Source organism: Burkholderiales bacterium, from assembly GCA_035543335.1.
In the GTDB taxonomy this organism is placed as follows: domain Bacteria; phylum Pseudomonadota; class Gammaproteobacteria; order Burkholderiales; family JAHFRG01; genus JAHFRG01.
In genome coordinates, this window is record DASZZH010000008.1 from 1 (window position 1) to 55916 (window position 55916).

General features: G+C 57.3%; 57 protein-coding genes, 5 tRNA genes and 2 pseudogenes (1 of these 64 running past the window's edge). 41 read left to right on the plus strand and 23 right to left on the minus strand.

Annotated features, from left to right (window positions below; all coding sequences use genetic code 11):
- The first annotated feature begins 140 nt into the window (after positions 1–140).
- The 3 genes from VHE58_01760 (at position 141) to VHE58_01770 (ending at position 3733) form a co-directional block, all read left to right on the plus strand.
- Positions 141–647: a DUF1993 family protein gene (locus tag VHE58_01760; GenBank protein ID HVS26023.1), complete on the plus strand. Its 507-nt coding sequence runs from the start codon at positions 141–143 to the stop codon at positions 645–647.
- A gap of 287 nt (positions 648–934) precedes the next feature.
- Complete coding sequence (locus tag VHE58_01765) at positions 935–2623, plus strand: outer membrane protein (GenBank protein ID HVS26024.1); 1689 nt, start codon at positions 935–937, stop codon at positions 2621–2623.
- Positions 2624–2905: 282 nt separating this feature from the next.
- Positions 2906–3733 (plus strand): mechanosensitive ion channel family protein, encoded by an 828-nt coding sequence (locus VHE58_01770; protein HVS26025.1) that lies wholly within the window; start codon positions 2906–2908, stop codon positions 3731–3733.
- A gap of 190 nt (positions 3734–3923) precedes the next feature.
- Here VHE58_01770 and VHE58_01775 read toward each other — a convergent pair whose 3' ends face one another.
- Positions 3924–4382 (minus strand): DoxX family protein, encoded by a 459-nt coding sequence (locus tag VHE58_01775; GenBank protein HVS26026.1) that lies wholly within the window; start codon positions 4380–4382, stop codon positions 3924–3926.
- Between the two features lie 574 nt (positions 4383–4956).
- On the opposite strand from VHE58_01775, the gene VHE58_01780 reads away from it, so the two are divergent.
- From VHE58_01780 to VHE58_01790, 3 genes are all read left to right on the plus strand, one after another.
- Entirely contained in the window at positions 4957–5670 is a 714-nt protein-coding gene (locus VHE58_01780; protein HVS26027.1) for a protein-L-isoaspartate(D-aspartate) O-methyltransferase, read from the plus strand.
- Between the two features lie 170 nt (positions 5671–5840).
- The gene (locus VHE58_01785; protein ID HVS26028.1) at positions 5841–6602 is read left to right on the plus strand and encodes an SDR family oxidoreductase; all 762 of its coding nucleotides are present in this window, start codon (positions 5841–5843) and stop codon (positions 6600–6602) included.
- 1000 nt (positions 6603–7602) lie between these two features.
- A complete protein-coding gene (locus VHE58_01790) occupies positions 7603–8124 on the plus strand; it encodes an SRPBCC family protein (GenBank protein ID HVS26029.1) in 522 nt (173 codons plus the stop codon).
- 253 nt (positions 8125–8377) lie between these two features.
- On the opposite strand, the gene VHE58_01795 is transcribed toward VHE58_01790, so the two are convergent.
- Entirely contained in the window at positions 8378–9430 is a 1053-nt protein-coding gene (locus tag VHE58_01795) for an NAD(P)-dependent alcohol dehydrogenase (protein ID HVS26030.1), read from the minus strand.
- Between the two features lie 367 nt (positions 9431–9797).
- On the opposite strand from VHE58_01795, the gene VHE58_01800 reads away from it, so the two are divergent.
- From VHE58_01800 to VHE58_01810, 3 genes are all read left to right on the plus strand, one after another.
- Positions 9798–10415 carry a YqgE/AlgH family protein gene (locus VHE58_01800; GenBank protein HVS26031.1) on the plus strand — a complete coding sequence of 206 codons (618 nt, stop codon included), beginning with the start codon at positions 9798–9800 and terminating at the stop codon, positions 10413–10415.
- Positions 10416–10645: 230 nt separating this feature from the next.
- Positions 10646–11368 carry an SDR family NAD(P)-dependent oxidoreductase gene (locus tag VHE58_01805; GenBank protein ID HVS26032.1) on the plus strand — a complete coding sequence of 241 codons (723 nt, stop codon included), beginning with the start codon at positions 10646–10648 and terminating at the stop codon, positions 11366–11368.
- Positions 11369–11588: 220 nt separating this feature from the next.
- A complete protein-coding gene (locus VHE58_01810; protein ID HVS26033.1) occupies positions 11589–12134 on the plus strand; it encodes a zinc ribbon domain-containing protein in 546 nt (181 codons plus the stop codon).
- 410 nt (positions 12135–12544) lie between these two features.
- Here VHE58_01810 and VHE58_01815 read toward each other — a convergent pair.
- Positions 12545–12615, minus strand: a tRNA-OTHER gene (locus tag VHE58_01815).
- A 6-nt stretch (positions 12616–12621) separates the two neighbouring features.
- Positions 12622–13563 carry a M28 family metallopeptidase gene (locus VHE58_01820; protein HVS26034.1) on the minus strand — a complete coding sequence of 314 codons (942 nt, stop codon included), beginning with the start codon at positions 13561–13563 and terminating at the stop codon, positions 12622–12624.
- Between the two features lie 123 nt (positions 13564–13686).
- On the opposite strand from VHE58_01820, the gene VHE58_01825 reads away from it, so the two are divergent.
- Positions 13687–13911: a hypothetical protein gene (locus VHE58_01825; GenBank protein HVS26035.1), complete on the plus strand. Its 225-nt coding sequence runs from the start codon at positions 13687–13689 to the stop codon at positions 13909–13911.
- Positions 13912–14380: 469 nt separating this feature from the next.
- On the opposite strand, the gene VHE58_01830 is transcribed toward VHE58_01825, so the two are convergent.
- The 4 genes from VHE58_01830 to VHE58_01845 form a co-directional block, all read right to left on the minus strand.
- Entirely contained in the window at positions 14381–15034 is a 654-nt protein-coding gene (locus VHE58_01830) for a peroxiredoxin (GenBank protein HVS26036.1), read from the minus strand.
- A gap of 370 nt (positions 15035–15404) precedes the next feature.
- A complete protein-coding gene (locus tag VHE58_01835; GenBank protein ID HVS26037.1) occupies positions 15405–16007 on the minus strand; it encodes a phosphatase PAP2 family protein in 603 nt (200 codons plus the stop codon).
- A gap of 248 nt (positions 16008–16255) precedes the next feature.
- A tRNA-Val gene (locus tag VHE58_01840) sits at positions 16256–16330 on the minus strand.
- Between the two features lie 51 nt (positions 16331–16381).
- A complete protein-coding gene (locus VHE58_01845) occupies positions 16382–16921 on the minus strand; it encodes a mismatch-specific DNA-glycosylase (protein ID HVS26038.1) in 540 nt (179 codons plus the stop codon).
- Positions 16922–17009: 88 nt separating this feature from the next.
- Between VHE58_01845 and gltX the strand changes: the two genes are divergently transcribed.
- The 3 genes from gltX to VHE58_01860 all read left to right on the plus strand — a co-directional run bounded on the left by gltX (position 17010) and on the right by VHE58_01860 (position 18707).
- Positions 17010–18473: a glutamate--tRNA ligase gene (gltX, locus tag VHE58_01850; GenBank protein HVS26039.1), complete on the plus strand. Its 1464-nt coding sequence runs from the start codon at positions 17010–17012 to the stop codon at positions 18471–18473.
- Between the two features lie 57 nt (positions 18474–18530).
- Positions 18531–18606 (plus strand) — tRNA-Ala (locus VHE58_01855).
- A 25-nt stretch (positions 18607–18631) separates the two neighbouring features.
- Positions 18632–18707, plus strand: a tRNA-Glu gene (locus tag VHE58_01860).
- Between the two features lie 558 nt (positions 18708–19265).
- On the opposite strand, the gene VHE58_01865 is transcribed toward VHE58_01860, so the two are convergent.
- The 3 genes from VHE58_01865 to VHE58_01875 form a co-directional block, all read right to left on the minus strand.
- A complete protein-coding gene (locus VHE58_01865; GenBank protein ID HVS26040.1) occupies positions 19266–21668 on the minus strand; it encodes a heavy metal translocating P-type ATPase in 2403 nt (800 codons plus the stop codon).
- Between the two features lie 37 nt (positions 21669–21705).
- Complete coding sequence (locus VHE58_01870) at positions 21706–21990, minus strand: DUF5676 family membrane protein (protein HVS26041.1); 285 nt, start codon at positions 21988–21990, stop codon at positions 21706–21708.
- Between the two features lie 295 nt (positions 21991–22285).
- Positions 22286–22540 carry a SemiSWEET transporter gene (locus VHE58_01875; GenBank protein ID HVS26042.1) on the minus strand — a complete coding sequence of 85 codons (255 nt, stop codon included), beginning with the start codon at positions 22538–22540 and terminating at the stop codon, positions 22286–22288.
- Positions 22541–22638: 98 nt separating this feature from the next.
- Between VHE58_01875 and VHE58_01880 the strand changes: the two genes are divergently transcribed.
- Both VHE58_01880 and VHE58_01885 read left to right on the plus strand, forming a co-directional pair.
- Positions 22639–23439 carry a uroporphyrinogen-III synthase gene (locus tag VHE58_01880; protein ID HVS26043.1) on the plus strand — a complete coding sequence of 267 codons (801 nt, stop codon included), beginning with the start codon at positions 22639–22641 and terminating at the stop codon, positions 23437–23439.
- Between the two features lie 25 nt (positions 23440–23464).
- The gene (locus VHE58_01885) at positions 23465–24280 is read left to right on the plus strand and encodes a class II aldolase/adducin family protein (GenBank protein HVS26044.1); all 816 of its coding nucleotides are present in this window, start codon (positions 23465–23467) and stop codon (positions 24278–24280) included.
- A 33-nt stretch (positions 24281–24313) separates the two neighbouring features.
- On the opposite strand, the gene VHE58_01890 is transcribed toward VHE58_01885, so the two are convergent.
- Both VHE58_01890 and VHE58_01895 read right to left on the minus strand, forming a co-directional pair.
- On the minus strand, positions 24314–24973 hold the full coding sequence (locus VHE58_01890; GenBank protein HVS26045.1) for a glutathione S-transferase: 660 nt from the start codon (positions 24971–24973) through the stop codon (positions 24314–24316).
- A gap of 252 nt (positions 24974–25225) precedes the next feature.
- Positions 25226–25459 carry a hypothetical protein gene (locus VHE58_01895; protein ID HVS26046.1) on the minus strand — a complete coding sequence of 78 codons (234 nt, stop codon included), beginning with the start codon at positions 25457–25459 and terminating at the stop codon, positions 25226–25228.
- A gap of 38 nt (positions 25460–25497) precedes the next feature.
- Here VHE58_01895 and VHE58_01900 point away from each other — a divergent pair, with 38 nt between their 5' ends.
- A complete protein-coding gene (locus VHE58_01900) occupies positions 25498–26220 on the plus strand; it encodes an SDR family NAD(P)-dependent oxidoreductase (GenBank protein HVS26047.1) in 723 nt (240 codons plus the stop codon).
- A gap of 14 nt (positions 26221–26234) precedes the next feature.
- Complete coding sequence (locus tag VHE58_01905; protein HVS26048.1) at positions 26235–26633, plus strand: MAPEG family protein; 399 nt, start codon at positions 26235–26237, stop codon at positions 26631–26633.
- Positions 26634–26694: 61 nt separating this feature from the next.
- Here VHE58_01905 and VHE58_01910 read toward each other — a convergent pair whose 3' ends face one another.
- Positions 26695–27354: a tetratricopeptide repeat protein gene (locus VHE58_01910; GenBank protein HVS26049.1), complete on the minus strand. Its 660-nt coding sequence runs from the start codon at positions 27352–27354 to the stop codon at positions 26695–26697.
- 178 nt (positions 27355–27532) lie between these two features.
- Here VHE58_01910 and ndk point away from each other — a divergent pair, with 178 nt between their 5' ends.
- The 15 genes from ndk to VHE58_01985 all read left to right on the plus strand — a co-directional run bounded on the left by ndk (position 27533) and on the right by VHE58_01985 (position 41480).
- Positions 27533–27958 (plus strand): nucleoside-diphosphate kinase, encoded by a 426-nt coding sequence (gene ndk / locus VHE58_01915; protein ID HVS26050.1) that lies wholly within the window; start codon positions 27533–27535, stop codon positions 27956–27958.
- On the plus strand, positions 27958–29049 hold the full coding sequence (gene rlmN / locus VHE58_01920) for a 23S rRNA (adenine(2503)-C(2))-methyltransferase RlmN (GenBank protein ID HVS26051.1): 1092 nt from the start codon (positions 27958–27960) through the stop codon (positions 29047–29049). Before ndk ends, rlmN begins: the two co-directional genes overlap by 1 nt.
- Positions 29046–29831 (plus strand): type IV pilus biogenesis/stability protein PilW, encoded by a 786-nt coding sequence (gene pilW, locus VHE58_01925; protein ID HVS26052.1) that lies wholly within the window; start codon positions 29046–29048, stop codon positions 29829–29831. The genes rlmN and pilW overlap by 4 nt, the downstream gene beginning before the upstream one ends.
- Positions 29828–30661 carry a RodZ domain-containing protein gene (locus VHE58_01930; GenBank protein HVS26053.1) on the plus strand — a complete coding sequence of 278 codons (834 nt, stop codon included), beginning with the start codon at positions 29828–29830 and terminating at the stop codon, positions 30659–30661. The genes pilW and VHE58_01930 overlap by 4 nt, the downstream gene beginning before the upstream one ends.
- Positions 30662–30720: 59 nt before the next feature.
- Positions 30721–31983, plus strand: a complete 1263-nt coding sequence (gene hisS, locus VHE58_01935) for a histidine--tRNA ligase (GenBank protein ID HVS26054.1) — start codon at positions 30721–30723, stop codon at positions 31981–31983.
- On the plus strand, positions 31976–32605 hold the full coding sequence (locus tag VHE58_01940) for a tetratricopeptide repeat protein (protein HVS26055.1): 630 nt from the start codon (positions 31976–31978) through the stop codon (positions 32603–32605). The genes hisS and VHE58_01940 overlap by 8 nt, the downstream gene beginning before the upstream one ends.
- Positions 32606–33766, plus strand: a complete 1161-nt coding sequence (bamB, locus tag VHE58_01945) for an outer membrane protein assembly factor BamB (GenBank protein HVS26056.1) — start codon at positions 32606–32608, stop codon at positions 33764–33766.
- Between the two features lie 40 nt (positions 33767–33806).
- Complete coding sequence (gene der / locus VHE58_01950; protein ID HVS26057.1) at positions 33807–35135, plus strand: ribosome biogenesis GTPase Der; 1329 nt, start codon at positions 33807–33809, stop codon at positions 35133–35135.
- Between the two features lie 92 nt (positions 35136–35227).
- A complete protein-coding gene (gene hfq / locus VHE58_01955) occupies positions 35228–35473 on the plus strand; it encodes an RNA chaperone Hfq (GenBank protein ID HVS26058.1) in 246 nt (81 codons plus the stop codon).
- 13 nt (positions 35474–35486) lie between these two features.
- Positions 35487–36671: a GTPase HflX gene (gene hflX, locus VHE58_01960; protein HVS26059.1), complete on the plus strand. Its 1185-nt coding sequence runs from the start codon at positions 35487–35489 to the stop codon at positions 36669–36671.
- Positions 36658–37833: an FtsH protease activity modulator HflK gene (gene hflK, locus VHE58_01965; protein ID HVS26060.1), complete on the plus strand. Its 1176-nt coding sequence runs from the start codon at positions 36658–36660 to the stop codon at positions 37831–37833. The genes hflX and hflK overlap by 14 nt, the downstream gene beginning before the upstream one ends.
- Positions 37830–38705, plus strand: coding sequence for a protease modulator HflC (gene hflC / locus VHE58_01970; GenBank protein ID HVS26061.1), 876 nt, complete (start codon positions 37830–37832; stop codon positions 38703–38705). The genes hflK and hflC overlap by 4 nt, the downstream gene beginning before the upstream one ends.
- 7 nt (positions 38706–38712) lie before the next feature.
- The gene (locus tag VHE58_01975) at positions 38713–38898 is read left to right on the plus strand and encodes a DUF2065 domain-containing protein (protein HVS26062.1); all 186 of its coding nucleotides are present in this window, start codon (positions 38713–38715) and stop codon (positions 38896–38898) included.
- A gap of 11 nt (positions 38899–38909) precedes the next feature.
- A complete protein-coding gene (locus VHE58_01980; protein HVS26063.1) occupies positions 38910–40067 on the plus strand; it encodes an ATP phosphoribosyltransferase regulatory subunit in 1158 nt (385 codons plus the stop codon).
- A gap of 120 nt (positions 40068–40187) precedes the next feature.
- Positions 40188–41480 carry an adenylosuccinate synthase gene (locus VHE58_01985; GenBank protein HVS26064.1) on the plus strand — a complete coding sequence of 431 codons (1293 nt, stop codon included), beginning with the start codon at positions 40188–40190 and terminating at the stop codon, positions 41478–41480.
- An 89-nt stretch (positions 41481–41569) separates the two neighbouring features.
- Here the strand turns inward: VHE58_01985 and VHE58_01990 are convergent.
- Positions 41570–41656, minus strand: a tRNA-Leu gene (locus VHE58_01990).
- Between the two features lie 177 nt (positions 41657–41833).
- Between VHE58_01990 and rnr the strand changes: the two genes are divergently transcribed.
- Entirely contained in the window at positions 41834–43972 is a 2139-nt protein-coding gene (rnr, locus tag VHE58_01995; GenBank protein HVS26065.1) for a ribonuclease R, read from the plus strand.
- Positions 43969–44718 carry a 23S rRNA (guanosine(2251)-2'-O)-methyltransferase RlmB gene (gene rlmB, locus VHE58_02000; protein HVS26066.1) on the plus strand — a complete coding sequence of 250 codons (750 nt, stop codon included), beginning with the start codon at positions 43969–43971 and terminating at the stop codon, positions 44716–44718. Before rnr ends, rlmB begins: the two co-directional genes overlap by 4 nt.
- Positions 44719–44806: 88 nt before the next feature.
- On the opposite strand, the pseudogene VHE58_02005 reads toward rlmB, so the two are convergent.
- Positions 44807–45138 (minus strand): annotated as a pseudogene (locus VHE58_02005) (YbjQ family protein).
- Between the two features lie 164 nt (positions 45139–45302).
- Here VHE58_02005 and rpsF point away from each other — a divergent pair.
- The 5 genes from rpsF to dnaB all read left to right on the plus strand — a co-directional run bounded on the left by rpsF (position 45303) and on the right by dnaB (position 48384).
- Positions 45303–45689, plus strand: coding sequence for a 30S ribosomal protein S6 (gene rpsF, locus VHE58_02010; GenBank protein HVS26067.1), 387 nt, complete (start codon positions 45303–45305; stop codon positions 45687–45689).
- Complete coding sequence (gene priB / locus VHE58_02015; protein HVS26068.1) at positions 45690–45986, plus strand: primosomal replication protein N; 297 nt, start codon at positions 45690–45692, stop codon at positions 45984–45986. It abuts the gene before it with no gap.
- Positions 45987–45997: 11 nt separating this feature from the next.
- Positions 45998–46285: a 30S ribosomal protein S18 gene (gene rpsR, locus VHE58_02020; GenBank protein HVS26069.1), complete on the plus strand. Its 288-nt coding sequence runs from the start codon at positions 45998–46000 to the stop codon at positions 46283–46285.
- 10 nt (positions 46286–46295) lie between these two features.
- The gene (gene rplI, locus VHE58_02025) at positions 46296–46748 is read left to right on the plus strand and encodes a 50S ribosomal protein L9 (GenBank protein ID HVS26070.1); all 453 of its coding nucleotides are present in this window, start codon (positions 46296–46298) and stop codon (positions 46746–46748) included.
- A 241-nt stretch (positions 46749–46989) separates the two neighbouring features.
- Positions 46990–48384: a replicative DNA helicase gene (gene dnaB, locus VHE58_02030; protein ID HVS26071.1), complete on the plus strand. Its 1395-nt coding sequence runs from the start codon at positions 46990–46992 to the stop codon at positions 48382–48384.
- Here the strand turns inward: dnaB and VHE58_02035 are convergent.
- The 5 genes and pseudogenes from VHE58_02035 to mnmH form a co-directional block, all read right to left on the minus strand.
- On the minus strand, positions 48381–50078 hold the full coding sequence (locus VHE58_02035) for a hypothetical protein (protein ID HVS26072.1): 1698 nt from the start codon (positions 50076–50078) through the stop codon (positions 48381–48383). The genes dnaB and VHE58_02035 overlap by 4 nt on opposite strands.
- Positions 50075–51499 carry a PhoH family protein gene (locus VHE58_02040; protein ID HVS26073.1) on the minus strand — a complete coding sequence of 475 codons (1425 nt, stop codon included), beginning with the start codon at positions 51497–51499 and terminating at the stop codon, positions 50075–50077. Before VHE58_02040 ends, VHE58_02035 begins: the two co-directional genes overlap by 4 nt.
- Positions 51500–51585: 86 nt before the next feature.
- A pseudogene (locus VHE58_02045) lies at positions 51586–51744 on the minus strand (redoxin domain-containing protein).
- A 37-nt stretch (positions 51745–51781) separates the two neighbouring features.
- A complete protein-coding gene (locus VHE58_02050) occupies positions 51782–52585 on the minus strand; it encodes a polysaccharide deacetylase family protein (GenBank protein ID HVS26074.1) in 804 nt (267 codons plus the stop codon).
- Positions 52582–53655, minus strand: coding sequence for a tRNA 2-selenouridine(34) synthase MnmH (gene mnmH / locus VHE58_02055; GenBank protein HVS26075.1), 1074 nt, complete (start codon positions 53653–53655; stop codon positions 52582–52584). Before mnmH ends, VHE58_02050 begins: the two co-directional genes overlap by 4 nt.
- A gap of 5 nt (positions 53656–53660) precedes the next feature.
- Between mnmH and selD the strand changes: the two genes are divergently transcribed.
- The gene (gene selD / locus VHE58_02060) at positions 53661–54719 is read left to right on the plus strand and encodes a selenide, water dikinase SelD (protein HVS26076.1); all 1059 of its coding nucleotides are present in this window, start codon (positions 53661–53663) and stop codon (positions 54717–54719) included.
- Between the two features lie 11 nt (positions 54720–54730).
- Here selD and VHE58_02065 read toward each other — a convergent pair whose 3' ends face one another.
- Together VHE58_02065 and VHE58_02070 are read right to left on the minus strand one after the other, a co-directional pair.
- Positions 54731–54910, minus strand: coding sequence for a hypothetical protein (locus tag VHE58_02065; GenBank protein HVS26077.1), 180 nt, complete (start codon positions 54908–54910; stop codon positions 54731–54733).
- 72 nt (positions 54911–54982) lie between these two features.
- On the minus strand, positions 54983–55600 hold the full coding sequence (locus VHE58_02070; protein ID HVS26078.1) for an arylesterase: 618 nt from the start codon (positions 55598–55600) through the stop codon (positions 54983–54985).
- On the opposite strand from VHE58_02070, the gene VHE58_02075 reads away from it, so the two are divergent.
- Positions 55599–55916, plus strand: partial view of an ABC transporter ATP-binding protein gene (locus VHE58_02075; protein ID HVS26079.1) — the 5' end (the start) only. 351 nt of this gene lie beyond the right edge of the window; 318 of the gene's 669 nt are visible here — the first part of the coding sequence; the start codon lies at positions 55599–55601; the stop codon falls past the right edge of the window. The two genes, VHE58_02070 and VHE58_02075, sit on opposite strands and share 2 nt — an antisense overlap.

A 55916-nucleotide genomic window follows, 5' to 3' on the forward strand; every position in this document is an offset into this window, starting at 1 on the left:
CGTAAGCGCCACCCCGCGTTCCTTTACCAGCTTCACTGCCTCAAGCTTGAACTCCCGGCTGAATTTCCGTCTTTCCATCGTACACCTCCATAGGTATCATCCTACCTTAACAAGGTGTCCGTGAAACCGGGGGCAGCCCAATGACGATATCGATGTACGAAGCCTCAATACCAGTTTTTATCCGCATGTTAAAAAACCTCGCAGCGATTCTTGCAAAGGGCGCAACCTACGCGGAAGCAAAGAAAATCGAGCCTACAGTCCTGATCAATAGCCGTCTTTACCCCGACATGTTTCCTATGGCGCGGCAAGTTCAAATTGCTTCGGACGCCGCCAAAGGATGTGGAGCGCGTTTGGCAGGGCGGGAGTCGCCAAAGTTTGAGGACAATGAGGCCACCTTTCCCGAGCTTTTAACACGTATCGACAAGACGATCGCTTACCTCGAGACGTTGAAGCCAGAGCAAATTAACGGTTCGGAGGAGAGAACCATTACGTTGCAGATACGTAATAATACGTTGACCTTTTTGGGCATGCCCTTTCTCTTAAATTTCGCGCTGCCTAACTTCTATTTCCACGTTACTACCGCCTATGACATTCTCAGGCACTGTGGCGTCGAGATCGGCAAGCAAGACTTCATCGGAGCGCCTTAGGGACCAGAGATGGATTATTTTTGAAGCGATTAAATTTCACTCCCGGCATTCAGCGTTCCGCAGAAAAAACGCGACCCTAATCCCTTAGAATCCCCCAGGGCGGCTGAGCTCGCTTTGCAAACAGAAAAGAAATCGTCCGGCGGATCGTTGCTGGGGGCTAGAGATAGGACTATAGTACTTTTGGTTCAGTGTTCGGTATGTCCATCTGGGAAAAGTCGGAGCAATTTGGCCGCTTGATACAAACGCAAAACTGAGCGGTTTAGGAACGTGGTTCTGGGGAGGTGGGCATGAAAAAGTTTTTGCTCGCAGCCACTTGTTTTTCAATGCTCCAGACGGCGGCTCTATCCGCCGACCCGGTGGTGACTACGACGTCGGTCATCACGGCAGTTCCCTCCCGTTGGAGTGGTAGCTACATCGGTCTGCACACAGGCTACTCGCGGGGCAGAGATTCCACCAGCACGGTGACAGGATTTCCAGACGGAGGTTTTGTAGGCTTGGCTCCTGCAGTTCCAGCGTCTTATAGCCTTAAAGCAAACGGCTTCATCGGCGGTCTCCAGATTGGGCACAATTCTCGGATCAACAACGTCGTCCTCGGCATCGAAGCTGACATCTCGTATAGCAAGATTTCCGGGACTGCCGCGACGAGCGGAGTTGTCGCCGGCCCCGTTCCTTTCACCTTTAACGAGAGGCAAATGCTCGACTGGTTCGGGACATTGAGAGGCCGTCTCGGCTTCACGCCTCTCGATCGCCTGATGATCTATGGAACCGGTGGTGTTGCCTATGGGCAAGTGAGGGCCTCGACGAATCTGACTTTCCCTGGCCTAAGTTTTATTGGCTCAGACACGAGCACGAGGGTCGGCTGGACAGCCGGCGCGGGCGCAGAATACGCCGTCACCAACAGCCTGACAGCGAAGCTCGAATATCTTTATTACGATCTCGGCGGGGCCACGGTGGTCGGTTATCCGACGCCGCCTATCCCGCCGTTCAACACCCATACGGATTTCCGCTTGGCAGGTCATGTTGTCCGTGCCGGAATGAACTACCAGTTCAATGAAAGCCCGGCCCAGAAAACGGCCAACGCAGCGGGCACAACCAACGACGCTCAGCCGTCGCTTACAGTACCCGAAACCGAGTTCGGTATTCGTTATTGGTATAGTAGTGGCAAGACTGCGCAGGATCTTTACGACACGACCGGGTCAGCGATTGTCTCGCGGCCCACCTACAGTGACCTGACTGCTCATTCCGGAGAATTCTTTTTCCGCGCCAACGACCATTCATCCGGTGCGTTCTTTAAAGGCTATGTCGGCCTCGGGAAAGTTACGAACGGCAATCTAAAGGATGAGGACTTTCCGCCGGGTGTTGTACCGTACTCGGCTACTTCGAGCGATCTGAAGGACGGCAACATTACGTATGCCAGTGCTGATGTCGGCTTCAATTTCCTCAAGCGGCCGAGTTACAGGTTAGGAGCATTTGTCGGCTACCATTATTACCACGAGAAGTTGAATGCCCACGGCTGTACTCAGACTGCCTCCAATCCTGTTATATGTGTTTCCGCAATACCGGACTCGACCCTTGTTATTACGAATGATGGCATCTGGCATTCAGTCCGTCTTGGTCTTGTTGGCGACATAATGCTGGCAGGCGGTCTGAAGCTGACTGCTGATGCCGCTTGGCTACCTTATACGCGACTGGATAGTCATGACACCCACTGGTTGCGGATCGGGACCCCGGGGGGTTTTACCGGTCCCATTCCAGATGACGGCACAGGTCACAGCGGTGTCCAACTTGAGGCCATACTAAGTTATCAGGTTACGCAAATGTTTAGCCTCGGCGTGGGCGGCAGGTACTGGCACGTTGAAACCAAGGGTAATGCACATTTCGAGGACGTAGCCTTCGGTGGCGGTGGTTTACCGCAACCCGTTAATTTCAAGACCGAGCGCTACGGCGGTTTACTGCAAGGAACTTTCAAATTCTAAGAGTGTGACTTGAAAACCGACCGAAATTCAACACGGCGCACCCGAATCGCCATGGAACGATTGTTCGGTCCCCTGAAAAACCTTCGGCGCATTTCCTGGCTACGCAGTTGACCATGTAACACCATTGAAGCGTGGTGGTGCAAATCACCCAGAAAACATGCAATAGAACACTAGGAGTCAGAGACGAATTATTTTTTAAGCGATTAAAGTTTCACTCCCGACATTTAGCGTTCCCGAAAAAATGCAACTCCGACCCTCTAGAATCTTTATGAAAGGACGCTCATGAACGATCAACTCGAAACACTGGAACACGTGAAACGCACGGTCATCGATCTGGTCATCCAGTTCGGGCCGAAAGTGCTAGTCGCGGTCGCAATCGTCGTCGTCGGCATCTTCGCGGGCCGCTGGGCAGGCAGGATCATCGATGGTGGGCTCAGAAAATTCAATCTCGAGCCACTGGTTCGCCAGTTGCTGATGCGGATCGTGCGGATCTTGGTCGTGGGTCTGTTCGCGATCATGGCGCTGCAGAACCTCGGGGTAGAACTGCTGCCTTTGATTGCAGGCCTCGGCGTGGCCGGCGCCGGCATCGCCCTGGCGATGCAGGGCGTGCTTGGCAACATGGTGGCCGGACTGACCATCATCTTTACCAGGCCATTCCGCGTCGGCGACTACATCTCGATCGTCGGCGAAGAAGGCCAGGTTGATAACATCAGTCTCTTCACTACCGTACTCAGCCACGCGGACCTGTCGCAGTTGGTCATCCCCAACCGCAAGATCGTCGGCGAGATCCTGCACAACTACGGAAAGATCCGGCAGCTCGAAGTCATGGTCGGCGTCGCCTACGACACTGACCTGAACAAAGCGCTTTCGACAATCAACGAAGTGCTGCAGAACAACCCGCGGATACTGAAAGAGCCGGTTCCCGCTATCGCGGTCAGCGTGCTTGCCCATTCCTCGATCAACATTGCGGTGAAGCCGTGGGTCAACGTGCCGGATTACGGCCCTGCAGGAGGCGAGATCAAAAAGACGATCGTCGAAACCTTCCGCAGCAGGAACATCGTCATCCCGTTCCCGCAACATGAAGTGCGGATGCTGGGAAGTGCGGCTTGAGTGCAGACGCCTGGGGCTAGGTTTTAAAGAACACTAGGGGTCGGAGACGAGTTATCTTTGAAGCGATTAAAATATCATTCCCGGCATTCAGCATTTCGCAGAAAAATGCGACCCCCGACACCTTATCTACTTCATAACCCGAGCGTAGACACGAGTGCTACAAAAAGAGCCGGGCGGGTCAGCGGCTCGATCAACGATTCCGCAATCCCAGCCGGCGGTTGATCAGCGTATCAACGCTGACCTTGCCCGGACCCGCCATGAGCAGCCAGAAGAAGATGAGAATGTAAACAAACTCATCCAACTCGACGAAGTCATCGAAGCTGCCGACGTTCTTGATGACCACCAGGGCAATGGCGACAACCATGTTGATGATCATCGGGATCGCCGCCAATCGCGTTAGCAACCCAATCATGATCAGCCCACCTGCGACAAACTCCGTCCCCGCTGACAGCGCGGCGCTAAAGGCAGGAAATGGAATCCCCCAGCCGATGAAACGTTCCGTGAAGGCGTCCAGGTTATGCAGCTTGGCCCAGCCTGTCTCCAGCCAGAAATAGCCGAAGAACAAACGCACCACCAGCGGCGCCAGCCAGTCCAGTGAATCGGCAAACTTGAGAAGCGCATTGCAACGATCTACAACAAATGCCCGCATGGTATGTCCTTTCCTGGTTTCCAGTCGTTCATGTCATTGGGTTTCTTACTCGCGCGGCCCCGCTGTCAGCTTCATTCCGCACTCCCGCTTAGTCGCGCGCCGCTGTCCATCAGCCGGTCCTTTTGACGGGATGTCTCCAATTTCTATTGGTGTCTACATTTCTTGCCGAGCGCTAGGGTGATTATCTTAGTTTTTGTGATCGGTGTCGAACACTAGGGGTAAAAGACGAATTATTTTTGAAGCGATTAGAATTTCACTCCCGGCATTTCGCGTTCCGCGGAAAAATGCGACCCCGACCCCTTAGAATCTATGCCGAATCCTGCCGCACGATTGGTGGGAGTTTAAGCTAGCTGGTTAGAGGTTCGAATCCCCTTTGAAGAAAAATCCCGCGCGATGACCCTAGGGAAGAGAATTTCTGGAAACTCACATCCAAGCTGGATCAGAAATCAAACGGCCCATCACCTCGGATAACTGGTTCCGGAGCGAAGCCGCAGCCGATAGCATACCGTGCTCCGGGCTGGTTTGACTCCGGCAAATTTTTGTTCATTAATGTAAGCTGTGATCTTGAGTAACTGTGGACCCGGCGGGCAGCGCGATGGATGAGCAGCGGGTTGATTTGATGCGGCAGCAGATGGTTGCTGAGGTCGTGGCCGAAACCGTGTTTCTCACGCCGCGGCTGGGCAAGGCCGCGCTCGATGCGCGGGTGATCGAGGTGATGGCCAAGATCCCGCGCCACGAGTTCGTGCCGGTGGAACTGCGGCCCCACGCCTACCTCAACCGGCCGCTGCCGGTCGGCTACGACAAGACCATCTCGCAGCCGTTCATCGTCGCGGTTATGACCGACCTGCTCGAGCCGCAGCCGGGCGACGTGGTGCTGGAGGTCGGCGCCGGAGTCGGCTACCAGGCGGCGATCCTGGCGGAGCTGGTAAAGCAGGTCTACAGCATCGAGATCATCGAGGAGCTCGCGCTCGGCGCCAAACGGCGGCTCCATCGCCTGGGTTACCGCAACGTCGAGGTGCGCATCGGCAACGGCTACTACGGCTGGCCGGAACACGCGCCGTTCGACAAGATCATGGTCACCGCGGCGCCCGACCTCATCCCGCCGCCGTTGATCGCGCAGCTGAAGCTTGGCGGCAGGATGGTGATCCCGACCGGCATCTCTGACAAGCAGCAACTGGTGCTGGTGGAGAAAGCGGGAAACGGCAAGCTCATGATCAAGGAGATTCTGCCGGTGCGGTTTTCCGAACTCGAGGAAGGCGGCGACCTCGCGGGGGCATTGTCAAGCTAACGAAAATCGGTCCGCTCTTACCTAAACATGTTGGGAGCTACTAGGGGTTAGAGACGATTTATTTTTGAAGCGATTAAAATTTCACTCCCGACATTTAGCGTTTCGCAGAAAAAAGCGACCCCGACCCCTTTGAATCGATCACTTGCGGTTCAACCGAAAGGAGATCTGAAATGGCAGCGTTTACAGGAAAAGTAGCAATCGTAACAGGAGGCAGTTCAGGTATCGGCCGAGCGACCGCAATTGCGTTTGCCCGCGAGGGCGCGAAAGTTGTGGTAGCCAGCCGTCGCATCAAGGAAGGCGAGGAAACCGTCCAGCTTCTCAAGAAGGCGGGCAACGACGGTTTTTTCATTAAAACTGACGTCGCCAAAACCGCGGATGTCAGGGCGATGGTGGAAAAAACTGTGGCGACATACGGGCGCCTGGATTACGCCTTCAACAACGCAGGCGTGATTGAACAAACGCCGGGGCCCATCGTGGAGCAGACCGAAGAAACTTTTGGCCGAATCATGGACATCAACGTCAAGGGCGTGTGGTTGTCAATGAAATACGAGATACCCGAAATGCTCAAGCGGGGCGGTGGCGCAATTGTAAACATGTCGTCGGTCGCCGGCCTCGTCGGCATTGCCGGCATCGGGATTTATACCGCGAGCAAACATGCCGTGGTCGGGCTGACCAAGGCCGCTGCCCTGGAATACTCCAAATCCGGCATTCGCATCAATGCAGTGAACCCTGCGGCCATTGAAACGGAAATGCTGACGCACGTTGTCGGTGACAACCCGGAAGCGAATGCACAAATGGCCGCAATGCACCCCATAGGGCGAACCGGCAAGCCGGAAGAAATTGCCAATGCGGTGGTTTGGCTTTGTTCGGACCAAGCTTCGTTCGTGACCGGGCATGCCTTTCCGGTCGATGGGGGATTCACCGCTCAGTAATGGGAATACTAGAAGTCAGAAAGAATTATCATTTGAAGCAATTTAAATTTCACTCCCGGCATTCAGCATTTCGCAGAAAAATGCGCCCCCGACCTCTTAGAATTCTATTCCTTTAGTTAGATGGCAAGGCGTCGCGAGCTGCAACAATGAAGTGAAGCAATAGGCGTTATGGTTCGCGTTACGATCCCGATACCAGCGGACGGACTGGCCCTCACTCCTGATGGTTGTGCACTGCGAGGGCGCTATGTTGACGTAAGCCGCAGTGTTTGTCCTGTTTAGCTATGGTAATCATACTTTAAAGCTCGGCCTCTAGAGTGGGCGCGGTCGCCGAGAGACGGGCGTTTCCGGGGCCAACCAGGAAACCCGCCGTCGCATTCCGGCGAGACAGAAAACCTCAAAAAATTAAGCAAATGAATCGCGAGCCGTGTAGCGTTGTCGTATTCCGGCGAGACAGAAAAACCTCAACGAATCAAGCAAACGAATCGCGAGCCGTGTGGAGTTGTCGCATTCCGGCGACACAGAAAAACCTCAACGAATCAAGCAAACGAATCGCGAGCCGTGTGGCGCTGTCGTGTGTCTGCGACAGATTTGCAAGCTGAGCCGGGCAAAAACCGCTACGCCCTGGGCAACGCTTGATCTATTTCGTTGTTCCAATGAGCCAAATTCAAGATGGCATGTCAATTGCTCACAGTCTAGCCATGCTTTGCTGAGGGAGAAAACAATGATGGAGGTACTACGATATCCCAGTGAACTCAACGGATTTCTTAACAATGGCATGGGATATGTTGTTTTATAAGGCGACTTTTCGGTCGTCCAATTAGAGGGCACAGATTACGATGCCGCGCGACGAACCGAAGGGCAGCTTTGTTCGGTGGCAATCGATTACGATTGCGCAGCTCACGTATTCGGTCAATTTAATCCCAGGGTTCCCCGTCGCTGCCTTGGGATTCCAGGTCACGCTTTTGCCGAACGAGAAGTTCCACATTGTACGGAGGTCAACATGCAGGTACTAAACATCCAAGCACGCGCGTTGAATGCACCGCCGGTCGAAGTTGGAAAGCTCATTGATTCGCTTGCTTCACGCGAAGATCGACTTTGGCCCAATTATTCGTGGCCGCGTATGGAATTCGATCGCCCGCTGTCCGTCGGAGCCACCTGTTGCCATGGCCCTATTCGTTATTTCATCGAGGCATATGCTCCGGGGCAATCCATTCGCTTTCGGTTCCTCGGGCCGAAGGGTTTTAATGGATTTCACGGTTACGATATTTTTGCAACGGCCAATAATAAAGCGGTGCTACGGCACACATTGGAATTGACAACACACGGGCGAGCGATCGTTACTTGGCTTCTTGCGTTCCGACCAATGCACGATGCACTGATTGAAGATTCTCTTGCTCGTGCGGAAGCATCTCTGGGTCTAGTGCCCAGTGTGCACGCATGGTCTCCGTGGGTGAAACTGCTTCGCTGGGTTATCGCCGGAGGTAAGGCACGCGAGCAGATTACGCCCAACATTGCGCTGTAGCCGACCGGCCACGCCTTCGCGTGTCCGGTGGCTGAGCTTGAGCGTTAGGCGGCAATCGAGCCTCATGACGACTCCGCTTTACCTGTCCCTGACGAATTACAAAATCATGACATAGAGAACACTAGGGGTCAGAGACGAATTATTTTTGAAGCGATTGGAATTTCACTCCCGACATTTAGCGTTCCGCAGAAAATTGCTACTCTGACCTCTTAGAATCCTTATCAATAATAATTAATCAGGCTGTCGTACGAACTTATTGCTTTAACGACGCGAGGTCGATGACGAAGCGGTACTTAACGTCACTTTTAAGCATGCGTTCGTAAGCTTCGTTGATCTTCTGCATTGGGATCATTTCGATGTCCGAGACGATGTTGTGCTTGGCGCAGAAATCGAGCATCTCTTGCGTTTCCCGGATCCCGCCAATGAGCGAGCCGGCCAGTTGCCGGCGCCTGAAGATGAGATTGCCGATGCTGGGCGACGGGTGCGGATGTGCCGGCACGCCGATCAGGCACATTGTGCCGTCGCGCTTGAGCAACTCGAGGTAGGCGTCCAGATTGTGTGGCGCAGCCACGGTGTTGAGGATGAAGTCGAAGCTGTTCAGGTGCTTCTTCATCTCGTCGGGATTCTTTGAGACGACCACCTCGTCGGCGCCCAGGCGTTTAGCGTCCTGCGTCTTGCCAGGCGAGGTCGTGAAGAGCACCACGTGTGCGCGGAAGGCATGAGCGAGCTTCACGCCCATGTGGCCCAAGCCGCCAAGTCCGACAATGCCGACCTTGTCACCCGCGCCCACCTTCCAGTGGCGCAGCGGAGAGTAGGTTGTGATACCCGCGCACAGCAGCGGTGCAACGGCGGCGAGGTCGAGTTTCTCGGACACGTGCAGCACGAAATGCTCATCCACCACAATCTGGGTGGAGTACCCGCCATAGGTCATCTTGCCGGTGTGTTTGTCCGGGCTGTTGTAGGTAAAGGTGAGTTCGTTCTGGCAGTACTGCTCCAAGCTCTCGCGGCAATCGACGCAGGTGCGGCAGGAATCGACCATGCAGCCGACGGCGGCCAAGTCACCGGCCTTGAAGGTCTTCACTTCGTTACCGACCTTCGTCACCCGGCCCACAATCTCATGTCCGGGCACCACCGGGTAGACAGTATTTTTCCACTCGTTGCGGGCGGTGTGCAGATCCGAATGGCACACGCCGCAGTAGAGGATCTCGATCTGCACGTCGCGGGGACCCGGCTCGCGCCTCTCGAAGGTGAACGAGCCCAACGGCGCGGCCGCGCTCTGGGCCGCATATCCAAGGGTTTTGATCATAGATTGTTTACGTTCCGTTACATGCTTTTTCTTCGGATCAGGCAGGTTTTGGGTGCGTAAGGCATCAAGTTTGGAAGGTGCCGGTTCAATTGTGCTCATGAGATATCTCCTGTCGAGAACTTATGTGCCGACAGCTCAGCTGTTCGACCGGGAAATTTAATCAGGCTAAAATGCAACTTAATTAATGCATAACGTGCAACAATTATAACAAATCACCGGGGGTCAGAAACAAATTATTCTTGATGCGATAAAAATTTCACTACTGGGATTGGCGTTCAGTAGAAAAAATGCGACCCCGACACCTTAAATATAGCGTGCGCCGCGAATCTTTTCGGAATTGCACTTGAGTTTGGATTCAGACAAGAAGATGAGATACCGATTTATTCACGCTGCCTTGCAAGTCCTCGCTCTGCTGCTGTGGGCTTTTCCGGTATTGGCTGAAACCGCCGAGGAAACGGGAGGCATATTTCTGGTGGCAAAAAGGGATATGCTGGATCCCAATTTCCAGGAGGCAGTGGTGCTGGTCAGGCCCACTCCCGAAGGCGCGATGGGTGTGATTGTCAACCGGCTGACCGACTTCCCATTGGGCAAACTATTTCCTGATAATCCAGTATTAGAAAAAAGCAATGACAACGTTTATGTCGGCGGGCCGGTTTATCCTCTTGCGTTGGTATTCATGTTCCGTTCCGATGAGCAGCCCCGGCAGACCCTGCGGATGGCGGGCGACGTTTATCTGAGCTTCAGCCTCGATTTGCTCGAGGAATTGCTGGCCAGCCCGCAACCTCCCAGACATTTAAAAGTTTACGCCGGACATTCGGGTTGGGGACCGGGACAGTTGCAAAACGAGATTAAGCGGGGCGGGTGGTATGTGGTACCCGCAGATGCGGGCGTGATCTTCGAAATGGAGCCGGAGAAAATCTGGCCGGAATTGATTAAACGGGCCACCACCCGCGCGGTGCGCGTGACCATGATGGAAAAACACTAGTGGTCAGAGGCGAATTATTTTTGAAGCGATTAAAATTTCACTTCCGACAATAGCGTTCCACGGAAAAGATGCAACCCCGACACCTTAGAATCCCCAAGTTGCCGCCAGGCAACGGTGTCAAATCCCCTGCGCTCCGTGCGCTTTGTTGCCTTACCGTAAATATCCCTTGCTATTAATGCCGGGTTGGAACGATTATTGGAGGACAAGTCATTAGGAAGGAGGGTATGAATATGCCAGCCATTCTTGAAGGAAAAGTTGCCCTGGTGACAGGAGTGAGCCAGGACGGACAGGTCGGACAAGCGGTCGCCAAGGCGCTGGCCGAGAAGGGCGCCGCGCTCGCGATTTGCGCGCGCACTCAGAGCAACGTGGACGCGCGCGCTAAAGAGTTGCGCCAAGCCGGAGCGCGTGTACTTCCCCTGGCTGCAAATCTTACCGATGAATCCCAGGTGCGCCAGCTGGTCGAGCGCGCCTTAAGTGAATACGGCAAGATTGACATCTTGGTCAATCTGGCGGGGGGTCTTACCCGGTACAAGTCCGCAGTAGAGCACAGCCTGGACGATTGGAATTACGAACTGGGAAATAACCTTCTGAGCGCTTTCCTAGCCTCGCGCACGGTTTTCCCGCACATGCGGGACGCTGGAGGCGGGGTCATCATCAACTTCTCGCGGGCTGGGCTTTCCCAGGCCAACATGATCGCCTACAACTGTGCCAAGGCGGGAATCGAGGCCCTCACGCGCACGCTGGCGCTGGAAGGAAGAGATTTTGGAATCCGCGTCAACGCAGTGGCGCCTGGGCTCGTGGATACGGCATCGAACATTGCTGCGATGAAACCCAAAGATCTGAAGCGCTGGACCAAACGCCAGGATATCGCAGAAACCGTGGCTTTCCTCGCTTCTGGGGCCGCCGCAGGCATTACGGGCCAGGTGATCCCGGTGACGGGCTGGGGATTGTAGCAATTGGGTCACTAGGTATCAGAACCAAATTATTTTTAAAGCGATTAAAATTTCCTTCCGTTATTTAGCATTCCGCAGAAAAATGCAACTCCGACCCCTTTAAAATTCTTCGGTCCACCCCGAAGTTTGGAGTATCCTTTGCGTGCCCGACTTGCGGCACTCGGAGAAGCCGCCGCGCATGAACCAAATGTTGCAGTGTTAATAGAGAGGAAACCTTCTTATGACCGAAAACTGGACCTGGGTTGGACGGTATGTCTTGGTGCTTGTGATCGCGTTGGTGCTTGGCGGGGTCATTGGGGAACTGGAGCTTTTCAAGCAAACCGTACTTGGAACACCAAAGCTGACAGCGGCCAAGCTGGCAAGATTCCTGGGTTATGGCGGCGCCCTCCTCCTCTTTTGGTTAATGGCCAAGAGAGCCGCAGGCCAGTTTCGCGATGAAGGGGGCAAAACGGCTTTCCTGAGTTTTATCGTTCTGCCGCTCGCCACGCTCGTCGTAGCTTCCATTGCCTACATCGTGCTGCTGATCGTCTTGAAGTCATTCATGGATCCTAGCCTTCGAAATCTCTACAACTGGCTTTTCATTCTCGGCATTACCGTCTCTGCTCTATGGCTTGTAGTCGCGCTATTCCACCATTCCGAACCATTCATCGAGCTGTTCAAATCGGGTGCGGCAAGATCAGGCGCAAAGCGGGCGTGTGAAAAATGCGGCGCTCCGGTCCCTGCGGGAGCCAAATTCTGTACCGCGTGTGGTGCCACTATTTCTTAAAACCGGTCTCGCGCCAGATCGGCGTACTTGCATGGGCGCGCGGGTGGCCCGGCGAACGCAGTTTTATCGGGTCAGGGCTCCGGCTAACCGAACGCGATGATGATCCCAACGAGCGCAGCCGCAGCCACCGCCCCAAGAAATACACGCTTTTCAGGGTCGCGCCACAGGCGACTCAGCGTGCTCTCGGGCTGAGGCGTCCGGGAAAGCAGGGCTCGATCGCGCGCCGTCGGCGTCGCGAGCCGCTGGAGTGCTTTGGAGCGATAAGAAATTCAATCCCGCGCGCCACCGCTTCGCGCTGCGGTAACGTGGCCCGTTCAAAAACACTAAGGGTCAGAGACGAATTTTTTTGGGGACGTCGGTCTTTGAAAGCAAAAAAACCGGGTTTCCGCCCGGCCTTTATTTTAATGTAGTGGGTAATACTGGATTCGAACCAGTGCCCCTGCTGGGTGAAGCCAGTGCTCGACCGCTGAGCTAACCACCCGCATATTTATTTAGCTAATGCAGCAAATGCATTCTGCAGGCCCTCAACGACCCGCACCATGGCGTCGTAATTCAGCTTCTCAGGCGTATCCAGGGCCGTGTGGTAATACGCGTAGCGATAGAATGCCGTGTCGGTGACCATCAGGGCGGGATAACCTTGCCGCCAGAAAGAAAGGTGGTCGCTCCACGACACGCCCGGAATGAACTCGAACGTGGCGAGTGATTCGGCGGGGAAATCCGAACGGGCGCGGAACGCATCTACCAGTTGACGCAGTGCGTGGCGGGAGCTGAAGTTGGAAACGAAAGCGATGAAGTTCCCCCGGTCCGGGTAGAAAAAGCGCAGCAGGGGCGGGTAGCTTTGGCTGCCGGGCGTGTCGGTGTAAAACCCGAGCATTTCCAGCGACACCATCAGGCGAATATCGTCTCCCCGCGCCCGCGCCGCCTTGGCATAAATCATGCTGCCCATCTCGCCCCAATAGAAAAACGGTGGCTCTTCGTTCACAAACGCGACGAAGTGCACGCTGCGCACGGGCGCAAGTTCTGCGAATTTCCGGCTGATCTCGAGCAACGCGGCCACGCCGCTGGCGTTATCGTTGGCGCCAGGACTGCCCCGCACGGAATCGTAGTGGGCGCCAATCAAAATGATCTCGTTGGGTTTCGATTTGCCTGGGAGCATGACTTCAAGATTTTCGCTGAGCACCCCCTCAACTTGATAGCTATGGGCTGCGACCTGATATCCTTGGGCCGTCCACTCGGCGTGGATGTAATCCGCCGCAGCATGTAACGCCCTTGGGCGGAACACATTGCGCTCACCGATCTCGCCGGCCAGCTTGGCGACATGGGTGCGAAGCCGGTCAGCCAGCTGGGCGGGCGGATTAGCGCTGGAATTCGGGGTTGAAGAACGAGTCAAATCTACTACTCCTGGCCAAAGCAATGCGAGCAGCGCCATAACCAAGCCACTACGTGCCGGACCCTTGATCGATGCGCCCATATGACTCGTAACCACTCAACTATCTTGGACCGCATCCAGCGGGAACACAGCCGTTGTTTCGAATCCGGATGACATGGGCCAATGAAGATCCGAGTGCAATGCTACGCTGGCCACCGGGGCGAAGAGGAGCCCCGTGCCTTTTACCTGGGAGAGCGCCGCATCCATGTAAAGGAAGTCATCGACCGTTGGCTCTCCCCCGATGGCCGTTACTTCAAGGTACAAGTCTATGATGGCAGCGTCTATATCTTGTGCCACCATGAAGCGGCGAGCGAGTGGGAAATGACGTTGTTCAGCCAGCGGCCATGAGCCATCGTAGTTTCTCGCTTGCGGTTCACGCCCTATGCGGAGGCGGGATCCAGCTTGCCGCGGATGCGCGGCAGAATGACCTGCCTGATTTTTTGTACCATGTTGATAGTAGCATTTTAATGCATTGTCATCCCTGACTCGGCTTAAGGCAGAAGAACACTAGGGGGCAGAGGCGAATTTTTTGGGGACACCGGCCTTTGAAAGAAAAAAGCCGGGTTTTCGCCCAGGCCTTTATTTAAAGTGGTGGGTGATACTGGGATCCAGTGACCCCTTCAGCGCTAGTTTCGGAGTCAAAGTGTTCCAAAGGTGGCCACAGTCCCTTTACACATGCGCAAGAGCAAAATGCCTCTGACTGCTCGTTGGTCGGCTAACCCGGCTTTGCGCTAGCTGTCCAATATTCGCGCTCGCATTGTGGTTCGTTAATGAAACAGGGCGCCCGTGTGCGCCCTGTTTCGCTTCCGATGCAAACCTACTTCGGCTGCGCCACAGTACGCAGATACGGCTTTAGGGTTTTAAAGCCCTGCGGGTATTTCTTCCTGGCATCCTCGTCGGAAACCGAAGTGGGAATGATAACGTCCTCGCCCGGTTTCCAGTTTACCGGGGTAGCAACGGTGTGCTTGGCATTCAACTGCACCGAATCGAGCAAGCGCAACACCTCGTCAAAGTTGCGGCCCGTGCTCATCGGATAAATGATCATGGCCTTGACCTTTTTGTCGGGCCCGATGACAAATACCGAGCGTACCGTCGCATTGTCCACCGCGGTGCGTTTCCCCCCGCTCGCATTGGGGTGGATCATGTCGTAGAGTTTTGCGACATTCAGGTCCGAATCGCCGATCATGGGATAATTGACCATATGCCCTTGTGTTTCCTGGATGTCCTTGGCCCAGGCTTTGTGGTCGCTGACCGGGTCTACGCTGAGGCCGATGATCTTGGTGTTGCGCTTGTCGAACTCAGGCTTCAGACCGGCCATGTATCCGAGCTCTGTGGTGCAGACGGGTGTGAAATCTTTCGGATGGGAGAACAAGACAGCCCATTTGTCCCCGATCCACTCGTGGAACCGGATCTGACCTTCCGTAGTTTCGGCCGTAAAATCCGGTGCTTCTTCACCTATGCGAATTGACATTTTCGACCTCCGTTATACAGGCGGGTCGGGTGCTCAGGCCGTTGGCGTTGCCGGCTGTCCCGGCCCTGAATTGAGAAAGCCCCGATCAACGCTTCGGGATAGTAAGGTAAAGTTTAAGCCCGTCCGACGATTTAGGCTAGTACCTCCGGAAATAATTCGCGGAAAACGATCGGTTCGTTGGTAGGTGATACTGGGATCGACCAGTGCTCAGATTTGCCCTGCTTGAGGAGCTGAAAACATCAAGAGCTTGCGGGAGCGCGGGTGAATTGCTGTGTTCGAGTCCACGCTCCGCGCAATGCCAGGCGAACCCAATGACGGTCCTTTCGATTGCTGCCACGGATAGGCGGGTATTTCACCAAACTATTTTAAACTAAAATTTCATGCGCAGACCCACCATGAAACCACCAGGTAGAACATTGAGTATCAACGGATTGTCTCTTGAATGCGCGTAATAACCGGTTAGCGTGCCCAACGCGAACGCGGCCAAGACATCAGTTTGCCAGTGCGCCTGAGACTTCATTCGTGCAATTGCGTCATAAAGCGGAAGCAACTCAAGTGCATAGACAGCCGGGTAGTCATGCCGGTATTCGAGAACAAAAGGTGTAACGATTGCGGTGACAGTGGTCACCTCTCCGCTGGGAAAGCTGTAGTGTGACCCGCCTTGAAACCAAGCATTGGGATTGTTTCCTTGAATCGGGCGGGCGCGGGTGAATATATGTTTCATCGCTTCGGACGACACTACGCCGATTGCTGACGAGTCAATCGATTGCCAGAAGGTTCTGCCGAGCCGGGTTTCGCCCCCTTCCCAGACCGCACCGATTATCTCGGTTCCCACCATAGTGTAAATCAATGCATTTTGAATGTTGCGGTTCCAGATTCCGCTGTTATCGGAGTTCAGGCGGTGATCGATCCCAAGAAAACCGCCCCCTGCCTGGGCGTGTGCGCTCCAAAACACGAACGCGCAAACGAGCACTATACTTACCCTATGCGTAATTATTACCATATCAAAAGTATACTATAGAATGCTCGTCTCACAAGCATACCGGCAAGAACACTAAGGGTCAGAGACGATTTTTTTTGTGCACACCGTAACCATCGCAGCACACGATGCTACTTTTCCCTCATCCTCGACCGCGTGTTCAAGGGCAAGGTGTAATTCTTTGTGAGGTCTGGTTATTAAAAGCAAAAAAGCCTAGGGAGTTCCCTAAGCCTTGGTTTCAGTGGTGGGTGATACTGGGATCGAACCAGTGACCCCTGCCGTGTGAAGGCAGTGCTCTACCGCTGAGCTAACCACCCGCCGAACGCAAATTTAACCATAGCAAGCATCCACGGTCAATTTATCGGGCGTCACTGGCACAATTTTTCACGCAGTTTCTTGAGTTTCACATACCAGCCGACAAGCTCGTCGAGCGAGAACGCGGCGTTGGCCGGGCTGGGATTGGGGCTCACGAATACAGCAGATTCACCGATCGGTATTGTTTGTGCGCCCCACGGCAGGTCGAGATCGGCGCCAGTAGTGTACCGCAGGAAATTTTTGTAGGCGATCTTTCCATGGAACCATGCGATGCACGGCCGGTAATACAGCAGCTTATCGCACAAGACTGGGACCCATTTGCGGAAGTCGGCGGATTCAAGTCCGGCGGCATTGGCGGTAGGGCGCTTCACGACGTCGGTAAATCCGATGCCATGTTCGCGGAATAATTTGTTCATGGCAGTCTTGCCCGGAACCAGTTCTTGATCCGCCAATTTCGAGGCGTTGAGCGCTTTCCAGAAGCGGTTTTGCGGGCGCGCGAAATAAAAGCCCTTTTTCACCGAGTAAAGAGAAGGGTTGAGGCCGATTGAAACGATGTCAAGGCCGGGGCGCAGATAATCTTGCAGGGTTTGCATCGGGTTTGTCGTTCATCCGCTTGCCATGAAGGGATTTTAGCTGCACCGCCGCAATCAAGTAAAATGGTCATTTTATTGCGTACTCATCATGACCATCCGCACCCGCTTCGCTCCCAGCCCCACCGGGTATCTGCATATCGGCGGCGCGCGCACCGCTCTCTTCTCCTGGGCCTACGCGCGCCGGCATGGCGGCAAATTCGTGCTGCGCATCGAGGACACCGACCGCGAGCGCTCGACGAAGGAATCCATCCGGGCGATTCTCGACAGCATGGGCTGGCTCGGGCTCTACTTGGACGAAGGCCCGTTTTACCAGATGCAGCGTCTGCCGCGCTATCAGGAATTTGCGCAGCGGCTGATTAAAGAAAACAAGGCCTATTATTGCTATGCCAGCAAGGAAGAACTGGAAGCGATGCGCGAAGCGCAGCGGGCGCGGGGAGAAAAGCCGCGCTACGACGGCCGCTGGCGCGATTCCAAACAGACGCCGCCGGGTGTTACGCCGGTGGTGCGTTTCAGGAATCCGCTCGAGGGCGAAGTGGCATTCGACGATCTGGTCAAGGGCCGCATCGGCGTGAGCAACAGCGAGCTCGACGATGTGGTGCTGCTGCGCGCCGACGGCGTGCCGACTTACAACTTCGGCGTGGTGGTGGACGATCTCGATATGGGCATCACCCACGTGATTCGCGGCGATGATCACGTCAACAACACGCCGCGCCAGATCAATATCCTCAAGGCGCTGGGCGCGGCTTTGCCGCAATACGCGCATGTGCCGATGATACTGGGCGCGGACGGCGAACGGCTTTCCAAGCGCCACGGCGCGGTGAGCGTGATGCAGTACCGCGAAGAAGGCTATTTGCCGGAAGCGCTGCTGAATTACTTGGCGCGGCTCGGCTGGTCGCATGGGGATGCGGAAGTGTTCTCGGTCGAGCAATTCATCGAGTGGTTCGACCTCGGGCACATCAGCAAGTCGCCGGCGCAGTTCAATCCGGAAAAGCTTGCTTGGATTAACCAGCAACACCTCAAAAGCACCGATAACCGCTCGCTTGCTGCCAAACTCGCCCCGCTTATTATGCAAAGGGGTGGAAAAATAACAGGCGGACTGAAGCGCAAATTCGTTTGGTTGCGCGCGTTCCTGAGGCCTGCATTAACTGTCGAAAACATGACCGACGGGCCGAACCTCGAATCCGTGGCAGGGCTTTTGAAAGAGCGCGCGCAAACCTTGAACGAGCTGGCCGATTCCGCGCTGCTTTTTTACCGCGAAGTCCAGCCTTCGAAAGAACTCCTCGACAAGCACCTCACCCCCGAAGTGCAGCCTGCGCTCTCCGAATTGACTGGCCGTTTCGCTTCTTTGGGCGAATGGAATGCGGAAGCCATACACACGGCAATCAAGGCTGTGCTGGATAAATACAAACTCGCAATGCCCAAAATCGCCATGCCGCTTCGGGTGCTGGTGACCGGCAGCGCGCAGACCCCGCCCATCGACGCCACGCTGGAACTGATAGGCCGCGAACAGGTACTCAAACGGCTACGCAAGCAGCTCGCCAACCATGTGTAATAAACGCGGTTTTCTTGCCTAGGGCGCGCGGCATCAAGTATAATTCGCAACCTTTGTGGGGGTATAGCTCAGCTGGGAGAGCGCTTGCATGGCATGCAAGAGGTCAGCGGTTCGATCCCGCTTACCTCCACCAGATCTTCCTTCAAAAAAGTCCTTGAGTCCCCATCGTCTAGAGGCCTAGGACATCGCCCTTTCACGGCGGTAACACCGGTTCGAATCCGGTTGGGGACGCCACAAACGTTGGCGCATTTACTTGCCCGCCATTTGGGATCATTAAAACAGCTTTATGGCTCAGAGAATTTCGGCTTTTATCCTTCGTAATCTGGAGAGGGTGCGAAACAGCTTCCTTCGGATTCCCGAGAAAACATCCTCCAGACGAAAAACTGCTGATTCTGAGCAGCGACCGTCTTCGTCCTCTTCCTCGGATCAGTCAGGCGCCCATGGAGACTCTATGGAAACGCGCGAGGAAAAGGCGACGGAGAAAAAATCCCCCCAGCCTCGCCCGTGGTACCGTAATCGCCAGCGGTGGTAAAGCGTACCTGTTGTCGCTGGCGGCCACCATGACCAGGAATTGGGGAGCCGCATGGTTAACAGTTCTCCAGCATTGTCTGCCAGGGGACTGAAAGGTGGCTTAGATAACTGTCAAATCCTCTTGGGGACGCCACATAATATCTAACCGGTCCGCTGAGCCAACTCGAACAGCGTCGGGGGATTCCAGTATTCGGGAACAAAGATGGGCTCGATCAGCCCGAGCAATGCCGTGAGCGCGCTCGTGCGCCATCGATCGGACCGCTAGATCCTCGCCTTGCGCAGCCTGAGCGCGTTCACGACCACCGACACCGAGCTCGCGCTCATCGCCGCGGCGGCGATCATCGGATTAAGCAGCAGTCCGGTAAAGGGAAACAGTACGCCGGCGGCGATCGGCACGCCCAGCATGTTGTAGACAAAGGCCAGAAACAGGTTCTCGCGGATGTTGCGCATGGTGGCGCGGGAAAGAAGCCGCGCCCGCACGATGCCGCGCAGATCGCCTTTCACCAGCGTGATGCCGGCGCTGTGGATGGCGACATCTGCGCCGGTCCCCATGGCGATCCCGACTTCCGCTTCGGCAAGCGCGGGCGCATCGTTGACGCCGTCGCCCGCCATTGCCACCGCGCGTCCTTCGGCACGCAGCGCCTTTACGACCGCGCCTTTTTCCTGCGGCAGGACGTCGGCGCGGACTTCGGTGATGCCGAGCCGCTGGGCCACCGCCAGCGCCGTGACTTGGTTGTCGCCGGTCAGCATCACGACCTGAATCCCCTCGGCAGCGAGCGCTCGCAGCGCTTCAGGCGTCGACGCCTTGATCGGATCTGCCACGCCGATGAGCCCTGCGAAACGTTCGCCGTCCACGAGAAAGACCACGGTCTCGCCGCTCTTCCTCAGGGCGTCGGCGCGCTCTTTGTAGGTCTGCGGCACCTCGACAAGGGATTCGGCAAATCGAAGATTACCCAGCGCGACGCTGCGGCTTTCGAGCGTGGCCTGCACACCCTTGCCGGTGACTGCGTTGAAATTTTCGACCGGCAGCAGCGTCACACTTCGTTCCTTTGCACCCGCCAGAATCGCTGCTGCGAGCGGATGCTCGCTGCCACGTTCGAGGCTTGCGGCGACCTGCAGCACCTGGTTTTCCGTAACGCCTTCTGCGGGCACCACCGAAGTCAGCTTAGGTTTGCCTTCGGTCAACGTGCCGGTCTTGTCGACGACCAGGGTGTCGATCCTCTCCATCCGCTCCAGCGCTTCGGCATTGCGGATAAGCACGCCCGCCTGCGCACCGCGACCGGTGCCAACCATGATGGACATCGGCGTGGCAAGCCCGAGCGCGCAAGGACAGGCGATGATCAGCACTGACACTGCGCTCACCAGGGCAAACGCCATCGCCGGCGGTGGCCCGTAAATAGACCACACGATAAATGCGACGATGGCTATTCCCACCACCGCGGGAACGAAATAGGACGACACGACGTCGGCGAGATTCTGGATCGGAGCGCGGGTACGCTGCGCCTCCGTGACCATCTGCACAATCTGGGCGAGCAGCGTCTCCGAGCCAACGCGATCGGTGCGCATGACAAAGCTGCCGGTGCCGTTGATGGTGCCACCCGTGACCTTTTCACCGGAGTGCTTTTCCACCGGCACCGGCTCGCCTGTGACCAGGGATTCATCGACGCTGCTGTGTCCCTCGAGCACCATGCCGTCGACGGGCACTTTATCGCCCGGGCGCACGCGCAGGCGGTCGCCTTTCTGCACTTGATCGAGCGGCACTTCTTCGTCGGTTCCGTCCACACCTACGCGAACGGCCGTCGCCGGCGCGAGCTTGAGCAGGGCGCGGATGGCGCTGCTGGTGTTCGCGCGCGCGCGCAACTGCAGTACTTCGCCAAGCAGCACCAGTACTGCGATTACCGCGGCCGCCTCGAAGTAGAGCCCGACACGCCCCGAGGTGTCCCGAAAAGCGGGGGGGAAGATGCCCGGGACGAGGAATGCAACGGCGCTGTAGCCAAAGGCAACCGCCACCCCGAGGCCGATGAGTGTGTACATGTTGAGGCTACGCGACACGAGCGAATTCCAGCCGCGCACGAAAAAGGGCCAACCCGCCCAGAGGACGACCGGCGAGCTCAGGATGAACTGGATCCAACCCGAAACCATCGGGCTGACGTAGTGTTCAAGATGCATGCCGGGGAGATGCTCCACCATGGCGAGCACGAGCACCGGCACTGTCAGGACGAGGCCGATCCGGAATCTCCGCGTCATGTCGATTAGCTCCGGGTTTGGCTGGCTTTCGGCGCTTGCCACCACCGGCTCGAGCGCCATGCCGCATTTCGGGCAGGCACCGGGCCCAACCTGCCGAATCTCCGGATGCATTGGGCAGGTGTAAATGGTACCAGGCGCTACCATCTGTACGACTGGCGCAGTCGGCGCAATGACTGCAGAAGTGCGATGCGGGTGTTGTACGTGATCGTGAACGCAGTCGGCTCCGTGTGCGTGGCCGTGTCCGTACGCGTGCTCGTGCTCACCGCCTGCCTTCTTGCCGGCGTACGCTGCCGGGTCAGCTTTGAATTTTGCCTGGCAATGCTTGGAGCAGAAGAAATACTGCTTGCCCAGATAGGGTTCGCTCCCGGCCGCCTTGATCGGATCGACCCGCATGCCGCACACAGGGTCGGTCGCCATCGCGTTGCTCCAAGATTGTCCAAAGCCACCGGTTGCATCAGCCTTGTCTGCTGTTGCCATGAAGGAGGTTATGAAGCCAGGCATAGAGCATCCCGACCGCGAAGCCCCAAATCACGAAGACCACCAACGGATAGAGGAACATCAGGAAGGTGAACGTCATGGGCGTTCCGAGCTTGTGAAAGTCTAAACCGTGAAACAGGGCGTTTAGGAAATCGATTCCCCGTTCGGGCCACAGCACGTAGGCAGCTGCGCAAACCGTGTAGGTGATTGCAAGCGTCAGTGCCAGTGTGGCCCCTGTTTTCCAAGGAGGCTTGAGCGACATTATTGATGTATCAAGTGAAATATCGCTCTTTCACGGCGGTAACACCGGTTCGAATCCGGTTGGGGACGCCACAAACGTTGGTGCATTTGCTTGCCCGCTATTTCTGAGGTCGCGTTTACTTTGGATTAAGCTGTCCTCGTATCTCGCCGTTCTTGTGTGCCGGGTTGATAATAGTCTAATACATTGTAACGTTCGCCAGGTTATTCATGGCCACCCGGACGGTGATTTTTGTATTTTATATATTACATTAAGTAATTATAATAATGTATTGATTTTAAATATTTAATATTAAAATTCAGCCCAAGCGAATCTTCATGATCAAAATAAACGCCGCCAGCACGAAGGTGACGCTGTTGGCAAGAATCAGCGGCAGGGAATGGATGACGATTCCATAAACGAGCCACAGGCCGACTCCGCTGGTGAAGATAATATACATGCCGAGCGAAATGTCCTTTACCGAGCGCGTTTTCCACACTCGCCAGGCCTGCGGCACAAACGCCAGCGTGGTGAGAATGCCTGCAACAAACCCCAAAATATTATCAAAAACCATTTAGCAGTTCATTATCAAACTTAATCCTCAATGAGTGTGATTGTACAATGCATGGTTCTTCTTTAAACTCATTCTTCTAACAGATCCCCAATCAACCTATGCAAGGCAAAACCGTTGCGCTATTGGAAGCCCGGGTCAGCGACCAGCTCGCCGAGATGGTGGTGAAACACGGCGGCAAGCCGTTTTCCGCGCCGGCGCTTGCCGAAGTGCCTGATATCGACAGTGAATACATCGGCAGGCTGATACGTGAATGGGAAGCGCAGCCGGTCAAGGTGGTGATTTTTCAGACCGGGGTTGGAACCCGGGCGCTCTTCAACGTGACCGACGACCTGGGTTTGACCGGGACGCTGATGCACCTGCTTTCTCAATCTAAGATCGTGGTGCGCGGCCCTAAGCCCACTGCGGTTTTGCGCTCGCGCAATGTGCGCATTGATTTGAGCGCCGCAGAGCCTTATACCACGGCGGAAGTGCTCGATGCGCTGGATGCGGTGCCGCTTCAAGGCGAGCGCGTGGTGGTGCAGCGTTATGGCGAAATCAACGTGGAACTGCAAAAAGCGCTGCAACTCCGGGGCGCGACGGTGGTCGAAATTCCCACTTACCGCTGGGCGTTGCCGGAAAATACGCAGCCGCTGGTTGATTTGATCGGCGCGCTGGAGCGCGGCGAGATTCATGCCGTGGCGTTCACCAGCGCCTCTCAGGCTTACAACCTTTTTGCCGTGGCGGAACAGCTTGGAAAAAAAGATGCGTTGAAAGCCAATCTCAATAAAACTCTGGTGGCGTCCATCGGCCCGGTTTGCAGCAGGGCGTTAAGCACGCTGGGAGTAAAAGTGGGACTGGAAACACGTCCCCCCAAACTCGGACCGTTTATCACCGCGCTTTCCCAAGCTTTATCTAAATAAAAACTCCCGTGCCCGAACTTAAAAGATGGCCGCTTGCGCGCAGAATCAAACGGACATCGTGCAGCAGAAGGTTTCCATGAGAATCGAGTTTAATCTTCCCGGACCGCCGAAGTTTGGCAGCATTGCGGAGCATCGCTGTTACGTCAAACAACGCCTGGCCGGCGCGTTCCGGCTGTTTTCCAAGTTTGGATTTGACGAAGGCGTGGCAGGACACATCACCGCGCGTGACCCGGAATTTTCCGACCGCTTCTGGGTGAATCCCTTCGGCGTGTATTTCGGCCAGATCAAGGCTTCCGACATGATTTTGGTGAATCACAAGGGCGAAGTAGTGGAAGGCAATCGTCTGGTGAATGCTGCTGCGTTTGCCATCCATTCGCAGGTGCACGCCGCACGGCCCGATTGCATGGCGGCGGCGCACGCGCACTCCATGTACGGCAAGACCTGGTCCATGCTCGGGCGCCTGCTGGATCCGCTCACTCAGGACGCCTGCGCGTTTTACCAGGACCACGCGCTGTTTGATGATTACACCGGCGTGGTGCTGGATACCGAAGAGGGCAAGCGCATCGCGCAGACGCTGGGGAACAGGAAAGCGATAATTTTGCGCAACCACGGTTTGTTGACTGTCGGCAAGACTGTGGATGAAGCGGTGTGGTGGTTCATCACCATGGAGCGCTCCTGCCAGGCGCAATTGATGGCGGAAGCGGCGGGCAAGCCGGTCTTGATCAGCGAGGACAACGCCAGGTTAACTTACGCACAAATCGGCAGCGAGTTTGCCGGCTGGTTCCAGTTCCAGCCGCTGTGGCAAAGCATCGTCAAGGAACAGCCGGACTTGCTCGACTGAAGCTTGCCGCGGCATCGGCGATATCGGGTTCATTTAAGCTCGTCTTTTGAGGAGCGCCATGAACGCGGGCAGAGCGGCTTCGCGGTCGCTCATGACTTTTTGCGCATGCGGGCGCGCGCCAACCCGCTTGAGGTAGGATGCGACGCCGCCAACGGATTCCAGCGCATCCTTGCCGTAAATAGTCTTGGAGGCATGCGCCACCATTGGCAGATGCACGAACGCTGCGCAGTCGGCGTAGGTAAACTTATTGCCGGCGATATACGGAGCGAATTTAACCAGCCCGGCAAACGCCGCCACGCCTTTTTCCAACCGCTGTTTGACTTCTGCCTTGACGTCATCGGCAACCTTGCGGCCGAAGAACACTTCGCCATAGAGCCGGCGCGCTACCAGCTCCAGATGCAATTCAATGAACTGTATAAGCTCGCGGCATTTGGCGGCCTGGTGGGGATTTTCGGGGTAAAGCGGCGGAGTGGGGTGGATGTCTTCCAGATATTCGATGATGACCTGCGATTCGCAAATCGTGCCGCCGTTGGATTCGATGAACGGCACCTTGCCCATCGGCGTGCGCTTGAGGAACGCTTCTTCGCTGTTGGGATAGACGAGTTCCTCCTGGAACGGGATGTTTTTTTCCAGCAAGGCGAACTTCACCTTGTTGTAGTAATTGCTCACGCTAAAGCCGCACAGTTTCAACATGGTGTTCCCCCATATCTGATGCGAGATTTACCACATCGTCCCCCATTTTATTGAAGATTTCGCGGTCGAATTTTTCATGTTGGAAGTATTATACCTTTTCAATAACCATCGCCGGGGCTTGCCCCATCCGATGCACAGGCTGATGACGGAGTAACGGCCGTGGCACCGTTGCAGTTGACGCGCGCCCTGCTGTAGATCACCCGGCGGAAAAGCTGCAGCAGGGCTGGCGGTAGACGGCGTACAGGTGGTGGTTTAAGGTTTGATTAGCCCGCTCAGTTCACGCGTCTCCCCGTGCTTTACCACAAAGAAACGCTCCGCGGTTAAACCCGCTTCCAAGCGCGCTTTAATCAAATCGCGCGGCGGCTGGTCTAAGGCCTCCGGCGTGTGGTGGTGTTTCGCCGGATTGTAATAAGGGCTCGAATAGCAACCGGCGAGCAGCGTGGAGCCGAGCAGCATTGTCAGCAGTTTTCTTGGTTTCATAAGCATGGCAAACTAGCGCGATAGTTTACTTGAACGGAGGAGCAATGACGAAACCGGAAGTCGCAGTCGTTGTAGGCGTGGGCCCGGGATTGGGTTCGGCGCTCGCGCGGCGCTTGGCGCACGCCGGCATGCATGTAGCTGCGGCTTCGCGGGACGCGGCAAAGCTGGCATCGCTTACCCGGGAGCTTTCCTCTCAAGGCGTCAAAGGCCGGGCTTATGACTGTGATGCGACAGACGAGGAATCCGTGGAAAAACTGTTTTCCAAGGTTGCGGCGGATCTTGGCAAGCCCTGTCTGGTTGTGTACAACGCCGGTGCTTTCGTGCGCAAGGGAATTCTGGAAACCACCAAGGAAGAATTCGAGTGCTGCTGGAAAATCGGCTGCCTCGGGGGCTTTCTAGTTGGACAAGCAGCGGCGCGCGCAATGCTCTCAACAGAAAATCCGTCTGGCACGATTATTTTTACCGGCGCCACCGCCAGCCTCAGAGGCAGCGCCTGGTTTCACAATCTGGCCGTGGGCAAATTCGGGTTAAGGGCGCTGGCGCAAAGCATGGCGCGCGAGTTGCAACCCAAGGGCATTCACGTTGCGCATGTGGTGATTGACGGCCAAATTCGTTCCGACCGCCCGGGCTATCGTGAAGAAGGGCGTGGCAAAGATGCCGTGCTCGATCCAAACGCAATTGCCGAAACCTATTATCAGCTGCACCTGCAACCCCGCAGCGCCTGGAGCCTGGAAGTGGATTTGCGGCCCTGGGTCGAGAAATTTTGAGAAAGGAGTTTGCCATGGTCCCGAAAATAATTCTTCCATACGCCGCTCTGTTGGGCCTGTTGCTGGTTTATCTTTCTTATAAAATAGTGGGTTATCGCGGCAAATTCAAAATCGGCATCGGCGACGGCGGCAACGCCGATCTGGCGCGAGCCATTCGCGTGCAGGGCAATTTCGTGGAATACGTGCCCACCGCGCTGCTGTTGATTTCGTTGGTGGAGCTTGCCGGCTTCAGCGCCTGGGTGGTGCATGTGCTGGGCATCGCGTTGCTGGCAGGGCGGATATTTCATGCGCAAGGCTTGGGTGCTTCAGCGGGCCCCTCGCCCGGGCGCTACATCGGCACGTTATCGAGTTGGTTGACAATAGCCGTCGCCGCAATTCTTTGTTTGCTGTCGTTCGGCGGAGTAAAATTTTAACGCTTTGGCAATAGGGTGAGCTTGTCGCGCACCGAATTGATGCGCGCAGCTTTTTCTGAGGCTAAATGGTGCGCCCGCGCTTTTCGCCTATTTCCTGTTCCAGTTTCTTGATGTTGATTTCAACACCACGCAGGTTGGGATTGATGTCGAGCGCGCGGCGAAAATAATCCAGCGCGAGTTCCGGCCGGTTGAGACGCAAATAAATCTGGCCGTAGCCCGCCAGCGCGCCGAAATGGTGGGGATTGCGTTTCAACACCTCGCCGCAATCGGCAAGCGATTTCCGGTATTTTCCCATGATGAAGTAAAGCGTGGCGCGCTTGTTCCAGCCTTCGGCGAAATCCGGCTTGAGCTCGATAACCTTGCTGAAAGTGGCGATGGCCTCGTGCCCCGGTCCTTCCTGCATTTGCTCGACGCCGAGGCGAAACAGGGCATCCACTTTTTCATCGCCAGAGCGGGTCCACACTTGCCACAGGGCATTTTCGGCGAGCCCGCGGGTGAGCCAATCGGCATCGCGCAGCCGCTTGATCAGCGCCGGCGTGTCGCTCATCAGGCCGATTTCGCCCAGCCGTTTCACTGCGCTGCGCCGGTTTTCGGCATAGGGCCGGTCGAGTTCCTGCAACGCCTGATCGTAAGTCAGCGGCGGTTCGGCTTGCGCCGGCGTGGCAGCGGGCAACCCTAACGCCAGCAGACTCAAAAACAAGCACCAAGCGGATTTCATCATTATGGCGGGGCCGGGACGTGTTCCTCGCGCATTATGCGTGGATGGGCGAATTTTGACTATGGTCTACAATAAACCGCAAAAAACCAGGCTCCCAGGCTTTATTTGAAGGCTTTATCATGGTATTTTTACAAGTTAATCAATTTATTAACCCTTTCAGAATTAACTCTGGAGATTGTGAATGGCCGTTGAACGCACCCTGTCCATCGTCAAGCCGGATGCCGTGGCAAAAAACATCATCGGAAAAATCTACTCCCGATTCGAGGAAAAAGGCCTCAAGATCGTCGCCGCGCGCATGCTGAGGCTGTCGCACATTGAAGCGGAAGGATTTTATACCGTGCACCGTAAGCGGCCGTTTTTCAAGGACCTGGTGGCTTTCATGACTTCCGGCCCGGTGATGGTGCAGGTGCTGGAAGGCAACAATGCGATCATGCTCAATCGTGAAATCATGGGCGCGACCGATCCGAAGAAGGCGGCGAAAGGCACCATCCGCGCCGATTTCGCCCAAAGCGTCAACTTCAATGCGGTGCACGGTTCCGACAGCCTGCATACCGCGGCGATGGAAATCGCTTATTTCTTCCCGACCCTGGATATACACTCACGCTGATGCCGGTTAATTTGCTCGATTACGATCTGCCACAACTCGCCGCATTCTGCAGTGAAATCGGCGAGCGGCCGTTTCGCGCCAGACAACTTTTGCGCTGGATTCATCATTTCGGAGAAAGTGATTTCACCAAAATGAGCGATCTCGCCAAGAGCTTGCGCGAGAAGCTTTCGGCGACTGCGGTAATCGAGCCGCCGAAAGTGAAGTCGGACAGCACGTCCGCCGACGGCACCCGCAAGTGGCTGCTGGAGGTGGGCAACGGTAATGCGGTGGACGCGGTGTTCATTCCGGAAATTGATAGGGGCACGCTATGCATATCGACGCAAGCGGGTTGCGCGCTGGAATGCACTTTTTGCTCGACGGGCAGGCAGGGATTCAATCGCAACTTGAGCGTGGCTGAAATCATCGGCCAGTTGTGGTGGGCGAACAAGGCGCTGGGTCATGATCCCAAGGGTGAGCGGGTAATCAGCAACGTGGTGTTGATGGGCATGGGCGAGCCGCTTTTGAATTTCGACAACGTGGTGACTGCGCTGCGTTTGATGCTCGATGACCATGCTTACGGGCTGTCGCGCCGGCGCGTGACCTTGAGCACCTCCGGCGTGGTGCCGGCGATCGAGCGCCTGCGGGAAGCCTGCCCGGTGGCGCTCGCGGTGTCGCTGCATGCGCCCAACGACCGGCTGCGGGACATGCTGGTGCCGATCAACAGGAAATATCCGCTGCGCGAATTGCTCGCTGCCTGCCGAAGATATATTACTGCCGCACCGAGGGATTTCATTACCTTCGAATATGTGATGCTGGAAGGGGTGAACGACAGCGTGGCCCAGGCGCGCGAACTGGTGACCCTGGTCAGGAACGTGCCGTGCAAATTCAATTTGATCCCCTTCAATTCATTTCCCGATTCCGGTTATCGGCGTTCCTCGCCCCAAGCCATTGTGCGTTTCCGCGACGTGCTGGTGGAAGCCGGTCTGGTGGTCACCACGCGCAAGACGCGCGGCGACGACATTGACGCGGCATGCGGGCAACTGACCGGCGAAGTGCAGGATCGCACCAGGCGCAAATTGCGCCGTAGCGCCGCGATGGGGGATTCACCGTGAAAAAAATCCTTTTGCTTGGATTGTCGGTCATGCTTGCCGGCTGCATTCAGGAGCGGGTGCAAACCACGTCCACTTCGCCGCTGGAAGCGCCGCCGGCCAAACAGGCGGATGCAAAACGCCGCGCGCAAATCCACACTGAACTGGGCTCGGGATATTTTGAGCGCGGCCAGCCAGGCGTGGCGTTGGAGGAATTGAAGGAGGCCTTGCGCGCCGATTCCGATTATGCGCAGGCGTACAACGTGCTGGGGCTGGTATACATGGAGTTGCGTGAAGATGCGGACGCGGAGCGCAATTTCCGGCAGGCGCTCAAGCTCACGCCGCTGGATTCGGACGCGAACAACAATTACGGCTGGTTTCTGTGCCAGCGCAAGCGCGAGCAGGAGTCAATCAAGTATTTCCTCGCGGCGCTGAAAAATCCGCTTTACGCCACGCCGGAAAAATCCTATGCCAATGCCGGTATTTGCTCGCGCCGCAGCGGCGATGAGGCGGCCGCCGAAGCCTATTTCCTGAAAGCGCTGCGCTTGCGCCCCGATCAGCAGCCGGCGCTTTATAACATGGCCGACCTCAAATTCAAACGCGGCCAGCACGGCGAAGCCAAATCATATCTGGTCAAGTACATGCAGGTGACGTCGGTGCCAACCCCGGAAAGCCTGTGGCTGGGCGTGCGCATTGAGCGCAGACTGGGCGACAGCAATGCGCAAGCAAGCTACGCCGCGCAATTGCGCAAGCGTTATCCGGACTCCAGGGAAACCCGCGCACTGAATTACGGGCAGTTCGAATGACTGAAGGCGCTGCGGACAACCAAACGGCAAGCATCGGCCGCGTTCTATCCGCGGCGCGTGAGCGCCAGGGCCTGAGCGTGTCTGATGTGGCGCGTCAGCTCAAGCTCGCCGTGCGCCAGGTGGAAGCGCTGGAAGCGGATGATTTCAAGAGCCTGCCGCGCATCACGTTCGTGCGCGGCTTTATCCGCAACTACGCGAAGCTGGTGCAAGTTGATGTCGAGCCGCTGCTCAAGGCCGCCAAACTGATGCCGCCGCCGCCGCAAGTGCCTGAAGCCGAGCACGGCGTAGCGGAAATCCCCACCACTTCCGATAAAAAATACGACTGGCGCAGTTACGCGATATCCGGCGTGCTGGCTGCGCTGCTGGCGGGTTTCTTTGCTTATGAGTGGTATCACGGCAAGCTGGAAAAAGATGCGCCCAAGCCGGTCAATGTAAAACGCGAACCCGCACCCGCAGCGGTGGAGAAAAGCAAAACCGAGACGCCGCGGAAGCTAATAACGGAGCCGGTGCCCGCCCCACCCGACCTGGCGCAAAGCAGCGCGGCGGCAGCGGCACAGCAAACCGATATCAGGCCGGTTGCGCCGCGCGACCGAGGCGCGGAGATTCGCCTGGAGTTCGTGCAGGATACATGGGTGGAGATTGCCGACAAGAACGGCAAGGCGATTTTTTCCCAGCTCAATCCGGCGGGCAGCACGCAGTCAGTGCGCGGCGTGCCGCCGTTTTCGGTGGTGGTCGGTAACGCCGCGGGGGTGAGGATCATTTACAACAACAAGCCGGTGGATTTGAAACCGTATACCAAAGTCGATGTGGCGCGCCTGACTTTGGAGTAGCGCCCGGAGCCCTGGACTTGGTTAATGGGACGGCCGATGGGCCTCCTCTCTTCGGAACAATGAAACAAAACAACATTCAGGCGGTACGCGGGATGAACGACATCTTGCCGGAGCAGGCGCCCCGGTGGGTGGCGTTCGAAGACACGGTGCGCGAGTGGCTGGCCGCCTACGGCTATCGCAACATTCGCATGCCAATGGTTGAAAAAACCGATCTGTTCGTGCGCTCGATTGGCGAAGCGACCGATATCGTCGAGAAGGAGATGTACACCTTCGTCGGCCAGTTAAACAGCGAGAGCCTCACCTTGCGGCCGGAAGGCACCGCTTCCTGCGTGCGCGCGGTGCTCGAGCACAATCTGCTGTATCCCGGGCCGCTGCGTCTTTATTATACGGGCCCGATGTTCCGCCACGAGCGCCCGCAGCAGGGGCGTTACCGCCAGTTCCACCAGATCGGGGTGGAGGCGTTGGGTTTTGCCGGGCCCGATATCGACGCCGAGCACCTCATCATGAGTGCGCGGCTGTGGAAAAAACTGGGTTTATCGGGCATCCAGCTGCAAATCAATTCGCTGGGCGGCGCGGAGTGCCGTAGCCGCTACCGCGAGCGGCTGAAAAAATATCTAACATCGTTTGCTGGCCAGTTTGACCAAAAGATGAAAGAACGCGTGGAAAGAAACCCGCTGCGCGTGCTCGACAGCAAGGAGCCGGCGATGCAGCCCGTCATCGAAGCCGCGCCGCGGCTCATAGATGAGCTGGACCAGGCTTCGCTCAAGCACTTTGAAGAGCTGCAGACGCTGCTCAAGAACGCGGGCATTGCCTTCGAAATCAACCCACGCCTGGTGCGCGGGCTCGATTACTACAACTTGACGGTGTACGAGTGGGTCACCGGCAGGCTGGGCGCGCAAGGCACGATCTGTGCCGGCGGACGCTACGACGGATTGGTTGCACAATTGGGTGGCGGGCCCGCGCCGGCGTGCGGCTACGCCATGGGCATCGAGCGCCTGCTGGCGCTGCAACAGCGGGAAGAAAAGCAACCTGCACCCGATGCTTATCTGGTGCATCAGGGCGAACTTGCCGAGCGCCAGGCATTCCAAATTGCGGAAGTCCTGCGCGACCATGGCTTGAGCGTGCTCCTGAATTGCGGCGGCGGCAGTTTCAAGGCGCAAATGAAAAAAGCGGATGCCAGCGGCGCCCGTTACGCCGTGATTATCGGCGATGACGAAGCGCGGGCCAATGAAGTAAGCCTGAAACCCTTGCTCGAAGCGGGCGAACAGATCCGCTCAGGATTGACACGGATTATCGAGAAACTGAGGAAACCCGATGTATGACTTGCAGGAACAAGAGCAGATAGAGGAGTTTAAAGCCTGGTGGAAGGAAAACGGCAGGCTGGTGATTACCATCGTGGTGGTTTTCGCCTTGGGTGCGGCGGCAGTGCAAGGCTGGCGCCATTACCAGCACACGCAGGCCCGGCAGGCGGCCGCACTTTATGGGGCGCTGGAGGAACTGCTGCCGGGCAAGGACGCCAAAAAAATTCAGGAGACGGCGGGCGCCATCGTCGAAAGATTTCCATCCACCGCCTACGCCGCGCGCGCCGCATTGATTGCCGCCAAGACCAATTATGATTCGGGCGATGTTAAAAGCGCCAAGGCGCAGCTGCAATGGGTCATTGACAACGCTTCCGAAGACGAGCTTCGGGACATGGCGAGGCTGCGGCTTGGCAGCGCGCTGCTCGATGAAAAAAATTATGCCGAGGCGCTTTCGCTCCTCGAAGCCAAACACAGCCCGGCCTATGACCCGCTGTTTTACGATCTCAAGGGAGACCTCCTGGTTGCCCAAGGCAAAACCGCCGAGGCGAGGGGCGCCTACCAGACGGCGCTCGACAAAAGCGACAAGAAAAGCAATTACCGCAGCCTGATTCAGGTCAAGCTGGACGCTCTGGGAGGAAAGTAAATGAAGCGGCGGTTTTCCTGGGCGGTCGTGCCGCTGCTTGTGCTTTTCCTTTGCGCCTGCTCCGATTTCCTCGGTTTTGGCAGCGATCCGGATACCGGGGAGAAGCCGGCGCGGCTGGTGACGTTCACGCGCACCGCCAAAGCCGCAGTCAAGTGGAAAAAGGACGTCGGCCCGTCCGGCGCGTACGTATTCGCCCCGGGGTTCGCCTCCGACAGCGTTTACGCCGCCAACGATGAGGGCGAACTCATGCGCTACGACGCCGTGAGCGGAAAGCTGATTTGGCGGGTGGACACCAAGCGCAGGCTCTCCGGGGGCGTCGGCGCCGAGCATAATATAGTGCTGGTGGGCGATTTGAAAGGCGAACTGCTGGCGTTTGACAGCGAAGGTTATCTGCTGTGGAAATCGCAACTCACCAGCGAAATCCTGAGTCCCGCCCGCGTGGCGGACGGAATCGTGGTGGTGCGCACCGAAGACGGGCGGATTTTCGGGCTGGAAGCGGAAACCGGCAAGCGCAAGTGGGTCTACCAGCGCAGCACCCCGGCGCTTAGCGTGCGTTCGTTTGCCAGCGTGGCGATTACGCACGGCGGGGTATTTGCCGGATTTGCCGGCGGCAAGCTGGTCGCGATCGACCTTGGCACCGGAAATATCGGTTGGGAAGCGACGGTGGCGCTGCCGCGCGGCACCACTGAATTGGAGCGCGTCACCGACATTACCAGCGTTCCGGTGGTGGATCAGGAACGCGTTTGCGCGGTGGCGTACCAGGGACGAGTGGCGTGTTTTGACCTGTTGCGCGGCAATCTACTTTGGTCGCGCGAAATCTCGAGCATCGCCGGCATGACCCTGGATGAGCGCAATGTCTATGTGAGCGACGACAAGGGCGGGGTGATTGCACTGGACAAGTTTAGCGGCGCCAGCGTGTGGAAACAGGCCAAGCTTTTCGGGCGCAAGCTTACCGCACCGCTGGTGTTTGGCCGCTATGTGGTTGTTTCCGATTTTCACGGTTATGTGCATTTCCTGTCGCGTGAAGACGGCGCCTTTGCCGCGCGTCTTTCCACCGATGGCAGCCGCGTCTTCGCGCCGCCGATTGTGCTGCCGCGAAGTCTTTTGGTGCAGACGCACGGCGGCCGGCTGTTCGCCATGACGATCCAATCCAATCCGTGAAGGTTAATCGGACGAACCTGCTCACCGCTTATAGTGCATCATGAAACCCACCCTGGTCCTGGTCGGTCGCCCCAATGTCGGCAAATCCACGCTGTTTAACCGGCTCACCAAAAGCCGCAATGCCATCGTCGCCAAAGTCCCCGGCCTGACCCGCGATCGCCATTATGGGCAGGGCAGAATCGGAACCAGGCCGTTTCTGGTGGTGGATACCGGCGGCCTCGAGCCGGCGGCCAGGCAGGGCATTCTGCCGGAAATGGCGAAACAAACGTTGCAAGCGGTGGCGGAAGGCGACCGCATTCTGTTTCTGGTCGATGCGCGGGAAGGATTGACGGCCACGGACCGGATGATTGCCGATAATCTTCGCAAATGCGGGCGCCCGCTCTATCTGGTGGTGAACAAGGCGGAAGGAATGGCGTCTGCTCTAGCCGCATCCGAATTTCACGAGCTGGGTTTGGGCGAACCCTTGCCGATAGCGGCGGCGCATGGCGAAGGCGTGAACGAGCTCGTCGAGTTGATTTTGGCCGATGCGCCAGACGAGGAAACGCCGCTGCAGCAAGACACTCACCCGAAAATCGCCATCGTCGGCCGTCCCAACGTCGGCAAATCCACTTTGGTTAACGCCCTGCTGGGCGAGGAGCGGGTTATCGTGTTCGATGAACCCGGCACCACCCGCGACAGCATTTACGTGGATTTCGAGCGGCAAGGCAAGCGTTACACGCTGATCGACACCGCCGGCTTGCGCAAGCGCGGCAAGGTGGTGGAGACGGTCGAGAAATTTTCCATGCTCAAAACCCTGCAGGCGGTGGCGGATGCCAATGTGGCGGTGCTGGTTCTCGATGCGCAAAACCAGATCACCGAACAGGACGCGCACATTGCCGGCATCATTCTGGAAGCGGGGCGGGCCTTGGTGGTGGCGTTGAACAAGTGGGACGGCCTTGGCTGGGCCGAGCGCGAACAGGTCAAGCGCGATCTGGCGTGGAAGCTCAAGTTTCTCGACTTCGCCCAGGTCCACACTATTTCGGCGCAGGAAGGACAGGGCCTAGTCGCCTTGATGAAAGCGGTGGATGCGGCGTATACGGCGGCGATGGCGAAACTCCCCACCCCCAGGCTGACCCGTGTCTTGATGGGCGCGGTCACCAGGCAGCAACCGCCGCGCTCGGGGCTCATCCGCCCGAAATTGCGCTACGCCCATCAAGGCGGCCGCAACCCGCCGCGGATCGTGGTTCACGGCAATGCCCTGGATGCGGTGCCGGACAGCTACTGGCGCTATCTGGAGGGCGTATTTAGAGTGGCATTCAAACTGCAGGGCACGCCGCTCAAGGTGGAATTCAAGCGCGGCCGCAACCCCTATGCCGGGAAAAAGGCTTGAAAACGAAGTGTTTGCCGCCGGGCTCGACGGCTGGCTTTAAGCCAGAAAATCAAGTAAAGTTAAACACCCAATAACTAAAATTTGGAGTCAACATGACCAAAGGGCAATTGTTACAAGACCCGTTTTTGAACGCTCTCCGCAAGGAACATGTGCCGGTTTCGATTTATCTGGTGAACGGCATCAAACTGCAAGGGCAAATCGAATCGTTTGACCAGTATGTAGTGTTGCTGAAGAACACAGTCACGCAAATGGTATACAAGCACGCCATTTCCACCGTGGTTCCCGCCAGGCCGGTGAGCATACCACCGTTCGAGCCATCCTCATCCTCGGAAAGTTGACGTTAAAGTTTTAATGTTCGAGCGTCCCGACAGCGGGAGTACGGCAGTATTAGTCGGCCTCGATTTCGGCGAAGCCGGCTACGAGGAAAGCCTGCAGGAACTCAAGCTCCTGGCAAGAAGCGCCGGCATCGACGCCCGCAGCCTGATCCAGGGAAAACGCTCAAGACCCGACCCCGCGTTTTTTGCCGGCACCGGCAAAGTCGGGGAAATTGCGCTGGCTTTGCGCCAAACTTTCGCGCACCTCGTCATTTTCAACCACGAATTGTCCCCGGCCCAGGAGCGCAATCTGGAAAAGCAGTTGCGCTGCCGGGTGGTGGACCGCACCAGCCTCATTCTCGACATCTTCGCCAGGCGCGCCAAAAGCCATGAAGGCAAACTTCAAGTGGAGCTCGCGCAGCTTAGGCATCTTGCCACCCGCCTGGTACGCGGCTGGACGCACTTGGAAAGGCAAAAGGGCGGCATCGGATTGCGGGGCCCCGGTGAGACCCAGTTGGAAACCGACCGGCGTTTGCTCGCCAGGCGCGTCAAGGTGCTCAAGGATAAATTGGCAAGACTGTGCCGCCAGCGCGAAGTGCAGAGAAGGGCGCGCCGCCGCACCAAGGTGATGTCGGTATCTCTCGTGGGCTACACCAACGCCGGCAAGTCCACGCTCTTCAACAGCCTCACTCACGCCCACGCTTATTGCGCCGACCAGCTGTTTGCCACGCTGGATACCACTACGCGCAAATTGTTTGTTGAGGGTCATGGCACGGTGGCGCTGTCAGATACGGTTGGCTTTATCCGTGGTCTTCCGCACACGCTGGTGGAAGCTTTCCGCGCCACGCTGGAAGAAACCGCGCAGGCGGATTTGCTGCTACATGTGGTGGACGCGAGCCATCCTGACCGCGAGCGGCAGATTGAGGAAGCGAACAAAGTGCTGGCGGAAATCGGCGCGGATGCCTTGCCGCAGATACTGGTGTTTAACAAGATCGATTTGTGCGGCTGGAAGGCGGGCGTGGAGCGGGACGAGTATGGTAAAATTACCCGTATTCGTTTGAGCGCACAAAGCGCGGAAGGCATCGAACTGGTGCGGCAGGCGCTCCTCGAAGCCAGCGAATTTCCCGAAACAGCAAAAGTACCGATAGCGCCCGGCCTGAACCGGGAGCCTGCGGTGCGCGACAAAACCGAACTGTGCAGCAAACATTATGGCATTGAATGATCCGCAATGGGGCAGGCGCGGCAACCAGGGGCCTCCCGATCTCGAAGCAGTCTGGCGCAAATTCAACGAAAAATTGAATTCGCTGTTCGGCCGCGGCCGTGAGTCCGGCGGCGGGCCCACGCCCGATTCGCCCAAGCCCTTCGGCGGCAGGCTGGGCTTGCTCGCCGTTCTGGTTTTGGTCGTCTGGCTGGCGAGCGGTATTTATATCGTTGATGCCTCGCAGCGCGGCCTGGTGCTGCATTTTGGAAAATATGTGGAAACCACGCAGCCCGGGCCGCACTGGCGCCTGCCTTATCCCATCGAAAGCGTGGAAATCGTCAACCTCTCGCAGGTGCGCACCAAGGAAGTGGGCTACCGCAACAACGTGAAAAGCAAGGTGCTGACGGAATCGCTGATGCTCACCGATGACGAGAACATCATCGATATCCAGTTTGCGGTGCAGTACATCCTGAAAAGCCCTGAGGATTACCTTTTCAACAACCGCGAGCCGGATGATGCGGTGCTGCAAGTGGCGGAAACCGCGATTCGTGAAATCGTCGGGAAAAGCAAAATGAATTTCGTGCTCTACGAGGGGCGCGAGCAAGTGGCGGCGCACGCCACGCGCCTGATGCAGGAGATTCTCGACCGCTACAAGACCGGCATCCTGATCAGCAAGGTGACGATGCAAAACGCCCAGCCGCCGGAACAGGTGCAGGCGTCGTTTGACGACGCGGTAAAAGCGGGGCAGGACCGCGAGCGGCAGAAGAACGAAGGCCAGGGTTACGCCAACGACGTGATACCGAAAGCGCGCGGTTCGTCCGCGCGCCTGCTGCAGGAAGCCGAAGGCTACCGGCAGCGGGTGATGGCCAACGCCGAAGGCGACGCCGCGCGTTTCAGGCAAATTCTGGTGGAATACAGCAAGGCGCCGGCGGTGACGCGCGACCGCTTGTATCTGGACATGATGCAGCAAATCCTTTCCAGCACCAGTAAAGTGCTGATCGACCAGAAATCCGGGGCCAATCTGCTGTATCTGCCTCTGGACAAACTCATGCAAATGAGCACCGCCACCGCTCCCCCGCAGGAAGTGCCGCCGCGGGCGGCCGCCCCTGAGTCGCAACAACCTGAAAGCACCGCGCGCTCGCGCGAGGCATTCAGAAGCCGCGATCGGGAGGAGCGCCAATGAGAAGCGCGAGCGCGGTACTGGTTGCCCTGATCGTGGTGCTGGTGCTGACGAGCCTGTCCCTGTTCACCGTGGACCAGCGGCAGAACGCCATCGTGTTCCGTCTGGGTGAAATCAAATCGGTCAAAAAGGAGCCGGGGCTTTATTTCAAGGTGCCGCTGCTCGACAACGTGCGCTACTTCGAGACGCGCATTCTGACTTTGGCTTCGCCGGAGTCGGAGCGTTTTCTCACCTCGGAAAAGAAAAATGTGCTGGTGGATTCCTTCGTCAAATGGCGCATCGTGGACGTGAAGCAGTATTACGTGAGTGTCGGCGGGGACGAGCAGCGCGCGCAGACGCGGCTGGCGCAGACGGTGAACTCGAGCCTGCGCGACGAATTCGGTAATCGCACGGTGCACGACGTGGTGTCCGGCGAGCGCGACAAGATCATGGAGCTGATGCGCGACAAGGCCAACGAGGACGCACGCAAGATCGGCGTGCAGGTGCTGGACGTGCGCCTGAAGCGGGTGGATCTGCCGCAGGAAGTGAGCGAGTCGGTGTACCACCGCATGGAAGCCGAGCGCAAGCGCGTGGCCAATGAATTGCGCTCGACCGGCTTCGCCGAGTCGGAAAAAATCCGCGCCGACGCCGACCGTCAGCGTGAGGTGATCATCGCCGAGGCCTACCGTGAAGCGCAGCGCATCAAGGGCCAGGGCGATGCCCGGGCCGCGGCGATTTATGCCGAGGCCTATCAGCAGAATCCCGAATTCTACGCTTTTTACCGCAGTCTCGAAGCTTACCGGCAAAGCTTCAAGAGCAAAAACGACGTGCTGGTGCTGGACCCCAATTCGGAGTTTTTCAAATACCTAAAACACGCCGGCAAACCGGGCAAGTAGTCGCACCATGTCCAAACTGTTGCTGACTGCGTTCGCCCTGATGCTGGTGCTGGAAGGCGTGTTGCCGTTTCTGCTGCCGGCCATCTGGCGCGAAGCCTTCAAGAGACTTACCGAAATGACCGACGGCCAAATCCGCTTTATCGGTTTGAGCTCGATGCTCGTCGGTTTGCTGCTGCTTTATCTGGTGCGATGAGATAGATTCTTATGCGCAACTGGCTGCTGCCCGAATACATCGAAGACATCCTGCCGCCGGAGGCGCGCCGCATCGAGCGGCTGCGCCGGAGCATCCTCGACCTGTTTTATGTGCACGGCTATCAATTGGTGATCCCGCCGCTCATCGAATATGTCGAATCGCTGCTCACCGGCAGCGGGCGTGACATGGATTTGAAAACCTTCAAGCTGGTGGACCAATTGAGCGGCCGCATGATGGGTTTGCGCGCCGACATTACGCCGCAGGTGGCGCGCATCGACGCGCACCTCCTGAACCGCAAGGGCGTCACCCGCCTGTGCTATTGCGGCAGCGTCTCGCACACCTTGCCATCGGCCATGACGCGCACCCGCGAGCCGCTGCAAATCGGCGCCGAAGTTTACGGCCACGCCGGCGTGGAGAGCGACGTGGAAATCCAGCGGCTGATGCTGCAGGCGCTGAAGCTCGCGGGCATCGATGAGATTCATCTCGACCTCGGCCATGTCAAGGTATTCAAAGCCATTGCCGGCCGCGCCGGCATTGCGCCTGAACTTGAAGCCGAACTGTTTGGCGCGCTGCAATCCAAGGACGTGCCGGCGGTGCGGAATCTTGCTGGTGGTCTTGATGCGCGGGCAAGCAAGGCGCTGCTTTTGCTGGCGGAACTCAACGGAGGGGATGAGGTTTTGCAGCGCGGGCAAAAGGAACTCCCGGATTATCCGGAAATCACCGCCGCGCTTTCCGATTTGCGCACGCTGGCTTCTCAACTTCGCGGCGATGTGGCGAGTCTGTGCTTTGATCTGGCGGAGTTGCGCGGCTACCACTACCACAGCGGCGTGGTGTTCAGCGCCTATGCCAAAGGTTCGCCCAATGCCGTTGCCCTGGGCGGGCGTTATGACGAAGTGGGCAAGGCATTCGGCCGTCCGCGCGCTGCGACCGGCTTCAGCATGGACTTGCGCGAGCTTGCCGCGCTGGTGTCTGCCGACGGAGCGTCTTCGGCCATCCTCGCGCCTTATGCGCAGGACGCGGCTTTGCAAAAGCGCATTGCCGAATTGCGCGCGCAAGGGGAAGTCGTCATGGTGGATTTGCCCGGGCATGAAGACAGCCGCGGCGAATCGAATTGCGACCGCCAGCTGGTGTCGCGCAACGGCAAGTGGGAAATCGTGCCGATTAAGTGAAACCACAGAGGCACAGAGGTCACGGAGAAATTCATAACAACATTATTATTGAAGAATGTTTGTCTTCCGTTCTACGGGTTTCTGTGGCAAAAAGGCCTAACTAAAGGAAATTGACCGGGCATGTCCAAAAACGTCGTCGTCGTCGGCACTCAATGGGGGGATGAAGGCAAAGGCAAGGTCGTCGACTGGCTGACCGATCACGCGCAAGGCGTGGTGCGCTTCCAAGGCGGGCACAATGCCGGCCACACCCTGGTCATCGCCGGCAGGAAAACCGTTTTGCATCTGATTCCTTCCGGCATTCTGCGCGCGGGTGTGCATTGCTACATCGGCAACGGCGTGGTGGTCTCGCCGCAGGCGCTGCTGGAGGAAATCGCTACACTCAAGCGAGCCGGAGTGGAGGTAGTGGGGAGGCTCAAGATCAGCGAAGCCTGCCCGCTGATTCTGCCTTACCACGTGGCCCTGGATCAGGCGCGCGAAGCGGCGAAAGGCGCCGGCAAGATCGGCACGACCGGGCGCGGCATCGGCCCGGCTTATGAAGACAAAGTGGCGCGGCGCGCGATTCGTTTGCAGGATCTGTTCCAGCGCGAGCGCTTCGCAGCGAAACTGGGCGAAGTGCTGGATTATCACAACTTCGTGCTGAAAAATTATTTCAGCGTCAAGCCGCTGGATTTTCAGCGCACGCTGGAACAAACGCTGGCGCTGGCCGAGCCGATCAAGCCGCTGGTCGCCGATGTGCCGCGGCTTTTGTATCAGGCCAATCGCGAGGGCAAAAATCTTCTGTTCGAGGGCGCGCAAGGCACGCTCCTCGATATTGACCATGGCACCTATCCCTTTGTGACGTCCAGCAATTGCGTCGCCGGCGCGGCGTCGGCGGGAAGCGGCATCGGCCCGAACTTGCTGCATTACGTGCTGGGCATCACCAAGGCCTATACCACGCGCGTGGGTTCCGGGCCGTTTCCGACGGAATTGAGCGATGAAGTAGGCAAGCTTCTGGCATCGCGCGGCCAGGAATTTGGCGCCACCACCGGGCGTCCGCGCCGTTGCGGCTGGTTCGATGCGGCGGCGTTGAAGCGCTCGATTCAAATCAACGGCGTCTCGGGCCTGTGCGTCACCAAGCTCGATGTGCTCGACGGCATGGAACGCCTGCAGCTGGGCGTGGGCTACAAAATGGATGGAGAGGAAAGCGATATCCTGCCGGTGGGGGCGGAGCTGCTGGCCAAATGCGAGCCCATCTACGAAGAAATTCCGGGCTGGAAAGAAAGCACGGTGGGGATAAAGCGATTGGAAGATTTACCGCGCCCGGCGCAGAATTACTTGAAGCGCATCGAGCAAATTTGCGATGTGCCGATTGATATGATTTCGACCGGAGCAGAGCGCGAAGAAATCATCGTGCTGCGCCACCCGTTCAAATAACCGGGATTCAGGATTCAGGAGTCTGGATTTTGGAAAAGGCAGGAAAAGTTTTGTTGAATCCGGCATCCTTGATCCTGAATCCTGCCGTATGGTGCCGAGAAGAGGACTCGAACCTCCACAGTGTTGCCACCGCCAGGACCTGAACCTGGTGCGTCTACCAATTCCGCCATCTCGGCTCTTTACGAGAGGTGCAAATCTAATAGGAAAACACTTTCTTGTCAACGAAACGCAGCAATTCTCATCACCATTCGGCCGGGGCGCGGCGCCAATCGCGTCCGGTGGCAAAATCCGAGTCCAAATTGCGGGAGCTTGACCCGCATCTCAAGCGCGAACGCGCCAAATATCCCTACGCTATGCCCAGCCGCGAATTCATACTGAAAATCCTTTCCGAACAGGGCGTTCCCGTTTCCGTGGAAAAACTGATGGACATTCTCGGCATCAGCGCGCAGGAAAGCGCGCTGTTTCACCGGCGCCTGCGCGCGATGGAGCGCGACGGGCAAATCATGCGCAACCGCAAGGGCGCGATTTGCGTGGTGGACAAGCTCGATCTGATCAAGGGCAGGGTGCAGGGACACGCAGACGGCTTTGGTTTTTTGATACCGGATGACGGCGGGACGGATCTGTTCATCGGCCCCGGTGAAATGCACAAGGTGCTGCACGGCGACCGCGTGATGGCGCGCGAAATCGGCGTAGATCGGCGCGGCCGGCCGGAGGCCAAGATCGTCGAAGTGCTCGCGCGCGCCAATCAGCTCGTGGTGGGGCGGCTGCACGACGAGCACGGCGTCCTGTTTGTGGTGCCTGAAGACAAGCGCATCAGCCAGGACATTCTGATTGCCAAAGGCGAAAGCGGTGGCGCCGAGGCAGAGCAGGTGGTGACGGTGGAAATCATCGAGCAGCCGAGCAAGCACGCGCAGCCCATCGGCCGCGTGGAGGAAGTGCTGGGTAATTACGCCGATCCGGGCATGGAAATCGAAATCGCGCTGCGCAAGCACGATTTGCCGCATATGTTCCCGCCTGAAGTGGAAAGGCTGTGCCGGCGCTTTTCCAGCGGAGTGGAGCAAAAGGATTATGCGGGTCGCAAAGACCTGCGGCGCTTGCCGCTGGTGACGATAGATGGCGAAACCGCCAAGGACTTAGACGACGCGGTGTATTGTGAACCCCATGGTGGGGAATTTAAATTGTTCGTCGCCATCGCCGATGTCAGCTATTACGTAAAGCCCGGCGATGCGCTGGATCAGGAGGCATCAGCGCGCGGCAACTCAGTGTATTTTCCGCGGCGGGTGATTCCGATGCTGCCGGAAGTGTTGAGTAACGGGCTGTGTTCGCTCAATCCGAAAGTGGACCGGCTGGCGGTGGTGTGTGAAATGGAAATTGATGCTGATGGTGAAATCGGCGACTACCGCTTTTATCCGGCGGTGTTCCACTCGCACGCCCGGCTCACCTATACCGAGGTATGGGACATGCTGGAGCATCCGCAAAGCGAAACTGCACGCCGCTACGTCAAGCTCCTTCCGTGCCTGCAAATGCTCTACAGGCTTTACAAGGTGCTGGCGAAAGCGCGTGAAAAACGCGGTGCGATTGATTTCGAGACCATCGAAACGCAGATGGTTTTCAACCAGCAGGGGAAAATCGAGCGCATCGTGCCGGTGAAGCGCAACGATGCCCACCGGCTGATTGAGGAATGCATGCTGGCGGCAAATGTCTGCGCTTCGGATTTTCTCAAGCAACACGGCCAAAAGACGCTTTATCGTGTCCATGAAGGCCCCACGCCGGAAAAGCTGGAAGCGCTGCGGGGATTTTTCAAGGAATTCGGTTTGCAATTAGGCGGAGGCGACAATCCGCATGCCAGCGATTACGCGAAGCTGCTTATTCAAACTAGAAACCGTCCGGATGCGCAATTGCTGCAAACCTCGATGCTGCGCTCACTGCAGCAGGCAATGTACAGCCCCGACAACGTGGGGCATTTCGGTTTGGCGTACGAATCCTACACGCACTTCACCTCGCCCATCCGCCGCTATCCCGATTTGCTGGTGCACCGCGCCATCAAGGCGGTGCTGAACGGCAAGACCTACAATCCGGGCGACTGGAACGAGTTGGGCATTCATTGCTCGCAAACCGAGCGGCGTGCCGATGACGCGACGCGCGATGTCGAAGCCTGGCTCAAGTGCTACTACATGCAGGATAAAATCAACGAATGCTTCGACGGCACGGTGAGCGCGGTGACGGGCTTCGGCATTTTCGTGGCGCTCGATGACATTTATATTGAAGGGCTGGTGCATATCTCCGAGCTCGGCAGCGATTATTTCCACTTCGATGCGCGCAAGCAGCTACTGCTGGGCGAGCGCACCGGCCAGAAATACCGCTTGGGCGACCGGGTGCGAGTCAAAGTGGTGAGAGTGGACTTGCAAAGCTCGAAAATCGATTTTGTTCTCGAAGATGCTCCCGGGGTATCGGGAAAAAAAAGTCGGCAGGCAAAAAGGGCAAGAACATGAGCCGCTTGATTTACGGTTTCCACGCGGTGACCGCGAGCATACGGCAAAGCGCGGAAAGCGTGCAGGAAATCTATCTGGATCAAGCGCGTCAGGATCATCGCGCGAAAGATTTACTGACATTGGCGGAGAGCCGCAAAGTGCGCGTGATTCTGGTGGAGCAAATGCGGCTTGACGGCATGACCGGCCATGCCAGGCATCAGGGCGTGGCGGCCAAAGTCAGCCCAGTGAGCCCTACCGCTGATTTGGATGAATTGCTGGAGAATTTGAGTGAACCCGCCTTGTTGCTGGTGCTCGACGGCGTGCAGGACCCGCACAACCTTGGCGCTTGCTTGCGAGTCGCGGATGCCTGTGGTGTGCATGCCGTCATCGCCCCCAAGGATCGCGCGGTAGGAATTACTCCAACGGTATCCAAAGTCGCCTGCGGCGCGGCGGAGATCGTACCTTATATTGCTGTCACCAATCTCGCCAGGACAATGCGCGAATTAAAGGAACGCGGCATTTGGATAATCGGTGCGGACAGCAAGGCGGAAAAGGATTTGTTCTCGGTAAAACTTAATGGCCCCATCGCCTGGGTGCTGGGCGCGGAAGAGGAGGGGCTGCGGCGGCTGACCCGTGAAACCTGCGACGAACTGGTGCGCATTCCAATGGCGGGCGGCGTGGAAAGCCTGAATGTTTCCGTGGCGAGCGGGATATGCTTGTTTGAAACGAGGCGGCAAAGAGCCTCTAAAAATGCAAAGCCCGGCTGAGAAACTGTGCTTGCAAAATCATTTTAACGTGTCTGAATTAACGGACCGGCTTTTGCCAGTCCCGGTTGAATGAAATGTTGGATGGGTGTTATCTATTGGCTACAACAACAACTGCGGTGCCGTAGCACAAGACTTCCGTCAGGCCCGCCATTAACTCGGTCGCGTCATACCGTACGGCAATGATTGCGTTCGCTCCAAGTTCGTCGGCGTGGCGCGCATTAATTCAAAGGTCTCCGATCGCGCCTGTTCACATAGGTTGGTATAGATGGAAATATTGCCGCCAAAAAGGGACTGTAACCCGCCAAAAATATTACCAACAATTGAGCGAGAGCGAACAGTTATTCCGCGAACTACACCAAGATTTTTAGTAATGGTATAGCCAGGAAGCTCAAGAGCCGTAGTAATCATTAAGTGCTGCATTTTTTCCTTCCCGTGAATCTAAGGGGTCAGAATCAAATTATCTTAATTGTGCTGGATAATATACCAGTTGCCCGCGCTGCTCGGAAACCTTATAATTGCCGCCTTTCAATCCTTGCCTTACCGTCTCGTATAACGGGAGGCCGTAGCCCATAAGGAGTTTTAAATTGCGACATTACGAAATTGTTTTCATCGTCCATCCTGACCAGAGCGAGCAGGTGCCCGGCATGATCGAGCGCTATCGCGGCCTGGTCACCTCCAAGGGCGGCAGGGTGCATCGCCTCGAAGACTGGGGCCGCCGCCAGCTCGCTTATTCCATTGCCAAAGTCCACAAAGCGCACTACGTGCTGATGAACGTCGAGTGTGACCAGCCGACGCTGGATGAGCTTGAGCATGCGTTTAAATTCAACGATGCGGTGCTGCGCCACCTGATGGTGAATATGAAGGAGGCGGTGAGCAGTCCTTCGCCGATGATGCGCGAGGAAAAGAGCAAGTCGGTGATGCAAGCGCCGGCGGAAGAGAAGGCGCCCGCCGCCGAGGAATCCGTAGCGTAAGTGGAAAGCAATAGCGTCGCTTTGAGCGGCCGGATTGCCGAAATCAAGCCGCTGCGTTACACCCCCGCGGGGATCGCGGTGCTGGAATTCCGGGTGAGCCACACCTCCTGGCAAATCCATGGCGGAATGAAGCGCCAGGCGGAATGCGAAATTCAGGCGCTGGCGCTGGATGAAGCCGCGAAAAGCACGGCCAGGCTGAATGTGGGCGCGTCAGTGAAGCTAACCGGTTTTCTAGCGCGCCGAAGCAAGAACAGTACGCAACTCGTGCTGCATGTGAATAACGTTGAATTGGAATAGAAAGGTTTGCCATGCCACGTCCGAAATTTAAACGCAAGGACAAAAAAGACCGCAAAGACCGCAAGGATGGGGGCAACCGTCCTTTGTTCAGGCGCAAGAAGTTCTGCCGCTTTACCGCGGAGGGCATCAAGGAAGTGGATTACAAGGATGCCGAGCTCTTGAAGGATTTCATCAACGAGAGCGGCAAGATCATTCCGGCGCGCATCACCGGCACCAAGTCGCGCTACCAGCGACAATTGAGCACGGCTATCAAGCGCGCGCGCTTTCTCGCGCTCTTGCCGTACACCGAACTGCATTAAGGAGCGAGCCATGCAAGTTATTCTGCTGGAAAAAATCGCGAATCTCGGCAAGCTCGGCGATGTGGTCAAGGTGAAACAGGGTTTCGCGCGGAATTTTCTGATTCCCCAGGGCAAGGCCAAGCGCGCCACGCCCGAGAACATCAAGGAATTCGAAACGCGTCGCGCCGATCTGGAAAAAGTGGAAAACGAAACTCTCGCCAAGGAGCAGGAACAGGCGGCGAAGCTGGAAGGCCTGATGGTGCAGATCGCCCAGAAGGCCGGGGTGGACGGCAAGCTTTTTGGCTCGGTGACCAATGTGGACATCGCCGAGGCGTTGCAGAAGCAGGGCTTTCCCATTCAGAAAGCGCAGATTCGTATGCCGCACGGCCCGCTCAAGCAGGTCGGCGACTACGCAATTACGGTGGGGCTGCACACCGACGTAACAGCCAATATCACTGTTTCGGTGCTGGGCGAGAGCGCATAGCGAGATTGCTTCGCGGAGTTTACCCTGAGCAAAGCCGCGGGCTCGCCATGACTTCCGCGAGACGGTGTTAAAAAGGGCTGGCGACAGCTCTTTTTTATTCTCCTCGCCATCCATTGTACGAGTGGTAAAATGCCCTCACATCCCGGTTCGCCAACAACCCCTTCGCAGCGCATGCTTTATATAAATAATATAATTATAAAACAATATATTATATAACTTACCTCAACATAAACATTAAGTCATGATCCAGGTCGTTTCCCAGGCAGTGCACGATGAGCAAGTGGATGTCATCAAGCTGCCGCCGCATTCGATTGATGCGGAACAATCGGTGCTGGGCGGACTACTCCTGGATAACGAGGCGCTGGACAAGGTGGCGGATCTCATCGTCGAGGCCGATTTTTACCGCCATGACCACCGGCTGATTTACCGGCACATTTCCAAACTGATTCAGAACAACAAACCGGCCGACGCGCTGACCGTTGCCGATTCGCTGGAAAACAGCGCGGAGCTTGCCGACGCCGGCGGGCACGAGTACGTCGAAGCGCTGGCGCAGAATACGCCCTCCGCCGCCAACATCCGCCGCTACGCCGAAATCGTGCGCGACCGGGCTATCTTGCGTAAGCTCGCTGCCGTAGGCACCGAGATTACTGAGAGCGCCTACAATCCTTTAGGGCGCGAAGCCACCGATTTGCTCAACGAATCGGAAGCGAAAGTGTTCCAGATTGCGGAAGCGGGCGCGCGCGGGCAGATTGGTTTTGCCGAAATCCAGCCGCTCCTCACCCAAGTGGTGGAACGGATTGACACGCTCTACAACCGTAACGATCCCAGCGGTATCACCGGCATTCCGACCGGCTTTGCCGACCTCGACGAGAAGACTTCCGGCTTGCAGCCGGGTGATCTCATCGTCATTGCCGGGCGCCCAAGCATGGGCAAGACCTCACTCGCGCTTAACATCACCGAGCATGTCGGAGTTGATCTGCGCCTGCCGGTCGCGGTGTTCAGCATGGAAATGTCGGGCGCGCAAGTGGTGATGCGCATGATGGGTTCAGTCGGTCGTCTCGACCAGCACAAGGTACGCACCGGAAAACTGCAGGACGAGGACTGGCAGAAGCTCACCCACGCCGTGGGCAAGCTCAATGAAGCTGCGATATTTATAGACGAGAGCGGTGCGCTTACCGCCCCGCAGGTGCAGGCGCGGGCGCGCCGGCTGCGCCGCCAGTGCGGCGGACTTGGACTCATCGTGGTTGATTACCTGCAGCTCATGTCGGCGAGCGGCGAAGGGGAAAACCGCGCCACTGAAATTTCGCAGATTTCACGTTCACTGAAAGCACTGGCGAAAGAATTGAACGTGCCAGTGGTCGCGCTTTCGCAGCTTAACCGTGGGCTGGAGCTGCGGCCGAACAAGCGCCCCATCATGTCGGACCTGCGCGAATCCGGCGCGATTGAGCAGGATGCCGACCTGATACTCTTTATTTACCGCGATGAAGTCTACAATCCGGAAACAACCAAAGAGAAAGGGATGGCGGAAATTATCATCGGCAAGCAACGCAATGGTCCAATTGGCACCGTGCCGTTGACTTTCCTGCCCGAATACACGCGCTTCGAGAATTACGCGTCCACCGGTTCCAGTTACTAGGACGCAGATTCATTCTTGCGCGTGATGGCGGTGACGGCCTGCGCTGACACCTCATCGCGAAAAATCGACTTGAACTCCCTTTCGGCCTTGTCGAATTCGCTGCTCATTCCCTCGACGTGCAAAAGCATGAGCAGCCTGAGCCACGAATGCCGGTCGTTCTTGTACTTGTTGATCTGATCGAGCAGCAGGCTGATAGCGCTTTTAGGCCGGCCCAGCGCGACCAGGCGGTCCACATCGTCCACCAGCGACTTGGTCGGGTCAAACAGTAATTCCACGTCCACCTGCTCGTCGGCCACGCCGGCTTGTCCACCCGCACTTTCCAGCAGCAAGTCCATATTCGGCCGGTGCTGAGAGGACTCTTCCAACACGTAATGATCGGCGGAAGGAGGCGCGGAGTGGGGCATGTCTTCCTCGATTCCTGCATCCAATTTCTCGGTGGAGGCGGACGTGATGGACCTGGATTTTTTGCGGTAATAATGCACTGCACCCAGGCCCATCAGCAGCGCGCCGAACCCCACCGCTCCAGCAGCAAGCCAGGGCATTATGTCGTATGCATTATTGCTACGCGCTTCAGCTTTCTGAGCCGGCGCCGGCGTGGTATTGACTGCGACGGTAGTTTTCTCCATCTGCGCAAGCGCCTGCTTCACTTGGCCGGCTTGCGAGGACGCCGTCGCCAGTCTTAATCGCATTTCTTCCAGCCCTGAGTCGAGGCGTGCGAGCCTTTGTCCCAGCTCGGTTACTTTGGCGATGTAAGAATTTTGTATTTCGGGAGCGGAACGAGTGAGCGGGTGGGGTTTTTCAGAAAAGCCGGAGAAGGGAAACGAAGCGAGCTGCCAGGAGATTTTGAGGAAGTATTGCGAGCCGCAAGCCAACGGTGGGGGTTTGCCTGCTGCATTTTTACCGGGACCGGGCGGCTCGTTTTGGGAAGCCGGAGGCGGCTTGGACTTGCGCAGTGATTTGCTTTTCTCGGCGCCACCCCCCTCCCCCGGGACTTTCACCGCGGGCACGCTGCGCAAATCGGGAATAATGATAACGGTGCCGATGGAGAGCTCCTGCAATTGGCCGTCGGGAAACGCCTGGGGGTTGGCGAGTATGATCGCGCGCACCATTTTTTTCTGGTAAAGCGGTTCCTTGGGGTAAATCTTTTGCGCAATGGATGCCGGCGTCTCGCCGGACCGGATGTCCCAGTAAAATCCGCCGCTTTCAGGCAGCGGGCCGGGCAGGCGAGCTTCCCCGAGTGCGGTTGGCGGGGGCGCAGGCTGCGGTTGCTCGGGGAGGGCCAGAACGTTGCCGATGCGCGTGCCGAGCAGCACGGAGAAGTCGCGCGAAATTTGCAGTTGACCCGGGCATTGGATTTTCAAGAGCAGGTTAAAACCGTCGCCGCCGATGGGCTGGGTGGTGGTGATGCCGACGGTCTGCCTGCCGTCGCGCGCGTTGAGCGAGACGCTGGCGTCGATCAAATAGGAAAGGTTGTTGCCGGCCTCGGTGTCGGGTTTACCGAGCGACAGGCATTGCAGGGTAATGGTTTCGCCAGCGTCGGTCTGCAGTTCGATATAGGCTTCAAGGGTTTCGTCGCGGAAAGACTGCACCGAGATATTGCCGATGGTGACGACTGCATAGGCACTCGCCGCCGCGAGCAACAAAACCGCGCCGCAGAGTGCAAGGTGCAACTTCATGGCAAAATTTTTCATCATAATATCCCCGCTGCGTAATCGGCCAATCGCGAGCGCTCTCCGCGCTGCAGCGTGACGTGCCCGCTGTGCGACCAGCCCTTGAAACGGTCAACTACATAAGTCAAACCCGAGCTGCCTTCGGTCAGGTAGGGCGTGTCGATTTGCGCGATGTTGCCGAGGCACACCACCTTGGTTCCGGGTCCGGCGCGGGTAATCAGCGTTTTCATCTGTTTCGGTGTCAGGTTCTGCGCTTCGTCGATAATCAAAAATTTGTTGATGAAGGTGCGGCCGCGCATGAAATTAAGTGATTTTACCTTGATGCGCGAGCGAATCAAGTCCCGCGTGGCCGCCCGTCCCCATTCCCCCGCCTCGTCGTCGGTCTTGTTGAGCACGTCCAGATTGTCCTCCAGTGCTCCCATCCACGGCGTCATTTTCTCCTCTTCGGTGCCGGGGAGAAAGCCAATATCCTCGCCCACCGGCACGGTGACCCGGGTCATGATGATCTCAGTATAAACCTTATGCTCCAGGGCTTGCATCAAGCCGGCGGCCAAAGTGAGCAGCGTTTTACCGGTGCCGGCCTGGCCCAGCAGGGTGATAAAATCGATGTCGGGGTTCATTAACAGGTTCAGCGCGAAGTTCTGCTCGCGGTTGCGCGCGGTGATGCCCCAGACATTGTTTTTCTGGTGCGCATAGTCTTTCAGCGTTTCCAGAGTCGCAGTCTTTCCGCTTTGCTCCTTGACCCGCGCATAAAGCGGCTTGTCGATTTCACGGTATACAAATTCATTGACCAGAAGGTCCGGGCACAGCGGCCCGCGCACGCGGTAGAAGGTGTGGCCGGCCTGCTGCCAGGATTCCATTTCGCGTCCGTGCTTGTCCCAGAAATCCTCCGGCAATTCCTGGAAGCCGGTGTAAAGGAGGTCGGTGTCTTCGAGAACCTTGTCGTTGAAATAATCCTCGGCGGCAAAACCCAGCGCCCGCGCCTTGATCCGCATGTTGATGTCTTTGCTGACCAGAATCACCTGGCGGCCGGAATGGGTTTCATGCAGATGCTTCACTACGCCGATGACCTGGTTGTCGCTGTTGCCGCGGGGCAGATGCGCAGGCAAGTCACCGTTGATGGCCTTGGTTTGCAGGAACAGGCGGCCCGTCGCGTCCTTGCCGCCGTGCGTTTCGAGTGAAATGCCCTCGTCCATGTTGATGGAGGCGTCGCTCACGATTTCATCGAGGAAGCGGCTCGCCTGGCGTGCGTTGCGCGAAACCTCGGACATGCCCTTCTTGTTATTGTCGAGCTCCTCGAGGGTAGCCATGGGGAGGTAAATATCGTGTTCCTGGAAGCGGAACAGACTGGTCGGATCGTGCATCAGGACGTTGGTATCGAGCACGAACAGCTTGGTTTTGGCGTGCAGGCGGGTGACAACAGAAGCGGCTTTTCTCTGGATCATGTAGTTTTTTCCGTTAGATGATTATTTCAGGGTTTGCACATACTTCAAGACTTCCTGCGCATGGAACAGCTTGCAGGCTTTCCATGATAAAGATCGCGGAACTGCGGGCTTTCGCTGGTGCAGCCTGGCGTATTGTCCTTGGGATCAAAATAGATGACGAGAAGCTTGCCCTTGAGAGCGGAGAGGCGAAAAAACTTATTCCCGGTTGCAGGGAGCTCAAAATCAGGGAAGGGTTGATTGAGCATTAACGTTTTGCAGTTTATAACACGATTGCCGAAAAACTCAAGCGGCAAGAAATTCCTTGGCTTGCAGCATGAGCGGTTCGCGCAAACCGTGCAAGGTGCCGAGGGCCACTTCGTGCCGCGGCAGGCTCTTGGTTTCCAGCGTTTCAAACAGCGTACGCGTTGAGGTGAGCTCGTAGCCTTGAGCGCGCCAACTTTCGATGAGGCGCTCGAACAGCGGTGCGAGTTTTCTGCCTTCGCGTTCGGCGCGCAAGGTGTAAAGATGGCCGGTGGCAGGTGGATTCTCGCTGAGCTTCAGGAGATGTTCGGCCGCGCCTTCCATGCTTGCGCTGGCAATCGCTTCATCGAGTGTTGGCAGGGTGGTGGGAAGCTGCGGACAGGCGATGATTTCACCGCGGTAAATGGGGACGAAAGGGCAGGTGCCGCGGGTGTCGCTCCCGTAATCAAAGCCCAGGCGCTGGGTGAGCCGGAAAGCATACAGGCTCATCTGCCAGCCCGGTGCACCGTGGATGCGGGGGGCGTCCTTGAAAATCTCGTCGAAACGCTCGCAGGCAAGTTGCATTTGATTCAATGTCCATGCCGCATCGGCCCGGGCGGCTTTGCTTTTCCATAGCTTGCTGTTGTAGGCATGAATGCCTACTTCAAAGCCGGCGGCGCGCGTCCGGCGCAGCGTCTCGGCGTATCGCCTGCCGACTTCCGCGCCTGGAAAGAGGCTGCGGTCGGGGCCCAGGTTGAAGAAAAAGCTGGCCTGCGCGTTGTGCTTTTGCAGCAGCTCCATAAGGCGCGGCACGCCGGTGCGGGTGCCGCGCATGGTTCTCACGTCCACCTTGAGCGCGAGTTTCATTTTGTTTTCGGATTTTCTCCGGACAGGAGGGTTTGTGCAAGCAGACGCATTTCCGCGTCATCCGGGCCATTCACGCGCACCGCCAACGCGTCCTGGTAAAGCGCGTAATGCTTGACCGTGGATTTGCCATAAGCGGGGTCGTAGTGCTGCTCGAGCAATTCCAGCACCAGTTCGTCCCATTGGCGGTTGGCGGAGTATCCTTTCCAGCGCCGGATCACTTCATGGCCATAGCGCGCGGTGAGGAATCCCAGCTTCTGGTGGAGCACGGCGGGGTCTTCCAGAAAGTGCTGATACTCTTTTTTCAATAAAGTTGCGCGCAACGCGGCATCGGCCTCGAGCCGGATGCAGGGGCTGTTCCACATGGCTTCAAGCAGCCGGTCCGGCACGCGCACGTTGCCGATTTTCTTGCTCTCCGCCTCGACGTACACCGGGCGTTTTGGGTCGAAGCGCTGCAGTTGCCGCCAGATCAGGCTTTCGAACATTTTTTGCGTGGGCTGCGGAGCATCGGGCAGTGCGCCCAGCACCGAGCCGCGATGCGCGGCGAGTTTTTCCAAATCCAGAACTGGTGCGCCGAGTTCCTCTAGCGCCTGTAACAAGCGGCTTTTGCCGGAGCCGGTCGGGCCGCAGATGACGCGAAAGCCGAAACGTTGGGGCAGTTCTTCCAGCCCGGCAATCACTGCTGTCCGATAGGATTTGTAGCCGCCTTCCAGCCGCGCGGCATTCCAGCCGATTTGCTTGAGCACATGCAGCATGGCTTCGCTGCGCTTGCCACCGCGCCAGCAGTAAACCAGCGGCCGCCAGCCTTGGTCCTTGCCGAGGAACAGCGTTTCAATATGGCGGGCGATGTTGCGTGCAATCAGCACGGCGCCGGTTTTTTTCGCTTGAAAGCTGGATACCTGCTTGTAAAGGGAGCCGATGCGCGCTCTTTCCCCGTCGTCGAGCACCGGGCAATTGATGGCGCCAGGAATGTGGTCTTCGTTGAACTCTTGGGGCGAGCGCACGTCTATCAATTCGTCAAAGTCGCGCAACTGTGCTACGTTAACCACGTCACGAGGCGGGTAAGGATGCATTTTCAATGAATCAGATAATTGACTTGGGTCGAATAAAATTGACTCAATTCTCTCACGGCGGCGGCTGTGGATGCAAAATCGCGCCGGCGGTGTTGAGCGAAATCCTGTCGCAGTCGGCAATCGGCAAGACCTGGCCGAATTTGCTGGTCGGCACCGAATCGAGCGACGACGCGGCCATTTATCGGCTGAATGAGAAGCAGGCGCTGATCGCCACCACCGATTTCTTCATGCCCATCGTCGATGACCCCTACGACTTTGGCCGCATCGCCGCGGCCAATGCGCTGTCGGACATTTATGCGATGGGAGGCCGGCCGATCCTGGCGCTCGCCATCGTCGGCATGCCGATAGACAAGCTCCCGGTGGCCGTCATTCAGCGCATTCTCGCCGGCGGCGAAGCGGTGTGCACCCAAGCCGGCATTCCCATCGCCGGAGGGCATTCGATCGATTCGCCCGAACCGATTTACGGGCTGGTCGGTTTGGGTCTGGTGACTCCCGATAAACTGAAGCGCAACGACACTGCGCGGGCGGGCGGCGCCTTGATACTCGGCAAGGCGCTGGGCATCGGCATCCTCAGCGCCGCGCTGAAAAAAGGGAAACTTTCCGTGGAGGGTTACCGGCAAATGCTGGAGAGCACGATCCAGCTCAATACCGCAGGTGCGGGGCTGGCGGAGATGCCGGGAGTACACGCGCTCACCGATGTCTCTGGTTTTGGTTTGCTCGGGCATTTGCTGGAAATGTGCCGCGGCGCCGGGCTTGGCGCCGAAATTGATTTTGCTCGGTTGCCGGTATTGCCGGAGGCATTGGAACTCGCCAAACAGGGTTTCGGTCCGGGCGCGATTGGCCGCAATTGGGCCGGGTATGGAAAAGAAGTGATTTTGCCTGAAGCGATGCCGAAATGGCAGAAGAACCTGCTATGCGATCCGCAAACCAGCGGCGGCCTGCTTGTCGCTTGCAGCGAGGAAGCTGTGGAGAAGGTGCTGGAGCTGTTCCACAAACAGGGGTTTCGGTATGCCGCCAAAATCGGCCGCATGACCCAGGGTGCGGCCAAAGTCACGGTGCGCTGAGGCGCGCCGGCTTATTTCTCCTTGCTAGAAGGGCTTGCGCCTTCAGGCCCTCTGCGCGAAGACCCCTTGCGCTGCTCCACTGCCACGGGTTTATTCTGCTTGCGCCGGCTTGCCAGCCTTCTTTCCAGAGGAATAAACTCGACTTCGTAGATCGGCAGTTTGGATTTGTTCTCTCCCATGTGTTTTTTCATTCGCCGTGATTAAGCCTGCGATAGGGTTTGGGTTGTCTGCGGAGATAAATATAGCATATTTTGTCCGGTCTTTCAGTGCAGCAGCGGGCGCAGATGTTTCCACACCTTGTCGAGGATGAGCGGTTGCGCGGCGGCCGCCGGATGGATGCCGTCAGGCTGGAACAGGGCGGGATTATCGGAAAAACCTTCCAGCATGAACGGCATCAGCGCCACCCGCTGGTGTTTGGCGAGCTCGGGATAAATGCTCTGAAACTTTTGGGTGTAAGCGGGTCCGTAATTCGGCGGCAGGCGCATGCCGATGAGCAGCACCTCGGCGCGGCGCTGCTTGCAGGCTTTGATGATGGCTTCCAGATTATCGCGCGCGGTTTCGATGCGCTGTCCGCGCAATCCGTCGTTGCCGCCCAATTCAAGTATGACGATGGACGGCTGATGGGTTTTCAGGCTGTTCTCGATGCGGCTTAAACCGCCGCGCGTGGTTTCGCCGGTGATGCTGGCATTAATGACCTGGTATTCCGGATGCTCTTGTTGCAAGCGTTGTTTAAGCAGGCTCACCCAGCCGGCGTCTTGCGACAGGCCATAACCCGAAGACAGGCTGTCGCCAAATACCATGAGGGTTGCGCCAGCGGCGTGAAGCGGCAACCCTAGCCAGAAAACAGCAAAGACGCGGGTGACGATGACGGAAAAACGCATGGAACCGATTGTGCAGGCAATCGCACTTACCAAGCAAGTGCGCAACGGCGCAGCCGATTTGACCATACTGGATAAAGTGAGTTTCCGCATCGCAGCGGGCGAAGCGGTGGCGATACTCGGCGCTTCGGGCTCGGGGAAATCCACTTTACTGGGATTGCTCGCGGGGCTGGATACGCCGAGTTCCGGCACCGTGAAGTTGAACGGCGTGGATTTATTTGCGCTCGATGAAGACGGGCGCGCCGCCATGCGCGCCGGATTCGTCGGCTTCGTGTTTCAGTCTTTTCAGTTGTTGCCGGCGCTTACCGCGCTGGAGAAC

Bases quoted from the DNA above. Each gene is read 5' to 3' on its own strand.
- VHE58_01760 (HVS26023.1), top strand. From the start codon at position 141: ATGACGATATCGATGTACGAAGCCTCAATACCAGTTTTTATCCGCATG.
- VHE58_01765 (HVS26024.1), top strand. From the start codon at position 935: ATGAAAAAGTTTTTGCTCGCAGCCACTTGTTTTTCAATGCTCCAGACG.
- VHE58_01770 (HVS26025.1), top strand. From the start codon at position 2,906: ATGAACGATCAACTCGAAACACTGGAACACGTGAAACGCACGGTCATC.
- VHE58_01775 (HVS26026.1), bottom strand. From the start codon at position 4,382: ATGCGGGCATTTGTTGTAGATCGTTGCAATGCGCTTCTCAAGTTTGCC.
- VHE58_01785 (HVS26028.1), top strand. From the start codon at position 5,841: ATGGCAGCGTTTACAGGAAAAGTAGCAATCGTAACAGGAGGCAGTTCA.
- VHE58_01790 (HVS26029.1), top strand. From the start codon at position 7,603: ATGCAGGTACTAAACATCCAAGCACGCGCGTTGAATGCACCGCCGGTC.
- VHE58_01795 (HVS26030.1), bottom strand. From the start codon at position 9,430: ATGATCAAAACCCTTGGATATGCGGCCCAGAGCGCGGCCGCGCCGTTG.
- VHE58_01800 (HVS26031.1), top strand. From the start codon at position 9,798: ATGAGATACCGATTTATTCACGCTGCCTTGCAAGTCCTCGCTCTGCTG.
- VHE58_01805 (HVS26032.1), top strand. From the start codon at position 10,646: ATGCCAGCCATTCTTGAAGGAAAAGTTGCCCTGGTGACAGGAGTGAGC.
- VHE58_01810 (HVS26033.1), top strand. From the start codon at position 11,589: ATGACCGAAAACTGGACCTGGGTTGGACGGTATGTCTTGGTGCTTGTG.
- VHE58_01820 (HVS26034.1), bottom strand. From the start codon at position 13,563: ATGGCGCTGCTCGCATTGCTTTGGCCAGGAGTAGTAGATTTGACTCGT.
- VHE58_01825 (HVS26035.1), top strand. From the start codon at position 13,687: ATGAAGATCCGAGTGCAATGCTACGCTGGCCACCGGGGCGAAGAGGAG.
- VHE58_01830 (HVS26036.1), bottom strand. From the start codon at position 15,034: ATGTCAATTCGCATAGGTGAAGAAGCACCGGATTTTACGGCCGAAACT.
- VHE58_01845 (HVS26038.1), bottom strand. From the start codon at position 16,921: ATGCAAACCCTGCAAGATTATCTGCGCCCCGGCCTTGACATCGTTTCA.
- gltX (HVS26039.1), top strand. From the start codon at position 17,010: ATGACCATCCGCACCCGCTTCGCTCCCAGCCCCACCGGGTATCTGCAT.
- VHE58_01865 (HVS26040.1), bottom strand. From the start codon at position 21,668: ATGGCGACCGACCCTGTGTGCGGCATGCGGGTCGATCCGATCAAGGCG.
- VHE58_01870 (HVS26041.1), bottom strand. From the start codon at position 21,990: ATGTCGCTCAAGCCTCCTTGGAAAACAGGGGCCACACTGGCACTGACG.
- VHE58_01875 (HVS26042.1), bottom strand. From the start codon at position 22,540: ATGGTTTTTGATAATATTTTGGGGTTTGTTGCAGGCATTCTCACCACG.
- VHE58_01880 (HVS26043.1), top strand. From the start codon at position 22,639: ATGCAAGGCAAAACCGTTGCGCTATTGGAAGCCCGGGTCAGCGACCAG.
- VHE58_01885 (HVS26044.1), top strand. From the start codon at position 23,465: ATGGCCGCTTGCGCGCAGAATCAAACGGACATCGTGCAGCAGAAGGTT.
- VHE58_01890 (HVS26045.1), bottom strand. From the start codon at position 24,973: ATGTTGAAACTGTGCGGCTTTAGCGTGAGCAATTACTACAACAAGGTG.
- VHE58_01895 (HVS26046.1), bottom strand. From the start codon at position 25,459: ATGCTTATGAAACCAAGAAAACTGCTGACAATGCTGCTCGGCTCCACG.
- VHE58_01900 (HVS26047.1), top strand. From the start codon at position 25,498: ATGACGAAACCGGAAGTCGCAGTCGTTGTAGGCGTGGGCCCGGGATTG.
- VHE58_01905 (HVS26048.1), top strand. From the start codon at position 26,235: ATGGTCCCGAAAATAATTCTTCCATACGCCGCTCTGTTGGGCCTGTTG.
- VHE58_01910 (HVS26049.1), bottom strand. From the start codon at position 27,354: ATGATGAAATCCGCTTGGTGCTTGTTTTTGAGTCTGCTGGCGTTAGGG.
- ndk (HVS26050.1), top strand. From the start codon at position 27,533: ATGGCCGTTGAACGCACCCTGTCCATCGTCAAGCCGGATGCCGTGGCA.
- rlmN (HVS26051.1), top strand. From the start codon at position 27,958: ATGCCGGTTAATTTGCTCGATTACGATCTGCCACAACTCGCCGCATTC.
- VHE58_01930 (HVS26053.1), top strand. From the start codon at position 29,828: ATGACTGAAGGCGCTGCGGACAACCAAACGGCAAGCATCGGCCGCGTT.
- hisS (HVS26054.1), top strand. From the start codon at position 30,721: ATGAAACAAAACAACATTCAGGCGGTACGCGGGATGAACGACATCTTG.
- VHE58_01940 (HVS26055.1), top strand. From the start codon at position 31,976: ATGTATGACTTGCAGGAACAAGAGCAGATAGAGGAGTTTAAAGCCTGG.
- bamB (HVS26056.1), top strand. From the start codon at position 32,606: ATGAAGCGGCGGTTTTCCTGGGCGGTCGTGCCGCTGCTTGTGCTTTTC.
- der (HVS26057.1), top strand. From the start codon at position 33,807: ATGAAACCCACCCTGGTCCTGGTCGGTCGCCCCAATGTCGGCAAATCC.
- hfq (HVS26058.1), top strand. From the start codon at position 35,228: ATGACCAAAGGGCAATTGTTACAAGACCCGTTTTTGAACGCTCTCCGC.
- hflX (HVS26059.1), top strand. From the start codon at position 35,487: ATGTTCGAGCGTCCCGACAGCGGGAGTACGGCAGTATTAGTCGGCCTC.
- hflK (HVS26060.1), top strand. From the start codon at position 36,658: ATGGCATTGAATGATCCGCAATGGGGCAGGCGCGGCAACCAGGGGCCT.
- hflC (HVS26061.1), top strand. From the start codon at position 37,830: ATGAGAAGCGCGAGCGCGGTACTGGTTGCCCTGATCGTGGTGCTGGTG.
- VHE58_01975 (HVS26062.1), top strand. From the start codon at position 38,713: ATGTCCAAACTGTTGCTGACTGCGTTCGCCCTGATGCTGGTGCTGGAA.
- VHE58_01980 (HVS26063.1), top strand. From the start codon at position 38,910: ATGCGCAACTGGCTGCTGCCCGAATACATCGAAGACATCCTGCCGCCG.
- VHE58_01985 (HVS26064.1), top strand. From the start codon at position 40,188: ATGTCCAAAAACGTCGTCGTCGTCGGCACTCAATGGGGGGATGAAGGC.
- rnr (HVS26065.1), top strand. From the start codon at position 41,834: ATGCCCAGCCGCGAATTCATACTGAAAATCCTTTCCGAACAGGGCGTT.
- rlmB (HVS26066.1), top strand. From the start codon at position 43,969: ATGAGCCGCTTGATTTACGGTTTCCACGCGGTGACCGCGAGCATACGG.
- rpsR (HVS26069.1), top strand. From the start codon at position 45,998: ATGCCACGTCCGAAATTTAAACGCAAGGACAAAAAAGACCGCAAAGAC.
- rplI (HVS26070.1), top strand. From the start codon at position 46,296: ATGCAAGTTATTCTGCTGGAAAAAATCGCGAATCTCGGCAAGCTCGGC.
- dnaB (HVS26071.1), top strand. From the start codon at position 46,990: ATGATCCAGGTCGTTTCCCAGGCAGTGCACGATGAGCAAGTGGATGTC.
- VHE58_02035 (HVS26072.1), bottom strand. From the start codon at position 50,078: ATGATGAAAAATTTTGCCATGAAGTTGCACCTTGCACTCTGCGGCGCG.
- VHE58_02040 (HVS26073.1), bottom strand. From the start codon at position 51,499: ATGATCCAGAGAAAAGCCGCTTCTGTTGTCACCCGCCTGCACGCCAAA.
- VHE58_02050 (HVS26074.1), bottom strand. From the start codon at position 52,585: ATGAAACTCGCGCTCAAGGTGGACGTGAGAACCATGCGCGGCACCCGC.
- mnmH (HVS26075.1), bottom strand. From the start codon at position 53,655: ATGCATCCTTACCCGCCTCGTGACGTGGTTAACGTAGCACAGTTGCGC.
- selD (HVS26076.1), top strand. From the start codon at position 53,661: ATGAATCAGATAATTGACTTGGGTCGAATAAAATTGACTCAATTCTCT.
- VHE58_02065 (HVS26077.1), bottom strand. From the start codon at position 54,910: ATGAAAAAACACATGGGAGAGAACAAATCCAAACTGCCGATCTACGAA.
- VHE58_02070 (HVS26078.1), bottom strand. From the start codon at position 55,600: ATGCGTTTTTCCGTCATCGTCACCCGCGTCTTTGCTGTTTTCTGGCTA.